This window comes from Cupriavidus sp. OV096, assembly GCF_900115455.1.
Classification (GTDB): Bacteria; Pseudomonadota; Gammaproteobacteria; order Burkholderiales; family Burkholderiaceae; genus Cupriavidus.
Map to the genome: position 1 here is coordinate 56,836 of NZ_FOWM01000010.1, position 57,671 is coordinate 114,506.

The 57,671-nt window shown below is 67.8% G+C and carries 47 protein-coding genes (2 of these 47 only partly in view); 18 read left to right on the plus strand and 29 right to left on the minus strand.

The features are described from left to right. The 3 genes in view from fdhF to BM115_RS20075 are tightly spaced (at most 7 nt apart) and all read left to right on the plus strand, a layout consistent with a single transcriptional unit that may run on beyond the window. Positions 1–2,129 carry the 3' portion of a formate dehydrogenase subunit alpha gene (gene fdhF, locus BM115_RS20065; protein ID WP_092298125.1) on the plus strand. 748 nt of this gene lie to the left of the window's left edge, so 2,129 of the gene's 2,877 nt are visible here — the last part of the coding sequence; its start codon lies off the left edge, out of view; it ends in the stop codon at positions 2,127–2,129. Between the two features lie 4 nt (positions 2,130–2,133). Further along, positions 2,134–2,994 (plus strand): formate dehydrogenase accessory sulfurtransferase FdhD, encoded by an 861-nt coding sequence (gene fdhD, locus BM115_RS20070; RefSeq protein WP_092298128.1) that lies wholly within the window; start codon positions 2,134–2,136, stop codon positions 2,992–2,994. A gap of 7 nt (positions 2,995–3,001) precedes the next feature. Beyond that, positions 3,002–3,265 carry a formate dehydrogenase subunit delta gene (locus tag BM115_RS20075; RefSeq protein WP_092298131.1) on the plus strand — a complete coding sequence of 88 codons (264 nt, stop codon included), beginning with the start codon at positions 3,002–3,004 and terminating at the stop codon, positions 3,263–3,265. On the opposite strand, the gene BM115_RS27510 is transcribed toward BM115_RS20075, so the two are convergent. The 12 genes from BM115_RS27510 to BM115_RS20130 all read right to left on the minus strand — a co-directional run bounded on the left by BM115_RS27510 (position 3,249) and on the right by BM115_RS20130 (position 18,532). Next, a complete protein-coding gene (locus tag BM115_RS27510; RefSeq protein ID WP_255370919.1) occupies positions 3,249–4,574 on the minus strand; it encodes a type VI secretion IcmF C-terminal domain-containing protein in 1,326 nt (441 codons plus the stop codon). The two genes, BM115_RS20075 and BM115_RS27510, sit on opposite strands and share 17 nt — an antisense overlap. Before the next feature lie 45 nt (positions 4,575–4,619). Continuing rightward, on the minus strand, positions 4,620–6,707 hold the full coding sequence (locus tag BM115_RS27515) for an ImcF-related family protein (RefSeq protein ID WP_255370920.1): 2,088 nt from the start codon (positions 6,705–6,707) through the stop codon (positions 4,620–4,622). Beyond that, positions 6,688–7,971: a hypothetical protein gene (locus tag BM115_RS20085; protein ID WP_143093925.1), complete on the minus strand. Its 1,284-nt coding sequence runs from the start codon at positions 7,969–7,971 to the stop codon at positions 6,688–6,690. The genes BM115_RS27515 and BM115_RS20085 overlap by 20 nt, the downstream gene beginning before the upstream one ends. Positions 7,972–7,980: 9 nt before the next feature. Beyond that, positions 7,981–8,235 (minus strand): PAAR domain-containing protein, encoded by a 255-nt coding sequence (locus BM115_RS20090; RefSeq protein WP_092298137.1) that lies wholly within the window; start codon positions 8,233–8,235, stop codon positions 7,981–7,983. An 83-nt stretch (positions 8,236–8,318) separates the two neighbouring features. Continuing rightward, a complete protein-coding gene (locus tag BM115_RS20095; RefSeq protein WP_092298141.1) occupies positions 8,319–10,526 on the minus strand; it encodes a DUF2235 domain-containing protein in 2,208 nt (735 codons plus the stop codon). Beyond that, on the minus strand, positions 10,519–11,319 hold the full coding sequence (locus tag BM115_RS20100) for a DUF3304 domain-containing protein (RefSeq protein ID WP_092298144.1): 801 nt from the start codon (positions 11,317–11,319) through the stop codon (positions 10,519–10,521). Before BM115_RS20100 ends, BM115_RS20095 begins: the two co-directional genes overlap by 8 nt. After that, entirely contained in the window at positions 11,312–12,106 is a 795-nt protein-coding gene (locus tag BM115_RS20105) for a DUF3304 domain-containing protein (RefSeq protein ID WP_255370921.1), read from the minus strand. Before BM115_RS20105 ends, BM115_RS20100 begins: the two co-directional genes overlap by 8 nt. Positions 12,107–12,108: 2 nt before the next feature. Further along, positions 12,109–12,996 carry a DUF4123 domain-containing protein gene (locus tag BM115_RS20110; RefSeq protein ID WP_177219976.1) on the minus strand — a complete coding sequence of 296 codons (888 nt, stop codon included), beginning with the start codon at positions 12,994–12,996 and terminating at the stop codon, positions 12,109–12,111. A gap of 71 nt (positions 12,997–13,067) precedes the next feature. Continuing rightward, a complete protein-coding gene (locus BM115_RS20115; RefSeq protein WP_092298153.1) occupies positions 13,068–15,419 on the minus strand; it encodes a type VI secretion system Vgr family protein in 2,352 nt (783 codons plus the stop codon). A 224-nt stretch (positions 15,420–15,643) separates the two neighbouring features. Further along, positions 15,644–16,114, minus strand: coding sequence for an MgtC/SapB family protein (locus BM115_RS20120; RefSeq protein WP_092298156.1), 471 nt, complete (start codon positions 16,112–16,114; stop codon positions 15,644–15,646). 102 nt (positions 16,115–16,216) lie between these two features. Then, positions 16,217–16,912: a transglycosylase domain-containing protein gene (locus BM115_RS20125; protein WP_092298159.1), complete on the minus strand. Its 696-nt coding sequence runs from the start codon at positions 16,910–16,912 to the stop codon at positions 16,217–16,219. 108 nt (positions 16,913–17,020) lie between these two features. Then, positions 17,021–18,532: a DASS family sodium-coupled anion symporter gene (locus BM115_RS20130; RefSeq protein ID WP_092298162.1), complete on the minus strand. Its 1,512-nt coding sequence runs from the start codon at positions 18,530–18,532 to the stop codon at positions 17,021–17,023. A 290-nt stretch (positions 18,533–18,822) separates the two neighbouring features. Here BM115_RS20130 and BM115_RS20135 point away from each other — a divergent pair, with 290 nt between their 5' ends. Then, entirely contained in the window at positions 18,823–19,584 is a 762-nt protein-coding gene (locus BM115_RS20135) for a tyrosine-protein phosphatase (RefSeq protein WP_092298165.1), read from the plus strand. 18 nt (positions 19,585–19,602) lie between these two features. Here the strand turns inward: BM115_RS20135 and BM115_RS20140 are convergent, their stop codons facing one another. Next, positions 19,603–20,826: an acetate/propionate family kinase gene (locus BM115_RS20140; protein WP_092298168.1), complete on the minus strand. Its 1,224-nt coding sequence runs from the start codon at positions 20,824–20,826 to the stop codon at positions 19,603–19,605. 40 nt (positions 20,827–20,866) lie between these two features. Further along, positions 20,867–21,835 carry a phosphate acetyltransferase gene (locus BM115_RS20145; RefSeq protein ID WP_092298171.1) on the minus strand — a complete coding sequence of 323 codons (969 nt, stop codon included), beginning with the start codon at positions 21,833–21,835 and terminating at the stop codon, positions 20,867–20,869. A 275-nt stretch (positions 21,836–22,110) separates the two neighbouring features. Between BM115_RS20145 and BM115_RS20150 the strand changes: the two genes are divergently transcribed. The 4 genes from BM115_RS20150 to BM115_RS20165 all read left to right on the plus strand — a co-directional run bounded on the left by BM115_RS20150 (position 22,111) and on the right by BM115_RS20165 (position 26,366). Beyond that, positions 22,111–24,399, plus strand: coding sequence for a DUF3141 domain-containing protein (locus BM115_RS20150; RefSeq protein WP_092298174.1), 2,289 nt, complete (start codon positions 22,111–22,113; stop codon positions 24,397–24,399). 13 nt (positions 24,400–24,412) lie between these two features. Further along, positions 24,413–25,192, plus strand: a complete 780-nt coding sequence (fabI, locus tag BM115_RS20155) for an enoyl-ACP reductase FabI (RefSeq protein WP_092298177.1) — start codon at positions 24,413–24,415, stop codon at positions 25,190–25,192. A gap of 39 nt (positions 25,193–25,231) precedes the next feature. Beyond that, positions 25,232–25,474: an RNA-binding protein gene (locus BM115_RS20160; RefSeq protein ID WP_092298180.1), complete on the plus strand. Its 243-nt coding sequence runs from the start codon at positions 25,232–25,234 to the stop codon at positions 25,472–25,474. An 85-nt stretch (positions 25,475–25,559) separates the two neighbouring features. Further along, positions 25,560–26,366 (plus strand): TOBE domain-containing protein, encoded by an 807-nt coding sequence (locus tag BM115_RS20165; protein ID WP_092298183.1) that lies wholly within the window; start codon positions 25,560–25,562, stop codon positions 26,364–26,366. Here BM115_RS20165 and BM115_RS20170 read toward each other — a convergent pair whose 3' ends face one another. Genes BM115_RS20170 through modA form a run of 3 tightly spaced genes read right to left on the minus strand, consistent with a single transcriptional unit; the run spans position 26,367 to position 28,608 of the window. Continuing rightward, positions 26,367–27,092 carry an ATP-binding cassette domain-containing protein gene (locus BM115_RS20170; RefSeq protein ID WP_092298186.1) on the minus strand — a complete coding sequence of 242 codons (726 nt, stop codon included), beginning with the start codon at positions 27,090–27,092 and terminating at the stop codon, positions 26,367–26,369. A gap of 13 nt (positions 27,093–27,105) precedes the next feature. After that, positions 27,106–27,822 (minus strand): molybdate ABC transporter permease subunit, encoded by a 717-nt coding sequence (gene modB, locus BM115_RS20175; protein ID WP_092298189.1) that lies wholly within the window; start codon positions 27,820–27,822, stop codon positions 27,106–27,108. Between the two features lie 27 nt (positions 27,823–27,849). Continuing rightward, the gene (gene modA, locus BM115_RS20180; RefSeq protein WP_092298192.1) at positions 27,850–28,608 is read right to left on the minus strand and encodes a molybdate ABC transporter substrate-binding protein; all 759 of its coding nucleotides are present in this window, start codon (positions 28,606–28,608) and stop codon (positions 27,850–27,852) included. 251 nt (positions 28,609–28,859) lie between these two features. On the opposite strand from modA, the gene BM115_RS20185 reads away from it, so the two are divergent. The 3 genes from BM115_RS20185 to BM115_RS20195 are packed head-to-tail and all read left to right on the plus strand — an operon-like array spanning position 28,860 to position 32,356. Next, positions 28,860–30,938: a bifunctional 2',3'-cyclic-nucleotide 2'-phosphodiesterase/3'-nucleotidase gene (locus BM115_RS20185; RefSeq protein ID WP_092298195.1), complete on the plus strand. Its 2,079-nt coding sequence runs from the start codon at positions 28,860–28,862 to the stop codon at positions 30,936–30,938. Beyond that, positions 30,938–31,747: a tetratricopeptide repeat protein gene (locus tag BM115_RS20190; RefSeq protein ID WP_092298198.1), complete on the plus strand. Its 810-nt coding sequence runs from the start codon at positions 30,938–30,940 to the stop codon at positions 31,745–31,747. Before BM115_RS20185 ends, BM115_RS20190 begins: the two co-directional genes overlap by 1 nt. A 57-nt stretch (positions 31,748–31,804) precedes the next feature. Next, complete coding sequence (locus tag BM115_RS20195; RefSeq protein WP_092298200.1) at positions 31,805–32,356, plus strand: nucleoside 2-deoxyribosyltransferase; 552 nt, start codon at positions 31,805–31,807, stop codon at positions 32,354–32,356. Positions 32,357–32,370: 14 nt separating this feature from the next. Here BM115_RS20195 and BM115_RS20200 read toward each other — a convergent pair whose 3' ends face one another. From BM115_RS20200 to BM115_RS20225, 6 genes are all read right to left on the minus strand, one after another. After that, positions 32,371–32,976, minus strand: a complete 606-nt coding sequence (locus tag BM115_RS20200; RefSeq protein WP_092298202.1) for a PqiC family protein — start codon at positions 32,974–32,976, stop codon at positions 32,371–32,373. Next, the gene (locus BM115_RS20205; protein ID WP_092298205.1) at positions 32,973–34,625 is read right to left on the minus strand and encodes a PqiB family protein; all 1,653 of its coding nucleotides are present in this window, start codon (positions 34,623–34,625) and stop codon (positions 32,973–32,975) included. Before BM115_RS20205 ends, BM115_RS20200 begins: the two co-directional genes overlap by 4 nt. After that, entirely contained in the window at positions 34,612–35,295 is a 684-nt protein-coding gene (locus tag BM115_RS20210; RefSeq protein WP_092298208.1) for a paraquat-inducible protein A, read from the minus strand. Before BM115_RS20210 ends, BM115_RS20205 begins: the two co-directional genes overlap by 14 nt. Further along, positions 35,292–35,984, minus strand: coding sequence for a paraquat-inducible protein A (locus tag BM115_RS20215; protein WP_092298211.1), 693 nt, complete (start codon positions 35,982–35,984; stop codon positions 35,292–35,294). Before BM115_RS20215 ends, BM115_RS20210 begins: the two co-directional genes overlap by 4 nt. Continuing rightward, entirely contained in the window at positions 35,981–37,084 is a 1,104-nt protein-coding gene (locus BM115_RS20220; protein ID WP_092298214.1) for an AI-2E family transporter, read from the minus strand. The genes BM115_RS20215 and BM115_RS20220 overlap by 4 nt, the downstream gene beginning before the upstream one ends. A gap of 271 nt (positions 37,085–37,355) precedes the next feature. Further along, positions 37,356–38,486 carry an HPP family protein gene (locus BM115_RS20225; RefSeq protein ID WP_092298217.1) on the minus strand — a complete coding sequence of 377 codons (1,131 nt, stop codon included), beginning with the start codon at positions 38,484–38,486 and terminating at the stop codon, positions 37,356–37,358. Between the two features lie 108 nt (positions 38,487–38,594). Here BM115_RS20225 and BM115_RS20230 point away from each other — a divergent pair, with 108 nt between their 5' ends. Beyond that, entirely contained in the window at positions 38,595–40,400 is a 1,806-nt protein-coding gene (locus BM115_RS20230) for a chloride channel protein (RefSeq protein ID WP_092298220.1), read from the plus strand. Here BM115_RS20230 and BM115_RS20235 read toward each other — a convergent pair. Further along, on the minus strand, positions 40,388–40,810 hold the full coding sequence (locus tag BM115_RS20235) for an Lrp/AsnC family transcriptional regulator (protein ID WP_092298223.1): 423 nt from the start codon (positions 40,808–40,810) through the stop codon (positions 40,388–40,390). The genes BM115_RS20230 and BM115_RS20235 overlap by 13 nt on opposite strands. A gap of 143 nt (positions 40,811–40,953) precedes the next feature. Between BM115_RS20235 and BM115_RS20240 the strand changes: the two genes are divergently transcribed. After that, a complete protein-coding gene (locus tag BM115_RS20240; RefSeq protein WP_092298225.1) occupies positions 40,954–41,832 on the plus strand; it encodes a dimethylarginine dimethylaminohydrolase family protein in 879 nt (292 codons plus the stop codon). A gap of 13 nt (positions 41,833–41,845) precedes the next feature. Further along, complete coding sequence (locus BM115_RS20245; RefSeq protein ID WP_255370922.1) at positions 41,846–42,895, plus strand: ornithine cyclodeaminase; 1,050 nt, start codon at positions 41,846–41,848, stop codon at positions 42,893–42,895. 96 nt (positions 42,896–42,991) lie between these two features. Here BM115_RS20245 and BM115_RS20250 read toward each other — a convergent pair whose 3' ends face one another. From BM115_RS20250 to BM115_RS20270, 5 genes are all read right to left on the minus strand, one after another. Continuing rightward, entirely contained in the window at positions 42,992–43,591 is a 600-nt protein-coding gene (locus BM115_RS20250) for a helix-turn-helix domain-containing protein (protein WP_092298228.1), read from the minus strand. A 466-nt stretch (positions 43,592–44,057) separates the two neighbouring features. Continuing rightward, positions 44,058–45,377: a sigma-54-dependent transcriptional regulator gene (locus BM115_RS20255; RefSeq protein ID WP_092298445.1), complete on the minus strand. Its 1,320-nt coding sequence runs from the start codon at positions 45,375–45,377 to the stop codon at positions 44,058–44,060. A gap of 31 nt (positions 45,378–45,408) precedes the next feature. After that, a complete protein-coding gene (locus BM115_RS20260) occupies positions 45,409–47,331 on the minus strand; it encodes a sensor histidine kinase (protein WP_092298231.1) in 1,923 nt (640 codons plus the stop codon). 207 nt (positions 47,332–47,538) lie between these two features. Next, the gene (locus BM115_RS20265; RefSeq protein ID WP_092298234.1) at positions 47,539–48,849 is read right to left on the minus strand and encodes a dicarboxylate/amino acid:cation symporter; all 1,311 of its coding nucleotides are present in this window, start codon (positions 48,847–48,849) and stop codon (positions 47,539–47,541) included. Between the two features lie 423 nt (positions 48,850–49,272). Then, positions 49,273–52,017 carry a diguanylate cyclase gene (locus BM115_RS20270; RefSeq protein ID WP_255370923.1) on the minus strand — a complete coding sequence of 915 codons (2,745 nt, stop codon included), beginning with the start codon at positions 52,015–52,017 and terminating at the stop codon, positions 49,273–49,275. Positions 52,018–52,341: 324 nt separating this feature from the next. Here BM115_RS20270 and BM115_RS20275 point away from each other — a divergent pair, with 324 nt between their 5' ends. From BM115_RS20275 to BM115_RS20290, 4 genes are all read left to right on the plus strand, one after another. After that, entirely contained in the window at positions 52,342–53,223 is an 882-nt protein-coding gene (locus BM115_RS20275) for a c-type cytochrome (RefSeq protein WP_092298237.1), read from the plus strand. A 220-nt stretch (positions 53,224–53,443) separates the two neighbouring features. Next, positions 53,444–53,902 (plus strand): (2Fe-2S)-binding protein, encoded by a 459-nt coding sequence (locus BM115_RS20280; protein WP_092298240.1) that lies wholly within the window; start codon positions 53,444–53,446, stop codon positions 53,900–53,902. A 13-nt stretch (positions 53,903–53,915) separates the two neighbouring features. Further along, positions 53,916–56,174: a xanthine dehydrogenase family protein molybdopterin-binding subunit gene (locus tag BM115_RS20285; protein WP_092298243.1), complete on the plus strand. Its 2,259-nt coding sequence runs from the start codon at positions 53,916–53,918 to the stop codon at positions 56,172–56,174. A 700-nt stretch (positions 56,175–56,874) separates the two neighbouring features. Further along, positions 56,875–57,671, plus strand: the 5' end (the start) of a protein-coding gene (locus BM115_RS20290; protein ID WP_177219977.1) for an autotransporter family protein. Its footprint extends 2,140 nt past the window's final position; the window shows 797 of its 2,937 coding nt (coding positions 1–797); its start codon is at positions 56,875–56,877; its stop codon lies off the right edge, out of view.

Consider the following 57,671-nt stretch of genomic DNA (forward strand, 5'->3'; position numbering starts at 1 on the left):
CCTATTGCGGCGTGGGCTGCTCGTTCAAGGCCGAGATGAAGGGCAACGAGGTCGTGCGCATGGTGCCGTACAAGGACGGCCAGGCCAACGAGGGCCACGCCTGCGTGAAGGGCCGCTTCGCCTGGGGATACGCCACGCACAAGGACCGCATCCTCAAGCCGATGATCCGGGCGAAGATCACCGACCCGTGGCGCGAAGTGTCGTGGGAGGAAGCCATCGGCTACGCGGCCTCGCAGTTCAAGCGTATCCAGGCCGAGCACGGCAAGGATTCGATCGGCGGTATCGTCTCGTCGCGCTGCACCAACGAGGAAGGCTATCTGGTGCAGAAGCTCGTGCGCGCGGCCTTCGGCAATAACAACGTCGATACCTGCGCCCGGGTTTGCCACTCGCCCACCGGCTATGGCCTGAAGACCACGCTGGGCGAGTCCGCCGGCACGCAGACCTTCCGCTCGGTGGCCAAGGCTGATGTGATCATGGTCATCGGCGCCAATCCGACCGACGGCCACCCGGTGTTCGCCTCGCGCATGAAGAAGCGCCTGCGCGCCGGCGCCAGGCTGATCGTGGCCGATCCGCGCCGCATCGACCTGGTCGATTCGCCGCACATCCGCGCCGACTTCCACCTGCAACTGCGCCCGGGCACCAACGTGGCGCTGGTCACGTCGATGGCGCACGTCATCGTCACCGAAGGGCTGCTGGCCGAGGCGTTCATCGCCGAGCGTTGCGAGGATCGCGCGTTCCAGCAGTGGCGCGACTTCGTGGCGCTGCCCGAGAACTCGCCCGAGGCCATGGAAGCCGTGACCGGCGTCCCGGCCGGGACGCTGCGCGGCGCTGCCCGCCTCTACGCCACGGGCGGCAATGCGGCGATCTACTACGGGCTCGGCGTGACCGAGCACGCGCAGGGCTCGACCACGGTGATGGGCATCGCCAACCTCGCCATGGCCACCGGCAACATCGGCCGCGAAGGCGTGGGCGTGAACCCGCTGCGCGGGCAGAACAACGTGCAGGGTTCGTGCGACATCGGCTCCTTCCCGCATGAACTGCCGGGCTATCGCCATGTGTCCGATTCGACGGTGCGCGGCGCCTTCGAGGCCGCCTGGAATGTCGAGATCAACCCGGAGCCGGGCCTGCGCATCCCGAACATGTTCGAGGCGGCGCTGACCGGTTCGTTCAAGGGGCTGTACTGCCAGGGCGAGGACATCGTGCAGTCGGACCCGAACACGCAACACGTGTCCGAGGCGCTGTCGTCGATGGAATGCATCGTCGTGCAGGACATCTTCCTGAACGAGACCGCCAAGTACGCCCACGTGTTCCTGCCGGGTTCGTCGTTCCTGGAGAAGGACGGCACGTTCACCAACGCGGAGCGCCGTATCTCGCGCGTGCGCAAGGTCATGCCCCCGAAGGGCGGTTATGCTGACTGGGAGGCCACCATCCTGCTGGCCAACGCGCTTGGCTACCCGATGCACTACAACCATCCGTCCGAGATCATGGACGAGATCGCGCGGCTCACGCCGACCTTCTCGGGCGTGAGCTACCAGAAGCTCGACGCGCTGGGCAGCATCCAGTGGCCGTGCAACGCCGACGCGCCGACCGGCACGCCGACCATGCACGTCGATGCCTTCGTGCGCGGCAAGGGCAAGTTCATCATCACCAAGTACGTGGCGACCGACGAGCGCGTCAATCGCAAATACCCGCTGATCCTGACCACGGGGCGCATCCTGTCGCAATACAACGTGGGCGCCCAGACGCGGCGCACCCACAACGTGCACTGGCACGACGAGGACCGGCTGGAGATCCATCCGCACGATGCCGAGGAGCGTGGCATCAAGGACGACGACTGGGTGGGCGTGCAGAGCCGCGCGGGCGAGACGGTGCTGCGCGCCATCGTCAGCGAGCGGATGCAGCCGGGCGTGGTGTACACCACGTTCCACTTCCCCGAGTCCGGCGCCAACGTGATCACCACGGACAACTCGGACTGGGCCACCAACTGCCCCGAGTACAAGGTGACGGCGGTGCAGGTGATGCCGGTGGCGCAGCCGTCGTCCTGGCAGCGCGAGTACGAGGCGTTCAACCGCGAGCAGCTGGCGCACCTGCGCGCGGCCAGCGAGCCGGTGCAGGCGTCGGCGGAGTAGGGCGATGAAGCGCTGCATGCCGCCACACGAGACCGCGCCGGATGAGGCGGGGGAATTCCCAGCGACCCAGCAGTCGATGGCGGTGACGCGCTGGCGCGGCGGGGAAGCGATGGCGGCGACAGCCGAGATCGACCATATCGCCGAGGAAGTGCCCGTGGCGCTGGAGTACAACGGCGTCTCGCACGCGGTGATGCTGGCCACGCCGGCCGATCTGGAGGACTTCGCGCTGGGCTTCAGCCTGAGCGAGGGCATCGTGGCGGCGCCGCGCGACATCTACGGCATCGAGGTGGTCACGCGCCCGAACGGCGTGGCCGTGGAGATCGAGATCGCCAGCGAGGCCTTCGTGGCGCTGAAGGCGCGGCGCCGCGCGCTGGCCGGCCGTACGGGCTGCGGGCTGTGCGGCACCGAATCGCTCGACGAGGTCATGCGGGCGCCGCACGCGGTGCAGAGCGAGGCGTCCTTCGACCCGGCCGTGCTGCACGCCGCCTTCGCCCAGTTGCAGCGCCGTCAGGCCCTGCTGCGCGACACCGGCGCCACGCACGCGGCGGGCTGGCTGCGCGCCGATGGCGAGGTATCGCTGGTGCGCGAGGACGTGGGCCGGCACAACGCGCTGGACAAGCTGGCGGGCGCCCTGGCCCGTTCGGACGAGGATATCGGGCGCGGCGCGGTCATCGTGACCAGCCGCGCGAGCTATGAGATGGTGCTGAAGACGGCCGCCATTGGGGCGGGGGTGCTGGCAGCGGTGTCCGGCCCCACCGCGCTGGCGGTGCGCCTGGCCGGGACGGCCGGCGTCACGCTGGCGGGATTCGTGCGCGCGGGCGGCCTGGTCGCCTACGCGCATCCACATCGACTACGGATGGCTTAGACCTGTCATGCACATCGACAACCTGATCAAGATGGCTAACCAGATCGGCGGCTTCTTCGAAGCCATGCCGGACCGCGACGAGGCGCTGGCCGACATCGCCAGCCACCTGAAGCGCTTCTGGGAGCCGCGCATGCGGCGCGCACTGCTGGCACACGTGGACGCGACGGATGGGGGCGAAGGGCTTATCCCCATCGTGCAGGCGGCGGTGGCGCGGCATCGTGAGAAGCTGGAGATCACGTTGCGGGCCCCGATGGTCACTGCCGTCCCATGAAGATGCGCGACGGCATGACGAAGTCGCGCAGCGCCAGCATCTCCAGCGGCCCCTGGCCGACTTCCGTACGCATCAGATAGCGCAGCGGATAGACCATGTCGGCAGGCGGCGGTTGCTTCGCTGCGCGTGGCGTCAGGCTGTCCGGATCGGACGCGGCGGGGTCGTGCAATCCGGCCGGGCGGGTATCCGGTATCCCTTGCCAGGTCAGCTGATAGGTCGCGCTGTCCAGCGGCTCGATCTGCGCACGCTCCAGCATCCGCAACCAACCCCAGCGGCCCCCGAACTCATAGTGCTTGTTGGTGCCCGCGCGTTCGGCTTGCCATTGCAGCCGGGTGCCCGGCTCCTGCGCGAGATTGGCCGGCCAGCGCATGGCCTGCCAGCGCTCCTGCTGGTTGTAGTAATGCAGCGTCTGGCTATCGAGGGTCAGCAAGGTGTCGGTGAGCCCCGGGGACGGGATGGGCTTGATCTCGAAGCGATATGCCGGTTCACCGTCCACCAGCATATGCGCCGCAACGCGCTGCAGGGTATTGATTGCCTTGAGGAAGGCCGGATCGAAGGCTAGAGCGGACTGCCCGCCGGCATCTCCTCTGCCAGCCGTAGGGATCCATTGATCCCCCTGCAACGCCAGCACACCCGCCAACTGCGTACCGAGGAACGTGCCGATCAGCCCGGTCTGCGGGCGCAGGAAGCGCGTCAGTTCCGGCAGCGAGGCATCGTTGGCGCTGTCGGCGAACGGATAGCGCCCGGCGAACGATCGTCCCCACGCCATCGCGATGCCTTGCCGCCAGGCATCGTTCAGGCTCGCCTGGGCGGGCTGCAGCACGGTCTGCGTGGCCTGGGCGATGGGCTGCACGAACAGCGCCTCCCCCATACCCGCCCATTGGCTGCCAAGGCTGGCGGCCATCAGCTGCGCGTAGGACTGGGTATCGGCCAGTTCCGAGCCTTTGCCCTGGAACAGCGCCTGCGCCATTTGCCGGGCCTGCGCATCGGCATCGGCGCTGTGGCTGATCTGCTGCAGCCGTAGCCGGAGCGCGGTGGCGCGGTCGAGGAAGCGTTGCAGGCTCAGGTCGTCATTGGCGCTTTGGCCTGACGCCTGCGCCATCAGCCGGAGGACCGGGCCAAAGGCGGCGCGGAGCGGCCCCGCCGGCTCCGGTCTGGCGGCCTCGGGGCCTGCCGCCTTCTTGCCGAGCAGATCCTGCGCCTTGGCCACCAGCGTGTCCGACAGGGAATGCTTGCGCGCGCCAGCGCCGCCCTGGTATTCGAGCGATGTCATCAGCGCGATCACCGGCGACTGGCGTGCGTCGGCCATCAGCTTGAGTTGGTCGACGGCGGCAGGGAGCGTCGGCGCAGGCGCCTATTGCAGGCTGTTCATGAAGCCCTGCCAGTGTTCTGCGTAGTCCGCGAAAAACTGTTCGGTCAGCGCGGCCTGCAGGGCATCGGCCGAGCGGTCCGCCGGCTGTGGAGCGTTTTCCGGCTCGCCGTCGGTCAACACCCAGTCGCGGGGGGGCGCCGTGCGTTTGGCGGCCGCCTCGATCGCGGCGGCGACATAACCCTCATAGGCCTGGCGGGTGAACACGCCGGGCACGATGGCCGCTGTCCGCACCAGTCCGCGCGCATCGGTGCCGGCGGTCAGCGAGGCCAGGGTCTGATCTGCGTACTTGCCGTCGAAGGCTCTGAGCATGCCCTGATAGATCGCGCCTTCGGCATTGCGCTCGCCGATGACCGCCAGCAGCGTCTGGCGCGCGCCCGCCACCAACTCGGGCTGCGGGAGGATGCGCCACCCCGGATGGGCCGGCAGGTACTGCGCGTGAAAGCGGAACAGCCGTTCGGCAAGATCCTGCTGCGCGCCGGGCGTCAGCCGCGCGTCGGTAGACCAGTGGCGCGCCAGCTGCGGCGCCAGAAACTCCGGCTCGGCCCGCTCGGGGTGGGCCAGCATCAGGTAGGTCTTGAGCCCTTGCTGACCGTCGAGCGCCCACCGGCTGGTCTCCTCGTCCAGCGCGTTCGTGCGCATCTGCGCCAGGTCGGCCAGCGAGGCTTCCAAATCTTGCTGCACGGGCAAAGTGAGCCACTGGCGGCTGGCCTGCGCATAGGGCTTCCACAGCGCTTCCAGCACCGTCGCATCACGGTTCAGGCCAAAGCGCGTCGCGATGGGCGCATGATGTTCGGTGCGATCGACGTAGCGCTCGATCTGCTGCTGCAGGGCGAGCAGCGCGTGCAGGCGGGCGGCCGAGTCAGGCGCCGACCGGAGGCCGTCGATGGCCTGCTGTGCGGCGTGAATGTCCCGCCCGTTTTGCACCCCGGACACCAGCATGCCGGCGCTCCACAGGCCGATGGCCGTCAGGGCGGCGACGGCGCCAACCGTGACCGGATGCCAGCCGATGCGCCGGCCGGCATGGCGCCTTGCGGCCTGGCCGAGGTGCTGCCAGAGCGGCAGGTCGATGGCGGGACCGTTGGCCGCCTCGTCAATCGGATAGGACGCGAACATGATGCCCCGCAGCGGGATGCGTCGCCGCGGGCCCTTCGCCAATCCGCCCAGCCAGTCGGCGAGCATCCGGACGCGGGTGTCGAGGCGCGCGGACAACTCGCCAAGATAGCGGTCACGGGGGTCACGGACCAGCTGGTCGATACTGCGATCCGAGAGCTGATTACGCAGGGATTGCAACGCCTTGTCGATGGTGGCGGCGTCTGCGGGTTCGGCCAGTTCGCAGCCGATCGGCGGAGTGTTGCCAAGGCGCACTGCGTGCGTCCCCGCGACATCGAGAAGATAGATCGGCGCGGACCAGCAGAGGCCCTCGGCAATGCGGGACAAGCCGGTGACGTAAGCGTCAACGCCTGTGCGTCGCACGGGCAGATTCGTCTCGCCATCGGTGGTAAGGATGACCGCATCAATCGGAACCTGCCGCCGCAGCTTGTGGATTTGTCTGAGCCAGGCGGTATCAGGCTGGCCGTTCTCGCTTGCCGGCTTGCGCCACAACAGCACCGCGTCCGGCGTAGCCAGCCATCCGCGCTCGCCCAGTTGGGGCAGCAGCTTGCCAATGGCGATGTCGTCGCCCGTGAGAAGCAGCCAGGGCTGCCGGTAGCGCCAACCTCGGCCGTGCTGCGCCCGAAGATGGTCGCGCAGATCAGTCAGATCACATGTCGCTGCCGAATCTGCTGCGCTTGCGCCCTGGCGCGCCAGCAGAGCCTGCGTACTGCCGGCGAGCCGCGCGGGATCCTGAGCGAGCTGGTTCGACAGGCGGCGCGCGGCAGCAGCCTCGTCGCGTCTCGGTTCAAAGCCGAGTACCAGCATGAGGAGGACGAGTAGGGCGCACAGGGTGACAATCGCGAGTGCCTGGCTGCTTGTCGAGTCGAGCCAGAACAGGTCACCCTTGAACCAGATCAGGCACCCGGCGACAACCGACGCGAGCACATAGGACAGGAGATCAATCCGGAGTTTTTTCATTGTTCAAGGTATCTTGCTGCTCGGGTGCCACAACAGCCAGCAGCGCTTGTTCCTCCTGCTGGCCGCCAACAAGATAGGGCACCCCAGCCTCCATCGCCCGGCGCAGCGCCAACGCGGCGGCAAGCCATGGAGAGGTGGATCCGGCGTTTCCGACGAGGGTCTCCAGTGCATGGTCCACGCGCGATAGCGCGCCGCCTGCGGGTGCTTCTGCGCGTAGTGCGGCCCCATACAGCCCGATGGCCTGCTCGTCCCATCCTGTGTGAATCAGTCCGCCGATGGCCGGCGCGCTCGTTCGGCCCCACTTCAAGGCGTAGTGCAAGGCATTACCTTCGGGCGTCCTGGACTGCGCCTGCGGCCGATGCATCCAGCCGCGTACCGCGAGACGCTCCTGGCGTGCGAGCGCGACGGGACACAATACGAACATACATGCGGCCTCGGCGCTGCCTCGCGGCGGGTCGGCGGCATGCACGGCGTTGAGGTTGATGCTGACCATTACGGTGATGACATCCCGCTGGACCGGATCGGTCTGGTCCAGCATCGCATCGATCACCCACAAGTCACCTTCCGGCCCGAGCACCGGCTGGCCCAGGCGGGCCGGAAAGGTTCCATCTGGAAGGCCGTTCCAGACCGACCAGATGGCTTCCGGGTCGAGCGCGGCGCTCGCGACCTCAAGACGCATGGCCACAGGTATTCTCGCGGGAACCGCCTCCAGTGCCTGCAAGATCGCCGGCGCAAATCCCTCTAGGATCCATTGGAGCAGCACCGAATGCCGCTCGACGTCATCGAACGTGAGCGCCGCCACGCCGGGCTCGAGGCAGCTGGCGACGATACGCTCGCGCGAATGCCTGGCGGGCCGTGTGAGCGGCGTCGCGCTCCGGGCAAGCATCGCCTCGAAGGTCTGCTCGTCATCATCCGCATGCACACGATAGTCCGTTGCCAACACCGCGAGCGGCGCGCTGGCCGCATCGAACAGTCTGTTGAGATAGCGCTCTCTGACCACATTGCCGGCAATTGCCCGGTTGCGGCATCGATGGAAATGAGAGAAACGCTGCAAAACCAGAGCTCCAGCGCCACATGCTGGGATTACGATCACGCAAGCCCAAAACCAGAGCGTCTGGGCCGGTTCTTTCGCGGACCAAGACCAAAGCGCGAGCATGGCGCCGGCCACCGCCAGCGCAACGAAGACAAAGGACCAGAACACGGGCGACGGCCCGTTCTCCGGAACGGGCTGTCTCGGTGGCAACAAGGAAAAATCCACGGCCATCGGACTGACCTAGCGTGAGCCGCTGTTAGGCAGTGACGAGATCAAGGCGCACCCGCACTCGCACAGGTGCCCATCCTCGGCGACTTCCAGGTCGCCATCGCGCACGTCCGGATTTCCCTGTGCAATGCGATTCCTGCCGTGGACGTTGCATTCCACAGGATCCGTGCGGCGCGCCAGCGCGCGGCCCATGAACATAAGCGAGCCCCCGCGTAGCACCTCGCCGCCCTGTACAAGCCGATCGCCTTCTCGAATGATGCCTGGCATGCCATCTCCTTTCATGTAATGGGTGGAAACTGTCGACAAGTCAGTCCGCCGCCGACTATGGGGAGGGCGCTTGGGGTTAACGCTCAAGGCCGTGCAGTCGGCACGCCGCTCATCTTTGGAAGCCGATCCACCCGCTGCGCGGCGCGTTCATCCGCCTCGCGCTGTCGCGCCTCCTTCTCGACGTCTGACTTGCCGAAGCCATCGGTCGCCCGGGTCTGGAAGTACAGCGTCGACGAGAGAATGTGGTCGTGCCAGCTGGTCAGCATGGTGTCGTGAACCAGCAGATCGAACAGCGCCATGACCTCGGGCGGCGGAGGCTTGGCCCCGCTGGCGCCGTCCATCCATGCCCGCGCTAGCGCCTCTGCTTCCGGGCTCATCATCGCGGCCTCTACCATCGTCGCACTTGTTTCGGCGTCCATCGCGTCGATCCGTTCCAACACCGGCTGCATTTCACGGATACGCTCCGCGGATCGCCGTAGTCCATCTTGCAGTGGCAGGCGTCTGGTTTGCTTCTCCGCTTCTTCCGAGAGCCGGTCCCAGACGCTGGCGACCGGGTGGCGCAACGCCTGGGTCAGCTCGGGAAGCCTCAATGCCTGCGCTTCCCGCGCTGCATTCATGCGGGTCAGGATTTTGGCCAGTGCCACATGATCCACCGGAGACTTACGGCGCTCCTGCTGATAGGCAGCCTCCGCGTCCCGCACCTCCTGGCTTCGCTGGATGTGAGCGTGCTTGAGCTCATCGGCGTGACTTGTCACGGACTCCCGGAACGCCGGTGTCTGATACCGGATGGCCAGCCAACGCAGGAAGACCTCCATGTGGGACTTGAAGTCCAGGCCCTTGGCGCGCGGCACAAGGGTGCGGTAGGCCTTGATGAGGTCCGGGATCTTGTAGGTTGTGTTGCCGACTGGGATTGCGTGGGCGAGAGTAAACATCTCGTAAGCGAGAGGATTGTAGCGCTTCAACTCTTCCATCCTGTCTAGCGCCGCCCCAGCCATCAATGCTTCGTGCAGCATGTCACGCAGCGCCACGCGCTGAAGCTCTGCGCGGAACCCCAGCGATCCCGCCGGCGCGCCACCCGTGATGTCCTCACTAGTGCCCGGATAGAGATACTGATCCCCACGGGTCTTCCCCAGGCTGTCCAGCCGCTGGTAGTACCGCAGTTCATGCGCAGCGGCGAAGTGCACGCACCGCTTGACCGCCTGCGGCACGCCCAGCGGCCGGTCACCGTAGTTCTGCTTGATCATGTTGGTCAGCGGAAGAAAATCGAGCAGCTTGTTCTCCGCCATCACTGAAGACACCGCATCAAGCAGGCCCAGGAACCTGATTTCGATAGTATTGCCTTCGATGGCCAGATCATCGTCGTGGCGGCGCTTGTACTTGCGCACCAGTTCATTGACGAATGCGCGCGCGAGGACCCCGCCCCGGTCTGCCCCAAACACGGACACCTCGATGCGCTGCATCTTGTCCATCTGTTGCGTGGCATCGCGGTAGGCCAACTCGAATTGCCTGAGGGCGGCGTGAAGCCGGTCCTCGACGCCTGTGCCGAACACCAGCGCGATTGCGGCGTTATCCCGAAGCATCGGGATCGAATCCATGCCGGCATCGACAACAATTCCCTTTGCGACCGACCATGCGGCCTTGAGTGGATTCTTCCTGACTTCGTACAACGTCCCGCGCACAGCGGCCTTGCCACGCCTGACCCACCGGTCGTCGCTGGCCATGGTCAGCACGCGCCCCGCCTTGCCTCTTACGGTTCCGGCCTGGACCACCAGATCGGCATACGCCCTCGATACCGGACGCAACGACATTTCATCGAACGCCTCGGACAGCGCTTTCTTCGTCGCCTTGGCGGGGGCCTTCTTGAGGTCCATCAGCTTGTCCACACCGGTCACCTTTTGCGCAGTAGACTTGGCCGCATTTGCAGCCGAAGAGCCCACAGCAGAGGCGACCTTGATCGCTGCAGAGACAATCTCGCTGTGTTCTGCGTCCTGGTTCAGCGGGGTCCCGAGGCCGGAGTAGTAGAAGCGATACCAGAAGTGATTGGGCATACTCTTCCGCCGCTCGTCATCGTTGTGCCGATGCGCCTCCCACAGGCGACAGATGTTCGTGTACCGCGATGTTCCAGGGTCGTCCAGGTCCCGGTGACGACCAAAGGCATCGAAGAAGAAGCCCATCTTGATGATTGCGCCGCAAGGTATGCACTCGTCTTTCTTGTATGCCTTGTGAGCATCGATGATGCCATCCACCACGGCCATTGGTGTGCGGTCCGCCGGATCGATTGCTTCAGCCATGGGGGACTCCTTTCTGTGAGTCTCGTGCTTTCGTTCGCTTCAGGTCCTTGATCACGACACTCGGAAGCTGCTCTATCGCTGCACCGAAGGCGCCCGGCGTACCGCGGGTTTCGGCCAGGATCTTTTGGATCGTCGGATGGGCGTCGAACTGAGGGTTCAGCAGCGTGAGATAGACGTATTGCTGAAGGTCAACCGTGTCTGTGAACCGGTATTTCACCCACCCGGTGGCAGCTAGGCGCCTCGTGCGTCGGAATACGACGCTGTCGTCTTCGCCTGCAGGATCGATCAGCTTCGTGTGACGCTTGCGCAGCCAATCCCACACGTCGGCGTATTCAATTCGCGTCCCTCTCAGATCGTTCCGGAACTCGAACTCGACATGGTCGTCCGGGTAAAAGTGCAGGCCAAGCACGCGTTCGCCGACGCCGCCGGCAAGCTTAGTTGGCGCGAGATGCACGCGCGTAGTCTTGTGGATGAGCTGGATCTTTTTTTTAGCGTCGATGGCCTTGATTGCCTCATCGCCGTCGTAAACAGCCCATTCCACGGTGAAATCCGTCCCTTTTAGCTTGTAGCAGCAACTCAGGGAGCCAGCGCCGACACCACCACCCGCTTTGTTGCCAAACGCATCCCGGATAACAAACCTGTCAAAGTTGTATTGGGTGTAGTTAAACCCGGCCACGCTCAAGCCGCCGTAGGTTGGGGTCGAAGAGAACGCGTCGCAGCCCGTGACAAGAAGCAGAGGCAAGACCCAACGCAGAATTAGCAGTCGTCTCAGGTTGTGGATTCGTCTAGCCATGGGAAGGTCCTTTATTGGCGTGTTGTTCCTTCATGCGCTTCAAGTCCTGAAGCACCGCGCTTGGCAATTTCTCCATCGCCGCGGCGAAGGCTCCCGGCTTGCCGCGGCTCTCGGTCAGGATTTTCTCAATAGCAGGATGTGTGTCGAATCGCGGATTGATCAGCAAGGTGAAGTACACGTACTGTTTTAGATCGTCGGTATTGGTAAGCCGATACTTCAACCATCCCTCTGAAGCTATCCGAGCCGTTTGAATGAACGCAGCGGCGTCCTCGGACGACTCCGGATCGTAGACCTTGCCTTGCTTCTTGTAGAGCCAGTCATCGATCTCCGCGTAAAAGAACCGGGTTCCTCTCAGATCGTTCCGGAACTCGAACTCGACATGGTCGTCCGGGTAAAAGTGCAGACCAAGCACGCGTTCGCCGACGCCGCCGGCAAGCTTAGTTGGTGCAAGATGCACCCGGGCGACCTTACGAATTTCTTTGATAGGCGCATAGATATCCTTCAAGAATTCATTTTGGTCCACGAGATCCCACTCCACCGTGAACTCCGTTCCCTTCAGTTGGTAGCAGCAACTCAAGCGACCTTCGCCAGATCCCGGCTGGAGGTCGCCCCCGCCACCGGCCGTGTTTCCAAACTCGTCCCGAATGACAAACCGAGTGAGGTTGTATGGCGTGTAGTTAAACCCGGCCACGCTCAAGCCGCCGTAGGTTGGTGTCGAAGAAAACGCGTCGCAGCCCGTGACAACCAGCAGGGGTAATAGCCAACGCAGAAGCAGCAGTCGTCCCATGTTCATTGAGCGTCCATATCTGTACGAGCCGGGAGTACCTCATCTGCTTGCACCAGGGCGCCGGAGAACGAAATATCGCCGCGTGTCGCCGCCATCAAAAGTGGCTGGACCGAAGGATGCTCATCGAAGCGCGGCGAAGTGAGCAAGGCTCGTGCGATGTACTTGAGCATGTCGTCGTCGCTCTGGATTCGATAGGCTGCGGCTCGCTCCAACTGGACGCTGACAGCCCGGTACAAGCCGTCTTGTGACAAGTGATCAAGGTCACCGCCGAGCAACCGCCTGAGTTGGAGCGCGAGCTTGTCGGCGTATCCCAAGGCGAGCAAACTCAGATGCTGCGCTTCTGTCATGTGCAGCGCTGTCTCTTCCATAGGAAAGGGCGCCAGCACCTCGCGAGGCCAGGTGCGATCCGCACCGTCCCGGCTTCGATACCAGAGATCTAACGCAAGACCTGCGAACCGCTCCTGCGTGCCCTCGGTCCAGACTTGTCGTAGGCGCTCGAGAATGCGGTTGTCGTAGAAGTGCAGGTAGAACGCCCGCCGGTCCGGTAACGTGTACTCGCAGAAGCTTCGGAAGTGACTCGTCAGATCTTCCAGTGAATAGGGCGACCACACCCAGGTCACCGCGAACGCCTCCACAGAGAGGCGTCTCAGGCGCGCCACCAGCGGGTGTGGCGCATCTCCCGAAGCTGGCCCAGGCATGTCCACTGCAACAAGCAGCGGCGATAGATCCTTGTGCGCGGCAAGCGCGGTGCCGTCCCAAAGCGCTTCAAAAGCGACGGCATCCAGGCGTGCGAGCGCGCTGCGCAAATCGGGCAGGCTCCGCGCATCCACGATTGCATAAAGACGGGTCGCCGGATTCAGGCTGGAATACGCCTCGTAGCTCTGGCTCAAGCGAGTCAGGAATTCATTCGGATGAAGGCCAGGGGCGGGAAGGCCGGGTGTCTGGAGGATTGACATTGTCCTCAGCCCTTGTCGGTCATGGCCTCGACACCCGCATGGGCGCTGAGGAGGCATTCCTTGCAAGCCCCGACGGGAAGGGCTGGCATGGATGGGTTCAGGCTTGCGGGACCTTGCCACGTGAAGTTTGCGGTCTTCAGCGTGATGCTGCCCGGACAGCCGAGCTCAATATTGCCGCCGTCCAACTTGATATAGGCGCCCTGGCTTGATAGGGTCAGAGCGCCGCCTGACATCGCAACGAATTTACCGTCGACGCTTGCGAGCGTCATGTCCTGAGCGGACAGCAACCGCATTTGGCCGGTGTGGGCGGCAGCGGAAAGGTCAGCTTTCGCGGCCACGAGTTTGATGCCCTGATTCTGCGCAAAGATGGATGCCCCCTCGCCAGCAGCAATGGTGACGTACTTGCCGGCCCCTATGTCCAGATGGGTGCGAGTCGTGGCTACGATGTTGCCCTTTGCCGCAAGCTGGAGACTCTCGCCCGAAGCGAGCGCGATGCCAGCCGGCGCACTGGCGAGCAAGACTGCCTGGCTGAGTTCGGCAAGTCGCTGCTCCATGAGGTCACGCTGGCGCTCTACGTCGGCCAGTCTGACTTTGGCTGCCGCAGCGGACGCGTTGAGGTGCTCCATTTGCGCGAGGGCATCGGCGAGCACTGCCTTGGCGGCCTCCATCGCGAGTTGCTTCCCACCTGCCCGCGGCTGGTCATCGGCGGTGAGAAACAGCCCCTTCCCACCCCGTATCGCGCCCCAACCTGACGTGCGAAGCTCGAAGCCCTCCCCGCGCTTCTTCCTCTTGCTATCCACCAAACACCCAAGGTTCAACTGGCTCTTGCCCGCATACTCGGTGGAAAGCTTGATCCCCTCCTGTCCCTCCCAGTCCTCGAAGCGCAGCTTGTTATTGCTCTGCGTACGAATCACGTTGCGCGAGAGCCAGCGGTCCTGGTTGGTGATCACGTCCCCGTGCTGGCTGTTGTGCTGCACGTGTGCGATGTAGGGCTTGTTGGGATTGCCGTCACGGAAAGCGACGTCCACGTAGGTGCCGTCCACCAGCGGGAAATGGAAGCCGGTCTGCCGCGCGCCGGCGAACGGCTTGGCCAGCGCCAGCGGCACGCTTTCGCCGCCCTTGGGCCATGCGTCGAAGTCGAAATCGAAGCGCACGATGTAGTGGCCGTGCTGGGTCAGGTAGGCGTATTTGTATTCACCCGGCGATGTGACACGCGCGCTCAGCGTGCCGGAAATGCGCGGCCATTTCGCCTCGTCCATCGGCAGCCGGAAGCGCCGGTCGGAAGGAATCGCCCGATACGTATTGCGATAGGCGGCGTCGCGGGCGCCGGTGTGGATGACCTCGGTGATGACCTGGCCATTGGGCGCGTCGGGCAGGGCCATGTCCATGCGCAGGATGCGCGCCGGGCAGAGCGCCAGCACGTTGCTCTCGCCGGCATAGACCAGTTGTTCGGCGACCTTTGCCTCATGGCGCAGCTGCGCCTCCCATTTGGCATCGTCGAAGTCGAGGTGATGGGCACCGTAGACATAGGACTCGCCGTAGGTCGTCTTCTCCTTGCGTGCGACGTTGGCGTCGCCGGTAGGTCGTTCCCAGGCCTTGTCGGGGTTGAAGTCCGCCACCCGGAACGATGCTGGGATGGTCTTCGCATGGGTCTTGAGCGCGAACACCGTTTCCTGCCCGGACTCCAGCCCCGCCGTCTCCCGGTACGGCACCCGCAGTTCCGGCTGGTAGAGGTAATGGTCGATGTCGTCACCGAAGACGATCATCTCGCCAAACTTGCCCGGGGTGAAATAGGAATAGATGCCGGATTGCTCCATCAGCAGCCGGATGTAGTCCCAGTCGGACATCCGATACTGCATGCGGAACGCAAGCTGCGGATACTTGCGCCGCAGCCGGAAGATGAACTGGTGACCCTTGAGTTCGTGCCGGCGCAGGATCGCCTCGATGATCTCCGGGAAGGTCTGCCGCTGGTAGATGCGGCTGGCCTGCGTGAGGCGCAGGCGTGCAACAAGGGGCTCTACCACGATCTCGTAGCCACAGAAATCGTGCGTCTGGCGGGTCTTGCTGAACTGCGTGATGCAGCCGGCGAATTGGCGTGGCAGCGCGCCGTCGGCCGGCGCGATGGAAAACGTTGCCGCTTTGCCCAGGTAGTCGGCCTGACTCAGTTCGAGCGGGTGCGTGAGCTGGATGGTGACGGCGTAGGGCTCGCCCAGGCGTTCCACGGCCTTGAAGGAGACCACGGACAGCCCCGCCGCGCTTGCCGCGCCGGGCACCGCCAGGAAATAGGCCTGACGCCCGGTCAGCCCCTCGTCCAGCGCGCCGCCGTAAGCCTTCAGTTCTTCCCCAAGATCCGCCATGCCTTTGCGCTCCGTTGTCAGCCTGATAAAGCCTGCTGCAAGGACAACGCGTCGTGCGACGCGAGCCTTGCGCGCCGCACGATAAACGGATTCTCAGGGGGTGGAAATGCTTTGGCTGGGGTAACTCAGGGGCGTTTGATCAAGGCTCAATCGCCATGCAGATTCAGGGTTCTTCTATATCTCTAGCCCGCCGTGCATGCTAGCGGGCGCGAAAGATCATCGTGCTACTTCTTGAGCCGATAGAGCACCTGCAGGATCACGAGCCCGAACAGCGTGCCGACCACGGCCGTGCTTTCGCGGCCGAGGCCGCAAGCCACGCCGATGGCGGCCACGGTCCAGATGCTGGCGGCCGTAGTCAGGCCCTGGATGTTTTCCTCGCTGTTGAGCTTGATGATGGCGCCCGCGCCCAGGAAGCCGATGCCGGACGCCACGCCCTGAAGCACCCGGCTCATGTCCGCGACCTCCATGCCCGCCATCAGCGGCACGAGCACGAACAGCGCCGATCCCAGCGCCACGAGCATGTGCGTGCGCAAGCCGGCGGCCTTGCCGGCCGCTTCCCGCTCGAACCCGATCAGCCCGCCCAGCACGATCGCGAGCGTGAGCCGCGTGAGAATGCGGGTCAGTTCCGCGACATCGGGGATATCGGCGAATTCCGAACGCAGCGTGCTGTAGACCTCTCCCCAGATCCCATCCATGGCAGGCTCTCCGTGATCGTCTTGCGGGGAGGCTAGCATGCAGGGCGCTGCGCGCGCAGTCGGGCGCCGGCTGACAGCGGAAGTGCCGAGGTCAGCCCAAATTCAGCGCAGGCGCAGCGGCTCGAGCAGCGCGGCGTCGTATTGGGCGCGCGAGATCCGGCCGAGTTCCATCATCCGCAGCAGGATATAGGTCTGGCGCTGGCGCGCCCGGCGCGGGTTGACCACGGGATTGTTGGCCGATGGCGCCTTGGGCAGGCCGGCCAGCATCGCGCATTCGGCCAGCGAGAGCTGGGCCACGGGCTTGGCGAAGTAGGTCTGGGCGGCCTCGTCGAAGCCATAGGCGCCCTGGCCCAGGTAGATCTTGTTCAGATAGATCTCAAGGATCTCGTCCTTGGTCAGCGCGCGCTCGATTCGGTAGGCCATCAGCACTTCGTAGAGCTTGCGCGTGTAGGTCTTCTGGCGCGACAGGAAGAAGTTGCGCGCCACCTGCATGGTGATGGTGGACGCTCCCTGGGAGAGGTCGTCCGAGAGATTGGCGATGCCGGCCCGCATCACGCCGACGTAGTCCACGCCGTCATGGAGATAGAAGCGGTCATCCTCGATGGCCACCACCGCCTCGCGCAGCGCCGGCGGGAACTGGCGTAGCTCGACATAGTCCGGCGTCTTGCGGAAGGCGGTCAGGGAGTCGAGCGACGGAAGCTGGCGGTCGGCCACCAGTACCGCGAAGGCGATGAGCAACGCACCGCCGAGTACGGCGAGCAGGACGAGTTTGACGAAGGCGGACCAGAGGCGTTGCATGGCGCATATTTTGCCATGGGTCCGATGACGATTCGGAAATTGCCGATCGCCCGCCTTAATTCGAGCACGGGTTTCGTGATGGGGGCGTCTTGTTGGCGGGGACGGCGGTCAGACCCAGCCGAGCCAGCGCCAGTACGTGGCCGCGAACAGCAGCATCAGGCCATAGCCGATGATCGTCAGCGGAATGCCCACGCGGGCGAACTGTCGGCCGTCGAAGGTGTCCGTGCCGAGGCAGACCATGTTCTGCGGCGCGTTGATCGGCAGGATGAAGCCGAAGCTGACCGTGAAGCCGAGCAGCATGGTCATGCCGACCTTGTTGATGTCGCCCGGCAGCGTCTGGAGCACAGAGATCAGGATGGGCAGCAGCGCGGCGGTCAGCGCGGTGGCGCTGGCGAACCCCAGATGGATCAGGATCAGGAACGCGGACAGCACCGCGAAGACCATCAGCACGCCATGGTCGGCAAGGCCGGAATGCGTGACCACGAACTTGCCGAGCCACTGGCCGGCCTGCGTGGTCAGCAGCGCGGTGCCAAGGCTGATGCCGACGCCGAACACGATCAGCGTGCCCCACGGCGTGCGCGCCTGCATGGTCTTCCAGTCCATCACGCCAAAGCGCGGCAGCATCAGGATCACCAGGCCGACGAAGGTGATCGTCGCGGTGTCGAAGCTGTGCAGCTTGCCCTCGGTCGCCCAGAACACCAGCAGGCCGATGGCGACGGCGGCGAGACGTTTCTGCGGGCCGGTCATCGGCCCGAGCGCGGCCAGTTCGCGCTGCACGGCTTCCTTGCCGCCGGCAATCGCATCGGTTTCAGGCGGCAGCAGCCAGCGCACGAGGAAATAGAGCACCGCCGACATGATGAGCGCCCACGGCGCGCCGGCGATCAGCCATTGCAGCCAGGTCACGCGCTCCCCGAGCAGCTTGTCCATGAAGCCGGCGGTCAGCAGGTTCTGCGCGGCGGCGGTCTGGATACCGACGTTCCACACGCTGGTGGCCATCGCCACCATGATCATGATGCCGGCGGCGGTATTGGACTTCTTGTCCACGCCGAACGCGGCAATCACGCCCATCATGATCGGCACCGTGCAGGCGCTACGCGCGGTGGCGCTGGGTACGACCAGGCTGAGGATGATCGTGACCGCGATGGTGCCGATGAGGATGCGGCGCGTGCTGGTGCCGATGGCGGAGAGCGTGACCAGCGCGATGCGCCGGTCGAGTCCCGTCACGGTCATCGCAGCCGAGATGAACAGCGCGGCCGCCACCAGCGCGAGCGCCGTGTTCGAGAAGCCGGCCAGCGCCATGCCCAGCGCGCGCGAGGTGCCGTAGTTGACCGTGGAATCGGCCACCGTCGGCGCGAAGCCGATCAGGCCCGCCATCAGCGAGGTGATCATGATCGCGCTGGTCTCGTAGGTCACCGCCTCGGTGATCCACACGACCACGGCGAAGGCGAGGATGGCGAGCATGCGCTGCCCCGCGATGGGAAGCCCTTCGGGCGTAGGTATCAGGAGTACCGCGGCGAGCACGGCGAGGGCGAGGTACAAGCCCCAGTGGAGGGTCACCTTGGGGGTGACGGGCGCCGACTTGGCGGCGGCAGGTGCAGCAGAGATATGCGAGTCAGGCATCTTGACTTCCTAAGTGGATGAGCCTGTCGACGCGGTCGTCACGCAGGGTCGCCGCGGTCGACCCACGCATTATGAGAAGCGTGCCTGCCCATGCCAAGGCACCGCGTCAGCGCGATTTGTCCAGGATCAAGCCTCTGCAAGATCAGGCATCGGGGGCGACACACGGTGCGTCACGGCGGCGCAACGGATGGCGGACATTGGGCGATTCCCGATGGCGCCGCGTGTCCTCGATCTGAAATAATTGGGGACGATGTTGAAAACCCTTCGATCACCCTTAACCGGACACCGACATGGTGACTCACCCAACACACATCCGTCCGTGCCTGCCGCTGGAGACGATCAGCAACGCACGTGACCTCGGTGGCCTCGTCGGCGCGCATGGGCGCCGCGTGCGTCACGGCAAGCTCTTTCGCAGCGGCAATCCGGCGCTGGCCAGCGTGGCGGACCTGGATCGCCTGCATGCGCTGGGCCTCGACATGGTCATCGACTTTCGCTCGGCCGGCGAGAAGTCCCCGCAGGAGGCCGCCTTCGGTGAGCGCTTCCGCTGGATTCCCGTGCCGGTGCTGGAGGGCAGCATGGCGATGGACGTGCTGATGCCGCGCCTGCGTGACAGCACGCCGGCGCAGGTCCATGCCTTCATGGTCGATGTCTACCGCGATTTCCCGGTGCGCTATCGCGACGCGTTCGGCGGCTTCCTGCGCAATGCGGAGACAGGCGGCACGCTGTACTACCACTGCACGGCCGGCAAGGACCGCACCGGCTTTGCGTCGCTGCTGCTGCTGTCCGCGCTTGGCGTGGCGCGGGACGACATCGTCGCCAACTACCTCGAGTCCAACCACTGGAACCGCCGCTTCAACGAGGCGATCCTCGCGCGGACCGAGGCGCTGGGCGTGCCGCCCGACGTCATCATGCCGTTGCTCGAGGTGCGGCCGGAATACCTGGAGGCGTCGATCGCCGCCATCGAGCAGGCGCACGGCGGCCTGGAGGCTTATCTGGCCGATGGTCTTGGCGTCGATATCGACCGCCTGCGCGGCCACTATCTCGAAGCCTGAGCCCGGCCGCCGCCGCTACTACAGTCCGCCGCGCTCGCGCAGGATGCGCGCGGTGGAGAGCGCAATCATGCCTTCCTCGTCGGTCGGCAGCACCAGCACGGGCACGCGGCTGTCGTCGCGGCTCACGCGCTGGGTGTTGGCGGCATTGGCCTGCTCGTCAAGGCGGATGCCGAACAGCCCGTCGAGGTAGGCGCAGATGCGCGCACGCACCTCGGCGGAGTTCGCACCGATGCCTGCCGTGAACACCAGCGTATCGAGCCCGCCCAGCGTGACGGCCAGCTTGCCGATCTCCTGCGCGGCGCGATAGGCGTAGAAGTTCACCGCCAGTACGGCGCGCGGCTCGTTGCTGGCCAGCAGCACGCGCATGTCGCTGCTGATGCCGGAAATCCCCTTGAGCCCCGACTGGCCGTACAGCATGGCCTGGATCGCATCGGCTTCCATGCCTTGCGCGGCGAGCCACAGCACCGCGCCCGGATCGATATTGCCGCAGCGCGTGCCCATCGGCATGCCATCCAGCGCGGTCAGTCCCATTGTCGATTCCACACTCCGGCCCTCGCGCATCGCGCAGAGGCTGGCGCCGTTGCCGAGATGCGCCACGATGACACGGCCCTCGGCCAGATCCGGCGCCACCTGCCGCAGCCGTCGCGCGATATACGCATAAGACAGCCCGTGGAAGCCATAGCGGCGGATGCCGCGCTCGTAGTACTCGTACGGCAGCGCCATCAACTGCGCGAGCGGGTCGTGGCCGGCGTGAAAGGCGGTGTCGAAGCAGGCCACCTGCAGCAGCTCCGGCACGGCGGCGCGCACCGCACGGATCGCGGTCAGGTTATGCGGCTGGTGGAGCGGGGCGAGCGGGACGAGGGCCTCCAGCCGCTCGATCACGTTGTCGTCGATCGCCACCGCATCGGCGAAGTCTGCGCCGCCATGCACCACGCGATGGCCGACCGCCACCGGTGGCGTATCGCGCAGGCCCACGCTCAGCGTCAGCCGAATCAGGCGGAAGGCGGCATCGTGGTCGGCCACCTGCTCCACGGGAAACTGCTCATCGGCCACGACGCGGCCGTCGGCCATGCGCGCGGTCAGGCGCGGCGCCACGCCGATGCCCTCGATCTGCCCGTGCGCGGCCAGTTCGGGCTGGATATCGACATTGTGATGCGCCGACTCGGGCACCACGTAGATGGAAACCTTCACGCTCGATGACCCGGCGTTGACAACGAGGATCACGGGATGGACGGTACTCAAGATGATTCTCCTGGCGACTGTCTTGGCGCTGGCATCGCGCTCAGGCGGGCACGGCGGCGGCGGTGCGGCGCGCATGCGCAAGCAGCACGGCGATGGCGCAACTGCCGATGCGCGCGCGCACGCTGTCGGCACGGCTCGTCAGGATGATCGGCACCCGTGCGCCCAGCACGATGCCGGCGGCCTCGGCGCCGGCCAGGAAGGTGAGCTGCTTGGCGAGCATGTTGCCGGCCTCGAGGTCGGGCACGAGCAGGATGTCGGGGTCGCCGGCCACCTCGGAGTGGATGCCCTTGGTGTCCGCTGCGGCCTTGCTGATCGCGTTGTCGAAGGCCAGCGGGCCGTCGAGGATGCCGCCTTCGATCTGGCCGCGCCGGCTCATCATGCAGAGCGCTGCCGCGTCGATGGTCGACGGAATCTTGTCGGTGACGGTTTCCACGGCGGAGAGGATCGCCACCTTGGGCGTCTCGATGCCGAGCACGCGCACCAGGTCGATGGCGTTGCGGACGATGTCGGCCTTCTCGTTCAGCGTGGGGAAGATGTTGACCGCCGCGTCGGTGATGAACAGCGGCTTGTGATAGGTGGGCACGTCCATCGCAAACACGTGCGAGAGGCGCCGGCCCGTGCGCAGGCCGCTCGCCGAACTGGCCACCGCGTGCATCAGCTCGTCGCTGTGCAGGCTGCCCTTCATCAGCAGTTCGGCCTCACCGGCACGCACCGCTTCCACGGCACGCGCGGCGGCGGCGTGGCTGTGCGGGACGTCGAGGATGCGGGTGCCTTCCAGCGACAGCCCGTGTTCCGCCGCGACATGGCGGATGCGGACTTCGGGGCCGACCAGCAGCGGCACGATCAGGCCGAGCCGAGCCGCCTCGAGCGCGCCATCGAGCGAACTGTAGTCGCACGGATGGGCCACGGCGGTGGGAATCGGCGGCAGGCCCGCGCAGCGCGCGAGCAGCATGGCGTACTTGTCGCCGGTCGGCGGCAACGCGGACGGGTCCAACGTAGGTGTGAGCATGGGCAGCGTTCCCTGGAACCAATATTCTGGAGTCGGGCAGGCATCCCCCGGGGGCCAAGGATGCTGCATTGCGCAAACGGCATCTGCGAGTATAGGTCGGGCGACGATGACACGCCAGCGTCATATCCGGCGCGGAAATTGCACGAATCTGCGCCATCGGTTGTCTTCGTCCGCCGAGGCTGGTAGATTTTTACTTGCTGCATCGCAACAGGCGCCTAGTACGCCGCTGCGACCCGTCTGACCACCTCCACACCTTCCCAGAGGGGAGAATCGGAATGAATGCACGCCAACCCGCCGGGAGCGGTCCCGCTGCCGCGCAAGATGAATCCGCATCGCCTCCGCCGTTCCCAGATCTCTCGGCAATCTCCGCTTACGCTGCCCATCCCCTGGCCCAGGCCGCCTGGGAGTATGGCGTCGACGCCTGGCAGCGCAGCATCCTCTTCCTCGACATCCTGCGCCGGCGCGGTAACGAGACGGCCGAGCACGAGCGCGGTGGCATGCCGCCCGTGCTGGTGTTCGAACATGAATTGCTGATGGACGGGCGCACGATGCCCAAGCCCGTCAATTACGCGCTGCTGCGCATCGTCCCGCCGGAGGCCAATCCGATCGATCCCGACAAGCGCCCCTTCGTGGTGATGGACCCGCGCGCGGGCCATGGCCCCGGCATCGGCGGCTTCAAGGCCGACAGTGAAATCGGCAACGCCATCCGTGGCGGCCATCCGTGCTACTTCATCACCTTCTTCCGCGATCCCTGCCCGGGGCAGACCATCGAGGACGTGGCGCGGCTCGAAGCCACCTTCCTGCTAGCGGTGGCCGAGCGCCATCCGAACGCGCCGGGCAAGCCGTTCGTGGTCGGCAACTGCCAGGCCGGCTGGGCGCTGCTGATCCTGGCCGCCGCCGCGCCCGACGTGACCGGCCCGATCCTGCTGGCCGGCGCGCCCGTGGCGTACTGGGCCGGCGTGCGCGGCAAGAATCCGATGCGCTACAGCGGCGGCCTGCTCGGCGGCTCGTGGCTCTCCTCGCTGGCTGCCGACATGGGTAACGGCCGCTTCGACGGCGCGTGGCTGGTGCAGAACTTCGAGAAGCTCAACCCGGCCAACGCGCTCTGGGAAAAGCTCTACAACGTCTACGCCAAGGCCGATACGGAAGGCCCGCGCTTCCTCGAGTTCGAGCGCTGGTGGGGCGGCCACTTCCTGATGAACCGCGAGGAGATCGACTGGATCGTCCAGAACCTGTTCGTCGGCAACCACTTGACCGCCGGTGAGATCCACAGCGCCGATGGCGAGACCGTGATCGACCTGCGCAACGTGCGCTCGCCCGTGATCGTATTCGCGTCCTGGGGCGACAACATCACGCCGCCCCAGCAGGCGCTGAACTGGATCCCCGATCTCTACGCCAACGTGGACGAGATCGTGGCCAACCAGCAGACCATCGTCTACTGCCTGCATCCGTCGATTGGCCACCTCGGCATCTTCGTCTCGGCCAGCGTGGCCAACCGCGAGCACACCGAGCTGTTCTGCGCACTCGACCTGATCGACGTGCTGCCGCCCGGTCTCTATGAAGCGAAGATCGAGGACGTGGCGCCGGGGACCTCGCACCGCGACCTGATCGAGGGCCGCTACCTGGTCCGCTTCGAGCGCCGCACCATCGACGATATTCTCGCGCTCGACGATGGTCGAGACGACGAGCGCCCGTTCGAGGTGGTGCGCCGCGTGGCCGAGATCAACCAGCATCTGTACGACACCTATGCGTCGCCGTTCGTCCGCGCCGCCGCCACCGAAGTCACCGCCGAGGCGATCCGCGAGACCCATCCCTCGCGCATGGAGCGCAAGCTCGCCAGCGACACCAATCCGCTGATGGCCTGGGTCGGCGCGCTGGCGCCGATGGTGCGCGAGCATCGCCAGCCGGTTTCGGCCGACAACCCGTTCATGGCGATGCAGACGGCGATGTCCGACCAGATCGTCACGATGCTGAACCAGTACCGCGACGTGCGCGATGCCTGGCAGGAGCAGTGGTTCGAATCGCTCTACGCCACGCCTTGGCTGCCGGCGATGCTCGGCATGGAGACCACGGCGCGGCGCGCGGAGTCGCCGGCCATCCACGCGCTGCGCGCGGAGGTGGCCGAACTGCGCAAGCGCGAGGCGCTGGCGCACGTGGGCGAGGGCACCGCGCTCGACGCCTTCACGCGCATCCTGGCCTACGTGACGGAGGGCAAGTCCGCCATCGAGGAGCGGCCGTTCAACCTGCTGCGCAAGCTCGCGCGCGAGAACCCGCCGGAGAAGCGCGTGACGCTGGCGCAGTTCAAGGACGCGGTCTGGCGCCAGAGCTATGTGGTGAGCCTCGATGCCGCCGCGGCGCTGCAGGCGCTGCCGGCGCTGGTGCCGGACATGAAGGAGCGCCGCCGCGTGATGGTGCTCGCGCATCGCGTACTGACCGTGGGCGGGCCGCTCGATGACGACTGGCTGGCGCGCTATCGCCAGGTGGCCGCCGTGCTCGGCGCGGACCACAGCAGCCCGGCCACGCGCGACGCCGAGGCCGGTGCGGCCACCGATTCCGCCACCTGAGGAGGGCCGCGCCATGGTGCAGGTACCCAATCCGCCGCTGGCCGGCGCACGTGTGCTGGTGGTGGGCGTGGCCAATGAAGACTCGATCGCCTGGGGCTGCGCGCGCGCGTTCCGCGAGCTGGGCGCCGAGATCGCCATGACTTACCTCAACGACAAGGCGCATCCGCACGTGGCGCCGCTGGCGGCACAGGTCGCCGCCCCAATCTTCATGCCGCTGAACGTGGAGGACGAGACGCAGATGACTGCGCTGTTCGCGCGCATCGCCGAGGACTGGGGCCGGCTGGACGCCGTGGTGCATTCGGTGGCCTTCGCACCGAAGGCGGACCTCCAGGGCGGGCTGCTCAATTCGTCCGCCGAGGGCTTCGCCCGGGCCATGGATGTCTCGTGCCACTCGTTCATCCGCATGGCGCGCCGCGCGGTGCCGCTGATGACCGAAGGCGGCACGCTGTTCGCGATGAGCTACGACGGCGCCAACCGCGTGGTGCCGAACTACAACCTGATGGGGCCGGTGAAGGCCGCGCTCGAGGCCAGCTGCCGCTACCTCGCGCACGAGTTGGGGCCGCAGGGCATCCGCGTGCATGCGATCTCGCCAGGGCCGCTGAAGACGCGCGCGGCTTCGGGGCTCAAGGACTTCGACCTGCTGCTCGCGGAGGCCGCCGGCCGCGCGCCGCTCGGCGAACTGGTCGACATCATGGACGTGGGCTTCGCCACGGCCTACCTGGCGACGCCCTACGCGCGCCGGCTGTCCGGCAACACGGTCTACGTGGACGGTGGCGTGCACATCATGGCGTAGCGCGGCGGCGCAAGACTTTGGTAACCAGGAGAGGCTGTAATGCAGGTACTGATCCGTGGGCTGCATCGGGATGTGACCGAGGACATGCTGCGGGACAAGCTCAAGGGCTACGCGCCCGTGAACTCGGTGGAACTGGTGCGCGATGGCGATCCCAATCACCCGTGGGCCTGGGTGGACCTGGCGGTGGACCCCTTCACCGCATGGCGCCTGCTGCGCCAGCTCGACAAGCAATACTTCGCCGGCAGCGTGATGCGCTGGTACATCCCGGCGCACCAGAGCTGAGGAGGATGGCGGGGAGGGCGGGGAGGTCGCCGGGGGCACCGCTTCGCAGTACCATAGCCGCACCTCGGCAACCGTACACCTCCACATGCTAGAACTCCAAGGCGCCATCTGGTTTCGCGCCGGCACGCAGGACTGGGGCGGACGCGACCGCATCGCGCTGCTGGCCGCCATTGGCGAGCGTGGCTCGATCACCGCCGCCGCGCGCGCGGTGGGCATCAGCTACAAGGCCGCGTGGGACGCCATCGACGCCATGAACAACAGCGCCGGCGAGCCGCTGGTCTCGCGCGCCGCGGGCGGCAAGGGCGGCGGCGGCACGCGGCTGACCGAACGCGCCGAGCGGCTGATCCGCACCTACCGGGCGATGGAAACCGAGCACGCCCGCTTCGTCGCCTATCTCGACAAGCTGGGCGGGGCGATTTCCGACGCCAATCCCGATGACATCCACCTGATGAGGCGCCTTATGATCCAGACCAGTGCCCGCAACAAGCTGTTCGGCCGCGTGGCCGCCGTGCGCGGCGGTGCGGTCAATGACGAAGTGACGCTGACGCTCTCGGGCGGTCAGCAGGTGGTGGCGACGATTACCCACGAGAGCGTGGAGACGCTGGGCCTGGCGCCCGGCGCCGAGGCGTTCGCGCTGGTCAAGGCGTCGTCGGTGCTGATCGGGCTACCCGATCCGGGCATGCGGCTGTCCGCGCGCAACCAGCTGCCGGGCGTGGTGGCGCGCGTGGTGCCGGGCGCCGTCAATGCCGAGATCGTGCTGGACCTCGACGGCGGCGGCACCGTGGCGGCCATCATCACCAATGGGTCGCTGGCGGATCTGGGGCTGAAAGAGGGCGTCCGCGCCCTGGCGATCTTCAAGGCCTCCAGCGTGATCCTTGGGACGATGGCCTGACTAGATGGCGTGCGCGGGCTGCTGCGGAGCGTAGACCGGCGGATGCTGCCTGCCGCGCCCGCCGCCGTGGATGCGGCCGTCGCGGATCTCCAGCACATGGTCGCCCAGTATTTCCACGTCCTTCGGGTCGTGCGAGATGACGACCATCGGCACGTCCAGGCTCTCCTGCAGCGCGCGCAGCTCGGCGCGCATCCGCGTGCGCAGCGCAGGGTCCAGGGCCGAGAACGGCTCGTCCAGCAGGACGATGTCCGGCTGCGCCACCAGCGCGCGTGCCAGCGCCACGCGCTGCTTCTGTCCCCCTGAAATCTGGATCGGATACTGGTTGACGATCTCGCGCAGCCCGAAGGCATCCACCCAGCGCGCAGCCTCGGGCGGCAGCGCGCGGCGCGCCGGGTTGCGCCAGCCCTGGCTGAGCCCGAAGGCGATGTTCTGCGCCACGGTCAGGTGCGGGAACAGCGCGTAGTCCTGGAACAGGTAGGCCACGCGGCGCTCCTGCGGGCGCACATCCACGCCGGTCTCGCTGTCGAACAACACGCGGCCGTTCAGGACGATGCGACCGCTGTCGGGCGCCAGCAGCCCGGCAATCGCGCGCAGCGTCAGGCTCTTGCCGGCGCCGGACGGGCCGAACATGGCGATGCGCCGGCTGTCGGAATCGAAGTCGATGTCGAGCGCGAACTGGCGGTCAGCCGTGACAATGCGCTTGCGGATGGTGACGTGCATGCTCATGGCGATCTCACCGTCAGCGCGTGGCCGGGCCGCGCCGGAAGCGGCGCCGCTCGTAACTATCGCCAAGGCCGCGCGCGGCCGGCGGCACCAGCCGGCCGGCAATCACCAGCAGCACCACGCAGGTGACCGACGTCACCAACACCAGCAGGTTGGCGGTGTTGTTGTCGCCAGCCTGCACCGCCTCGTAGATGGCCACGGACAGCGTCTGGGTGCGGCCCGGCAGGTTGCCGGCGATCATCAGCGTGGCGCCGAACTCGCCCAGCGCGCGCGCGAAGGCCAGCAGCACGCCGGCCACGATGCCGCGCAGCGCCAGCGGCAGCGTCACCCGGAAGAAGATCCCGGTCTCGGACACGCCCAGCACCCGGGCGGCGTTCTCAAGCTGGTGATCCACGCCCTCGAAGGCAGCCCGCGCGGACTTCAGCACCAGCGGGAACGCCACCACCGTGGAGGCCAGCACCGCGCCCTGCCACGTGAAGACCAGCGTGATGCCGATCGATTCGAGCCAGGCGCCGAACACGCCGCGCCGGCCCACCAGCACCAGCAGGTAGTAGCCGAGCACGGTGGGCGGCAGCACCAGCGGCAGGGTCAGGATCGCATCGACGACATCCCGCGCCGACGAGCGCCAGCGCGCGATGCCATACGCCGCCGCCACGCCCAGCACGGCGTTGAGCAGCGTCGCCCATCCCGCCACCTTGAGCGAGAGCAGGAGCGGGGTCCAGATGCCATCCATGACGATGTGGGGATCCTGAAAAGGGGGTTACGGCTTCTGGAAGCCGTACTTCGCCAGCACGGCCTGGCCGTCCGGCGACAGCACGTACTGCACGAAGCTGGCGGCCTGCGTCGGCTGCTTGGTCTGCGTGGTGATGGCGATGGGGTAGGTCACCGGCGTGCGGTTCGGCACGCGTACGGCCACCTTCACCTTGTCCGGCATGATGGCCGCGTCGGTGGCGAACACGAAGCCGGCGTCGACCTCGCCGCGCGCCACGTAGTCCAGGCTCTGGCGCACGTTCTGCGCCGGCACGCCCTTGGCGGAGACGGCTTCCCAGAGGTTTTCGGCCTCCAGCGCGCCCTTGGTATAGCGGCCCACCGGCACCGACGACGGGTTGCCATAGGCCACGCGCTTCACATCCGCCCGGGTCAGGTCGCGCAGCGCGCCAATGCCGAGCTTGCTGTCGGTCGGCACGATCAGCACCACCTGGTTGGCGGCGAAATCCTTGCGCGAAGCCGGCTGGATCACCTTCTCGGCCTCGGCCTTGTTCATCGCGTCCTGGTCGGCGGAGGCGAACACGTCCGCCGGCGCGCCGCGCACGATCTGCTGCATCAGCACGTCCGAGGCGCCGAAGTTCAGCACGACCTTGGTGTCGGGATGCACCTTCTCATACTGCTCGGCCAGCGTCTTGAACGCATTGGTCAGGCTGGCGGCGGCCGAGACCACGAGGTCGGCGGCAAACGCGGAGGGCGCGGCGCCAAAGGTCAGGGCGGCGGCGAAAACGGTGCGGCGGAGAAAGGGAGTCATATGAGAGGGGTAGGTCGCCTGGACGTCACAGGCGCAATATAAGTTGCTATATAGCGCTGCGTCAATCCGCCGGGCGTATAGCCATCTTCAGCCGGATCGAATAGTCCTGTGGGGCAATATGTGTTGTAAACGACACAAAATGACCCAAGACGGCCCATCCCGCGACTGTCACAGCGTTGACGCCTTGGCTCACCAAAATCCCCAGCGCACAGCAGCACAACAAAAAACACGCAAAAAGGGAATCCGAGACCATGTCACACCGCATCTCCCGTCTGCAGTCCGCCACCCTCGCGGCGCTCCTGGCCGGCACGGTGGCCATCGTGGCCGCATGCGGCTCCGACGACAGCCCCACCAACAACAATGGCGGCAATGGCGGGACGCCGGCGGCCACGGTGCCGGCCGGCACCAAGGCCACACTGGCGCTGCTGGAAACCACCGACCTGCACACCAACGTCCGTAGCTACGACTACTTCAAGCTGGCCGATGACCCGTCGCTCGGCTTCGAGCGCGTGGCCACGCTGATCAAGGCCGCCCGCCAGGAATTCCCGGACAGCCTGCTGCTGGACAACGGCGACACCATCCAGGGCACCGCGCTGTCCGACTACCAGGCGCTGGTGAAGCCCGTGGCCTGCAGCGAGACGCTGGCGATGTACAAGGTGATGAACGCCGCCGGCTACGACGGCGGCGGCATCGGCAACCATGAGTTCAACTACGGCCTGCCGTACCTGAGCCAGGTCACGGGCAGCCGTTTCAATGTCGATGGCCTGCCCGAGCCGGGCACGCAGACGGTCTGCGCCGGGCCGAAGTTCCCGCAGGTGCTGGCGAACGTCTACAGCGTGAAGACCCGCGCGCCGCTGTTCCAGCCCTACGCGATCCTGACCAAGACGGTCACCGCCACGGGCCCGGACGGCAAGCCGGTCACCGCGCCGCTCAAGGTCGGCATCATCGCCTTCGCGCCGCCGGCCATCCTGAGCTGGGACAAGCGCTGGCTCGACGGCAAGGTCTATACGGAAGGCGCGGTGGAAACCGCCCAGAAGTACATCCCCGAGATGCGCGCCAGGGGCGCCGACCTGATCGTGGTGATCTCCCATGGCGGGCTGGACAACTCGACCTATTCGCCGGACATGGAGAACGGTAGCTACCACCTGTCGAAGGTGGCGGGCGTGGACGCCATGCTGATCGGCCACTCGCACCAGATCTTCCCGGACGCCACCAGCACCGTGCCGCAGTTCAACCTGCCCGGCGTGGACAAGGTCAAGGGGACGGTCAACGGCGTGCCGACCGTGATGGCCAACTACTGGGGCAAGCACCTGGGCGTGATCAACCTCGCGCTGGCCTATGACGGCAGCAAGTGGTCGGTGGACCGCGCCGGCACCACGGTCCAGGCGCGCTCGATCCAGAACGCCGACAAGACCTATGTGGCGGCGGACGCCTCCGTGGCAGCCGCCATCGACACCGAGCACCAGGCCACCATCCAGTACGTGAAGACGCCGATCGGCGCCACGAACTACCGCATGTCGAGCTACTTTGCCGATGTGGGCGACCCCGGCGCGATCCAGATCGTCAACATGGCCCAGGCCCAGTACGTGAAGGACTACCTCACCGCCAACCAGCCCGCGCTGGCCAGCCTGCCGGTGCTGTCGGTCTCCGCGCCGTTCAAGAGCGGCTTCGGCGGCGGCAGCGACTACACCGACGTCTCCGCCGGCAATCTGGCGATCAACAACGCGGCCGACCTGTACCTGTATCCGAACACGGTCTACGCGGTGAAGGTGAATGGCGACGAGGTCAAGGCGTGGCTGGAGACGGCCGCCAAGCGCTTCAACCAGATCAACCCGGCGCTGGCCACGGACCAGCAGTTGATCAGCAGCTTCCCGGGCTACAACTTCGACATGTTCACTTCGGCGGACATGCAGTACGAGATCGACGTCACCCAGCCGGTGGGCAGCCGCATCAAGAACCTGACCTACCAGGGCGCGCCGGTCACGGCAGCGATGTCGTTCATCGTCGCCACCAATAACTACCGCGCCAGCGGTGGCGGCAACTTCCCGGGGCTGGATGGCACGAAGACCGTGTACGCCTCGCCGGACGCCAACCGCGACGTGCTGATCGCCTATATCAAGAACGCGGCGAATGTGACGCGTGCAGCGCACGGCAGCGCGCGTAGCTGGCGCTTCACGCCAGTGACGACGGCTGGCAAGGTCGTGTTCAGCTCGGGCGTGGGCATGCTCCAGCAGGCGGTCGATGCGGGCCTGACCAACATCACGCTCGACAAGGCCGACGATGGCGCGAACAAGAACCTGTCGCAGTACAAGATCGACCTGAGCCTGTGATGACCGCCGCTACTGTCGCCGCCCCGTTTCCCCCATCCGTCCGGCGCCGCCGGGCCCATCCGCTGTTCGCCGCCGCGCTGGTGGCGGTGACGGTGGCCGCAGCCGGCGTGGCCGGTGCCGCCGCGTGGCGCCACCATGCCGAGGCGCGCCAGGCCGAACTGGCGCAGTGGCAGCGCATGGCCAGCATGGCCGCCGATGCCGACGCGCTGTCGCGGCTGGCTCGGGCGGCAGATGCGGGCGAGACCGCCGCCCGCGCCGCGCTGGGCGAGACGCTGCTGGCCCGCCCCGATGCGCTCTCGCGCGCCGATGGCGAGCGCTGGCTGCGCCTGGCCGCCGACAGCGGCAGCGTGCGCGCCCACTTCGTGCTCGGCAAGGCGTCGATGCTGGGGCAACTGTCGGTGCGCCAGCCGGACCTCCCGCGCGCCTGGACCCACCTCGAAGCCGCCGCCCGCGCCGGCGATGCAGGCGCCGCGTACTACCTGGGCCTGCTGTGCCGGGGCGGTTATGGCCGCGCGCCGGACGCCCCGGCAGCCGTGCGCTGGCTCACCGTGGCAGCCGAGGGCGGCGTGGCGCAGGCCATGTTCCTGCTGGCCAACGCCTACCGCGACGGGGAGGGCGTGCCGCGCGACGACGCCCGCGCCGTGGACTGGTACGAAGCCGCCGCCGAGCGCGAGCATCCGGCGGCGCTCCAGGCGCTGGCCATGGCCTACCTCAACGGCGAACTCGGCCTCGCGCGCGACGACAAGGCGTACCGGCAGCACATGGCCGAGGCGGCGCACGCACTGCGGCACCCGGCGCTGACCCCCTGAGGTGGCTGGCATCCGGTAAGCTGGCATCCCACGACGGATGCCCACACCTCACGCCCCATGAAATCGATCTATCTCGCCGGATTCGACGTTTTCCGCAAGGACGCGCTCGCCCACGGCGCGCACCTCAAGGCGCTGTGCGCCCAGCACGGCTACGAAGGGTTGTATCCGCTCGACAAGGCTGCGCCGGCCGGCCTCTCCGGCCCCGACACCGCGCAGTGGATCTATGAGGCCAATCTCGCGCTGATCCGCCGCGCGGACCTCGTCATGGCCAATCTCGATGACTTTCGCGGCCCGGGCGAGCCGGACAGCGGCACGGCGTTCGAAGTGGGTTTCGCGGTGGCGCTCCAGAAGCCGGTGTGGGCCTATTCGGCCGATGCCGGCACGCTGCTGGACCGCGTGCGCGTGGGCACCGATGCCGATGGCGAGGCGCTCGATGCGCGCGGCTACGTGGTGGAGGACTTCGGCCTGTCCAAGAACCTGATGCTGGCCTGCAGCGTGCGGCTGGTGGCTGGCGACGCCGAGGCCTGCCTGGCTGCGATGGGCGAGGCGGACCGGCGCCGCGCCGCACGCCGGGCGCAGGCGCTGGAAGCCGGCGGCCCGGAAGACTGACTAATAGATAAGGATCAGGGCCGCAGCGATTGCACGCCGGCGGCGATGTCGGCGGCGGTGGTCGCCACGATCTGGCGGTAGGCGGTGACCATGCCGTCCACCTGGCCCGGCGCGGGCAGCTCGGTCTGCGTGCGGCCGCTCAGCACCTTGCCGTCGGGCAGCTTGCGCACGGTCCAGGCGATGGTGGCGGCAGCGCGCTGGCCCAGATCGCCATCGAGCCGCACCACTTCCGTGGTCACGCGGTACACCGGCGTCACTTCCGACAAGCCCTGCTGGTAGGTATCCACCGCGCCGAGCCGCGCCTGCAACTGCTGGGACAGCGCGTCGCGCAGTTCGTCCGGCAGCGGCGACGACCAGCGCGACAGGTCGAGCAGCTTCAGCCCGCCTTCGCTGCCGTCCGCCACCACCAGTTGGGGTCGGTTCAGCCGCTCGGGCACCCGTACCGGGGCCACCTCGATCCAGATCGGAGTCGTGGCCGCCGCAGGCGCCGTGGCTTCGCCGTTCGCCAGCGTGTAGTAGCGCGGCTCGGGCGAGGCGCAGCCTGCCAGCACCGCCAGCGCGGCGAGCGCCGCCAGCACGGCCGGCGCCATCCTCATCTTGTCAGCAGATCGCTTCATCATGGTTTCTCCGCCTTGCCGCGCAGCAGCGCCTCGGGGTGGCGTTCCAGGTAGTCGGTCAGCGCGCGCAGGGACACAGCCGTGCGCGTCAGTTCCTGCAGCATTCGGCGCGTGTCCTGCTGCAACGGCGCGTCAGAGGCCAGCGTGCCGTTGGCCGCCGTCAGCGTGCGGCGCGCGTCCTGCAGCGCGGCCAGCACCTGCGGGGCCACGTCGCCGTTGAGCTGGGCCACGAGCTTGTCGGCGGAGGCCATCATCGCGTTCATCGAGGCCATGGCCGTGCGCAGGTCCTGCCCGATCTGGTCGAACGGCACCTTGTCGATGCGGTTGACGATATCGCCCAGCTTGGCCTGCAGGGCGTCGAACGTGCCCGGCGTGGTCGGCAGTTCCGGCATCGCCGCATTGAGGTCGATGTCGGTCGGCGGCGGCGCCTTCGGGAAGAAGTCGAGCGCCACGTAGAGCTGGCCGGTCAGCAGGTTGCCGGTACGTAGCTGCGCGCGCATGCCCCGCTTGACCAGCCCCTGCACGATGGCGCGCTTGCGCTCCTCGTCGGCCACGTCGCGTTCACGGAAGCCCATGCGCGACGGATAGAACTCCACCACCACCGGCATGCGGAACGCCTTCTTGTCGCGCACGTACTCGATGCCGATGGAGCGCACCGTGCCCACCACCACGCCACGGAAGTCCACCGGCGCGCCCGGCGTCAGCCCGCGCACGGACTGGTCGAAGTTGAGCACGGCCAGCGCGGGCGCCAGTTCATCAGGCTCCTTCATGGCCTCCGACTGATCGCCGGCGAGCAGGTATTGCGTGTTCTCGGCGGCGGCCGTGCGGGCCGAGGAGTTGTCGGGCGACTGGAACGCCACGCCGCCCAGCAGGACCGTCACCAGCGACTGCGTGGAGAGCTTGAGCCCGCCCGCATCGAGCTTCAGGTCCACCCCGCTGGCGTGCCAGAAGCGGGTATCGGCGGTGACGAGCGTGTCGTACGGCTTGTTCACGAACACCCGCAGCGTGATGTCGCGCCCGTTCGGCTCGAGCTGGTAAGCCACCACCTGGCCCACCTGCACGCGGCGGTAGTAGACCGGTGAGCCGATGTCGAGCGAGCCCAGGTCCTGCGCGCGGAGCACGAACTGCCGGCCGGAGGCATCGGTGGTGACCACCGGCGGCACCTCCAGCCCGGTGAAGCTGCGCGTGCTGGACTGCGACTTGCCGGCATCCACGCCGATATAGGCGCCGGACAGCAGCGTCTCCAGCCCGGACACCCCGCTGACCGCGAAGCGCGGTCGCACCACCCAGAAGCGCGTGTCGCTGACGGCGAAGTTCTCGGCATCCTTGGTCAGCTCGATGATGGCCACCACGTGCGAGCGGTCCGGCGCCAGCCGCACGGACTTCACCAGCCCGATATCGACATCCTTGTAGCGCACGGCGGTCTTGCCCGGCGTCAGGCCCTCGGCGGTGCGGAAGGTCACCGTGATGTCGGGCCCGCGCGAGGCCAGCGTGTTGATCAGCAGCGAGATGCCCACCACGGCGGCGACGATCGGGATCAGCCAGACCAGCGAGGGCAGCCAGCGCGCCGGCTTGCGCCGCGCGGGCTGGGGCAGGCCGCCGGGGGGCGGCGGGGGCGGAAGGGGTGGAGCGGCGTTGTCAGTGTCGGGCATCGTTGGTGGATTCCGGCAATTCGAGTGAGTCCCACAGCAGGCGCGGATCGAAGCTCAGCGACGCCATCATGGTCAGGACGACCACGGCGCCGAAGGCCATCGCGCCGCCGCCCGGGATGATCGTGGCGAGCGCGCCGGCGCGCACCAGCGAGGCGAGCAGCGCCACCACGAAGATATCGAGCATCGACCAGCGGCCGATGATTTCCACCAGCCAGTACAGCCTGGTCTGCTGGCGGATGCGCCACGACGTGCGCAGGTGCACCGAGACCAGCAGCAGCGTCAGGATCATCATCTTCAGCAGCGGCACGACGATGCTGGCGATCAGCACCACGCCGGCCAGCAGGTGCGAGCCGGACACCCAGAGGTAGATCACGCCCGAGAGGATCGTGTCGCGCTGGGTGCCGAGGATCGACTGCGTGACCATCACCGGCAGCAGGTTGGCGGGAATATAGAGAATATAGGCGGCCAGCAAGAACGCCCAGGTGCGCGCCAGGCTGGCCGGCTTGCGATGGTGCAGCGTGGCGCCGCAGCGTGGGCAGGGCTGGCCTTCCAGCGTACGCGGGCTGACCAGGTCGCAGGCGTGGCAGGACACCAGCCCGCGCGAGGTGGCCGTGGGCACCTGGGGCAGCGGTGCGTCGTCGTCGTTGTCGGGTAGCCTGAACGTCTTCATGGCGCTGGGCTCCGGTCACGGGGCGGCACCTCGTCCGCGCCGGGCGGCTCGAGGTAGTGCCACAGGTCGCGCGGATCGAACGACAGCATCGCCGCCAGCACGATCACCAGCGCGCCGAACGACCACAGCGCCACGCCGGGCAGCACCTGCGCCATGGTGGACAGCTTCACCAGCGTGACCAGCACGCCGATCATGAACACCTCGATCATGCCCCAGGGCCGGGTCTGGCGGATGCCGCGCACGATGCGGTCGAACCCGGGCGGCATCTGCCGGCGCGACATCGGCACCAGCAGGTAGCCCATCATCAGCATCTCGGAGAGCGGGAACAGGATGGTAGTGGCGAAGACCAGCAGCGCCACCGGCGCCATCTGGTCCGCGAACAGCGCCTGCACGGCGCCGATCAGCGTGGTCTGGGTGCGCACGCCCTTGAGGTCCATCTCGACGATGGGGAAGGCGTTGGAGATCAGGAACAGGATCAGCGCCGTCACCACCAGCGGCAGCAGGCGGCGGTAGGCGCGCGAGCTTTCGCGGTAGAGCGGGCCGCCGCAGCGCAGGCAGGCGGCGCGCTCGCCGGGGGCCAGCGCGGTGCGTTCGTAGAGCGCGTCGCAGTATTCGCAGGCCACCAGCCGGTGCAGATCCGGGGGCAGGTCCTGCGGGGTGTCGGGAGGAGCGTGCGGCGCCGGCGTCATGCGTCCGGAGTGAGGGTCTTGGGTGGCGTGGCCGTGACGGCGGTCATCGGCGGCCGTTCCTGCGTGCCGATGGTCCAGTCGCGCAGCAGCGCGTAGGCCACGGCCAGCACGGTCGGGCCGATGAACACGCCGAGGAAGCCGAAGGCCAGCGCTCCGCCCAGCACGCCCATCATGATCCAGATCAGCGGCAGGCCGGTGCCCTTGCTGATCAGCAACGGCTTGACCACGTTGTCCGCCATGCCGACCACGGCGCCGCCCCAGATCACCATGAAGATCGCCCAGCCGGTGTGGCCCGAGTGGTAGAGCCACAGCGCGGCCGGAATCCAGATCAGCGGCGGGCCCATCGGCACCACGGAGAGGAAGAAGGTGATGAAGCCGAGGATGGCGGCGCCGGGCACGCCGGCAATCCAGAAGCCGATGGCGGCCAGCACGGCCTGGATGAAGGCGGTGCCGAGCACGCCGTAGACCACGCCCTTGACCGTGCTGCCGGCCAGCGCCAGCAGGTGGTCGGCGCGCTCGCCCGCCACGCGGCGCATGCCGCCGCGCAGCCACTGCACGGCCAGTTCGCCGCCGGTATAGAAGAAGAACGCCAGGACGATGGAGAGCGCCAGCTGGCCCAGCCCGGCGCCAATCGACAGGCCCGCGCCCAGCAGCACATGGCCGACCGGCGCGATCAGCTTGCGCAGGTTGGCCACCATCTCGGAGTCGGCGGTGATGACCTCCTGCCACGCGTTGGCGAGCTGGTTGCCGACGAAGGGCAGGCTGCTGAGCCATTCGGGCAGTTGGGGAATGCCGTGCTGGGTATAGCGTTCGACCAGCGCCTGGAGATCGTCCAGATGGCCGGAGAGGCTGGCGCCGGCATAGACGAACGGGCCGAGCACGATGACCGTGGAAATCAGCACGCAGATCAGGGCGGCGATGCCGCGCCGGTTGCCGAGCCAGCGCGTGAGTACGGTATAGGGGTACCAGGAGGCGTACGCGAGGATCGCGCCCCACAGCAGCGCGGTGGCGAACGGGGCGAGTACCAGCAGCGAACCGCCGATCAACACGATCAGCGCGAAGACGGCGGCGAGCTTTTCAATCAATTGTCCGGAACTCATCGGGCAGATCTCCAGGGGCGGCCGTGTGACGGAAACGCCGTAAGCATAGCGGAAATCGATGACAGCGCCGCCGGGGGCGCTGGCCTGGATGAGTGTAATGGGAGGCGGGATGTGGGGCGGAGACTTCGTGGAGAGGCTGGCCCTCTCCCCCGGCCCCTCTCCCGCAAGCGGGCGAGGGGAGACCCCAGATAGCGCTTGAGATGCCGGTGGTTGGCTCCCCTCTCCCTTTGGGAGAGGGGCCGGGGGAGAGGGCCGGCGCCTCAAGCCGCCATCACGGCTCCGTCACGCCCCGGCGCAGCAGGGCCGCCACGAGGTCCGTCTGGGTGACCATGCCGACCACGCAGCGGTTGTCGTCGATCACCGGCACATGGTGCAGCCCGCCGTCGGAGAAGGCGCGGCCCAGGTCCACGATGGGCTGGTCGGGGCGCGCGGTGACCACCGCGCGGGTCATCAGGTCGCGCACGGTGCCGTTCACGCGGCGCGAGTGCATGCGCTGGGCGCGGAAAAAGTCGGTCTGGGTGAGGATGCCGAGCAGGCGGCGCCGGCCGTCCACCACGGGCAGCGCCTTGATGTGATGGCGCGCCAGCAGCGCGGCGGCGTCCGCGGCGGCCTGGCCGGGGCGCACGGCCACCACGTCCCGCGACATGATGTCCCCGCACGCCACATCGCCAAAGCGGCGCCGATAGGCGCGCAGCTCGGCCTCCACGATGATGGCCTCGAGATCGTCTTCCTCGATGTCCAGGAACTCGCCGCGCGCGGCCAGCACGGCGTCCAGGTCGGCGCGCGTCACGCCCACGCGCTGGCTTGGCGGCACGTCGCGGGTGTGATGCTGCGTGGCGGCCTCGGGCGGCCGATGCGGATAGCGCCGCCGGGCGAAGTTGTTGAAGGCGAGGGCGGCCAGCAGCAGCAGCATCGAATTGATGGCCACCGGCATCACCACGAAGCCGAAGCCCAGCGCCTGCACAGCCGGGCCGCCCAGCACCGCTGTGACGGCGACGGCACCGCTGGGCGGGTGCACGCAGCGGAGTTGGAACATCAGGGCGATGGCGCCCGCCACGGCCACGCCGGCCGCCAGCCCAGGGTCCGGAATCCAGCGCGCGCAGGCCACGCCCACGGTGGCGGCGACCAGATTGCCGCCGATGATCGACCACGGCTGGGCCAGCGGGCTGGACGGCACGGCGAACAGCAGCACGGCCGACGCGCCCATCGGCGCGATGAACCACGGGTTGAAGCCCTGCAGGAAGCGGCGACAGATCCACTCGGTCAGGAACAGGCCGATCAGCGCGCCAAGGCAGCTTTTCAGGCGCTCGCCAAGGCTCGCGGCGATCGGCATCGGCACGAAAGTGCGCAGCCAGGCACGTGCCTTGGCAACGGGTTGGGAAGTGTCGAATGCGGCGGGCATCGATATCGGGGAGCAGGGGCGCTCAGAATGCGGGGGTCCGCAAATATATCATCGCATGATATATTGCGCCGGCCTCCGGACTGCGCCCCCCTGCCCCCGCCCCCCCTTATGCCTCCCTCATCACATTCCGACCCCGTCCCGTTCGAGAAACGCGACTACGCCGCCAACGGCCGCCTGCCCATGCTGGCCGGCATCGCGCTGGCCATCGGCGCGATCAGCACCGGCGCCGCCTTCGTGCTGGTCAATCTGATCCGCTTCTTCACCAACCTGTTCTTCTTCCAGACGATCTCCTTCGCGGAGCGCTCGCCGGCCAGCCACGCGCTGGGCCCCTGGGTAATCGTCGTGCCGGCCATCGGCGGGCTGATCGTCGGCCTGATGGCACGCTACGGCAGCGACAAGATCCGCGGCCACGGCATCCCCGAGGCCATCGAGGCGGTGCTGTTCGGCAAGAGCCGCATGTCGCCGAAGGTGGCCGTGCTCAAGCCGCTGTCGTCCGGCATCGTGATTGGCAGCGGCGGGCCGTTCGGGGCCGAGGGGCCGATCATCATGACCGGCGGCTCCATCGCCTCGCTGCTGGCCCAGTACCTGCACCTGACCGCCGCCGAGCGCAAGACGCTGCTGGTGGCGGGCGCCTGCGCCGGCATGACGGCGATCTTCGGCACGCCGGTGGCCGCCGTGCTGCTGGCCATCGAACTGCTGCTGTTCGAGCTGCGCCCGCGCAGCCTGCTGCCGGTGGCGCTGGCCTGCGCCGTGGCGGGCTTCCTGCGGCCGTTCGTGTTCGAGGCCGGCCCGCTGTTCCCGCTCCAGACCGCGCCGGCCAGCACACTGGCGCTGGGTTCGTGCGTGCTGGCCGGGCTGCTGTGTGGCGTGCTCGGCGCGGGGCTGACGCTGGCGCTCTATCGCACCGAAGACGCGTTCGGCAAGCTGCGCCTGCACTGGATGTGGTGGCCGGCCATCGGCGGGCTGGTGGTGGGCATTGGCGGCTATTTCGAGCCGCGCGCGCTGGGCGTGGGCTACGACGTGATCGGCGACCTGCTCAACAACCGCCTCGCGCTGGAGGTGGCCGTGGCGCTGCTGGCCGTCAAGGCCGTGATCTGGATTGCCGCGCTGGGCTCGGGTACCTCGGGCGGCGTGCTGGCGCCGCTGCTGATGCTCGGCGCCGGGCTGGGCGTGGTGCTGGCGCCGGTGTTGCCGGGCGGCTCCCCGGCGCTCTGGGCGCTGGTCTGCATGGCCGGCGTGCTCGGCAGCGTGCTGGGCGCACCGCTGACCGCCATCGTCTTCGCCTTCGGCCTCACGCACGACAGCGAGGCGCTGCTGCCGCTGCTGCTGACCACGGCGGTGGCCTACGGTTTCTCGGTGCTGACCATGAAGCGGTCGATCATGACCGAGAAGATCGCCCGGCGCGGGCTCCATATCTATCGGGAGTACGGCGTGGACCCGCTCGAACGCGCCCACGTGGACGAACTGATGACGCGCGACGTAGTGACCATCGACGCCGAACTACCCGTGGCCGACGCCCTGCCGCGCTACTTCGGTGACCACGCCGCCCATCGCGCCTACCCGGTGGTGCGCGCGGGCCGGCTGGTCGGCATGCTCCATCGCACGGCCATCGTCGCGGCCCATGCCGGGGACGATGCGGGGCTGCGTTGCGGGGATCTGGTGGCGGGGCAGGGCGATGCCGCGCCCGCCGCGCTGCTGCCCGCGCTGACTGGCCGCGCCGCCGCCGGCCGCATGGCCGAACTGAGCGTGGCGCGCCTGCCGGTGGTGGAGAGCGTGGCGACGATGCGCATCGTCGGCATCGTCTCGCTACGCGACCTGCTGGCCCCGAGCGGCCATGTGATGCACGAGGAAACCCGCCGCGAGCGGCTGCGCGGGGCAGTGCGCGCGGTGCGCGGGGTCGGTCAGAGCTTGTAGCTGGTCAGCAGGATGCTGGTTTCGGTGGCCGAGATCCCCTCGATCAGCCGGATCCGGTCCAGCGTGCGGTCGAACTGCTCCAGCGTGTCCGCGCGCAGTTCGGCGATGATGTCCCAGCGGCCGTTGGTCGTATGCAGGGTCTGCACATTGGGCTCTCCGCGCAGGGCCTGCAGCACCTGCCGGGCACGATTGCCCTCGACGGCCACCGTCATCCAGGCGCGGATGCGGTGTGGCTCGGCCTCGGCCTTGAGTCGCACCGTGTAGCCGACGATCAGCCCTTCCTTCTCCAGTTTGTCGATCCGGTTCTGCACCGTCGCGCGCGAGACGCGCAGCGCCTTGGCCAGCGCCGTCACGGGCGTGCGGGCGTTGTCGCGCAACAGGCTCAACAGTTGTCGGTCGGTGGCGTCCATCGGGGGCTCCTCTGGCGATTTGTCGCCTTATGCTGGCGAATTGTCGAATCGTGCGCGCATTTTGTCCATCTTGCTGGCTATTTGTTGGCGCGGGCGGGCACCACAATGCACGCACGGCAGCCACAACAGACAAAGGAGCCCCCGTGACCGACCGCCCGACCATCCTCCTCATCGCCCCCACGTTCTATGACGTGTCCTACAGCATCAACCCGTGGATGGACCCGGCAGCCTGGGCGCGCGACCCGCGCGGCATGCATCGCCAGGCCCGGGCGTCGTTCGACGCGCTCCACGCCGCGCTGACCGCCGCCGGGTTTGCCGTCGAGGTGGCCGAAGGGGCGCCGGGCCAGCCCGACATGGTGTTCCCGGCCAACGCGGCGGTCGTGCTCGACGGCAAGGCCGTGCTGGCGCGCTTCCGCTACCCGCAGCGCCGGGGCGAAGAAGCGCCGTTCGCGGCAATCTTCGACGCGCTGCGCGCGCGCGGTCTGCTCGACAGCGTGATCACGCTGCCCGAGGGCTGCTATCAGGAAGGGGCGGGCGACTGCATCTGGGACGCGCAGCGCGGCCATTTCTGGGCCGGCTTCGGTCCGCGCTCCTCGCGCGAGGCCGCCGATGCCGTCGGCGCGCAGTTTGGACAGGAGGTGGTGGCGCTGGAACTGGCCACCGAGCAGAGCTATCACCTCGACGTCTGCTTCTGTCCGCTGGCCGGCGGCGAGGTGCTCTATTACCCGCCGGCGTTCTCGGCGGCGGCGCTGCGCACCCTGCACGCGCGCGTGCCGGCGGCGCTGCGCATCGAGGCCACCGAGGACGATCTGCGCCACTTCAGCGTCAACGCCGTCAATCTGGACGACCACGTGGTGATGACCCGCACCACGCCGCATCTGCGCGGCGAACTGGGCCGGCGCGGCTACCGGCTGCACGAGGTAGACCTGTCGCCGTACATGCTCTCCGGCGGCGGGGCTTACTGCATGACACTGCGCCTGGATCGCACCAGCACGCCCGCGCGCCGCGCCGTGGCCGCATGACCAGGAGACCGCCATGACGGCCAAAATGACAACCTTCCTGGATGCCGCCGACGCCGCCACGCTGGTGCGCCGCATCGGCGTCGCCCGGGCCATCGGCGAGGTCGCCGAGCACGTCCGCCAAGACTTTCTGCGCTGGCCCGCCTTCGAGAAATCGGCGCGGCTGGCCAGCCATTCGCCGGTGGGCGTGATCGAGCTGATGCCGGTCAGCGACGGCGCCCAGTTCGCCTTCAAGTACGTCAACGGGCATCCCGGCAACGCGCAGCAGGCGCTGCCGACGGTGATGGCCTGCGGCATGCTGGCCGATGTGCGCACGGGCTTCCCGCTGCTGCTGGCCGACCTGACGCTGGCCACGGCGCTGCGCACGGCCGCCACCTCGGCGCTGGCGGCGCGCGCCATGGCCCGGCCCGGTGCCCGCACGATGGCGCTGGTCGGCAACGGCGCGCAGGCCGAATTCCAGTCGCTGGCCTTCCACGCGATGCTTGGCGTGCGCGAGATCCGCGCCTACGACATCGACCCGGCGGCCACCGCGCGGCTGGTGCACAACCTTGCCGGCGTGGCGGGCCTGTCGATCGTGCCGGTGGGGTCGATCTCGGCCGCGCTGGCGGGGGCCGACATCGTGACCACGGTGACGGCCGACAAGACCCACGCCACCATCCTCACGCCGGACATGATCCGTCCCGGCATGCACCTGAACGCCGTGGGCGGCGACTGCCCGGGCAAGACCGAGCTGCACGCGGACATCCTGCACGCCGCGCGCATCGTGGTGGAGTACGCCCCGCAGTCGCGCATCGAGGGCGAGATCCAGCAATGGCCCGAGGCGCCGGTGCATGAGTTGTGGGAAGTGCTGTCAGGCGCCGCGCCGGGCCGGGTGTCGGCGGACGATGTGACGATCTTCGATTCGGTGGGATTCGCGCTGGAGGACTACGCCGTGCTGCGCTGGCTCCATGCCGCCGCGCGCGCCCATGGGGTGGGACGGCCGATCGCGCTCGTGGCGCTGCCGCCGGACCCGCGCGACCTGTACGGCTGGATGATGGCGTCCTGCCAGGAAGCCGTGGCGGCCTGAGGGGAAGGGGAGCGGGAGTGTACGGGGCTCTTACTTAATACCGGACGCGTGGTCTTGCTCCCCTCTCCCGGAAGGAGGAGGGGAGCCAGCCTGCGCTCAGGCGCCCACGCGCCCCATCATCAGCTGCGCGCGCAGGAAGCCCTTGATCTCTTCCAGCGACGGCGTCTTCAGGAACACCATGATGCCCCACTGCTGGAGTGCATCGGCCACGCCGTCATAGGCCTGGCGGTTGGTGATCACGGCGAAGATCACGCGTTGCCGCGCGAAGAAGTTCTGGAGCTTCTCGATGGTCGCCGACTCGGCGTCGTTCAGCTCCTCCACGTAGTAGAGCACCACCCGCGGCCGGGCGTCGACCGAGGTGATGACCGTGTCGACCACGTCCTCGAGCACCTGGCTCTTGAGCGGCAGCGACCACTTGCCCAGCTGGGCGCTGATGCGCTGCGCTTCCTGGTGGTTCGGGTGAAACACCACAAGGTCGAGGTCGTGCTCGGCGGCCATGTCAGGCGTGGCGCGGCTCGCCAGCAGGCGATGGACGGTTTCCTTGTGAATGCGCCGATGGCCGCCGTTGGTCTTCCACGCGCCCAATTCGCCGCGTTCGACCATTTTCTGGACGGTGCCCAACGAGACGTTGAGAAGTTTTGCCGCGGTCCGCGTGCTGTAGTAGGGCTTTTCAGCCAGTTCCGGATCCAGTTTCATCCAATCACCCGTAGTGTCGATCGGCAGCACGGCGCCAGTTGCTCGCCGCGTGGCACCCTCGGACGCGCCACGCCGTTTTGATCCGGGCTGCCGGATTTACTGACCCTGACATTTGCGACCCGCTCCCCGGCCGGTCTTTGTTGCTTTTACGCGTGCGTGGGCTCAGGTGCCCGCGCGCGCGGTTGGAACCTGGCAGTCTGTGCCGCCTGTCGGTAGGGTTCCGCCATGCCAATAGTATGGCTTCATCGCGCTGTGCCGCCACAGGGAAACCCGTGGTTGGCGTCACACTTTTGTTGTTTAACGTACATCGGGCAGCTTCGGTGGACGGCACCAACGCTGCCGGTTCGCATTCTCGCCGGCATTTTTGCCCGCGTGCCAGTCCCAGCGCACCTCTCAAGGGACAGGTGCCAGGCGCGGCAGTTCCCCCGCTCGTACATTCGATACATTGCCGTCGACGGCGTGACGGTCAGTTCAGCCCGTACTTCCTCACCTTGTCGAACAGCGTGGTCTTGGCCACGCCCAGCGCCTCGCCGGCGCGGCTCAGGTTGCCATCGTGGCGGCGCAGCGCATCGGCGATCAGCGCGCGCTCGAACTGCTCCACGGCCTGGGGGAGCGGCAGCGCGTGCGGCGCGGCGCCACCCTGGGCGGGGTCGCAGCCCAGGCCGAGCACGTGGCGTTCGGCCAGGTTGCGCAGCTCGCGCACATTGCCGGGCCAGGGGTAGGCCACCAGCCGGGCCAGCTCGGCCGCTGTGGCCGGCACGGCCTCGCGCTCGAAGCGCAGCGCGGCCTGGGCGACGAAATGCTCGAATAGCTGCGGCACGTCCTCGCGCCGCTCGCGCAGCGGCGGCAGGGCCAGCGTCACCACGTTCAGCCGGTAGTACAGGTCGGCGCGGAACTGGCCGGCATCCGCCAGCGCGCGCAGGTCCGCCTTGGTCGCCGCCACCACGCGTGCGTTCACCGGCACCGGCAGGTTGGAGCCCAGCCGCTCCACCACGCGCTCCTGCAGCACGCGCAGCAGCTTGATCTGCATCGGCATCGGCATGCTCTCGATCTCGTCGAGGAATAGCGTGCCGCCGTCGGCATGCTCGATCTTGCCGATGCGGCGCCGCGCGGCGCCCGTGAACGAGCCGGCCTCGTGGCCGAAGATCTCCGATTCGAACAGCTGTTCGGGCAGGCCGCCGCAGTTGATCGGCACGAAATGGCGCGCCCGCCGGCCGCTGGCTTCGTGCAGGCAGCGCGCCACCAGCTCCTTGCCGGTGCCGGTCTCGCCGTGGATCAGCACGTTGGCGGCGGTGTCGGCCAGGTCGGCAATCATCTGGCGCAGCCGGCCGATGGCCGGGGAGTCGCCGATCAGCCGGGCGGACAGCGTCTCGCGCCCGGCCAGCCGCGCGCGCAGCTCGGCCACTTCCAGCGCCAGCCGGCGCTTGTCGAGCGCGCGGCGGCACGTGGCCACCAGCCGCTCGGGCGAGAACGGCTTCTCGAGGAAGTCGTACGCGCCTTGTTTCATCGCCTGCACGGCCAGCGACACGTCGCCGTGACCGGTGATCATGATGACCGGCAGCGCGGCGTCGCGCGTCATCAGCTCGCGCAGCAGCGCCATGCCGTCGGCGCCGGGCAGGTGGATGTCGCTGACGACGATGCCGGCGTAGCCGGCCTGCACCTCGCGCAGCGCGGCCTCGGCGCTGGGCACGCCGCGCGTGGCCATGCCTTCGAGCCGCAGCGCCTGCTCGCAGCCGAGCCGCACGTCCGGGTCGTCCTCGACGATCATCACCGTCATCGTCGTCATGCCAGCCGTCATGGCGTCCGGCTGCTGCACCTCAGCCGACATGCCGCGCCTCCGGCCCAGCCTCGGGCAGGGCGAGCGTAAAGCAGGCGCCGCCTTCGGGATGGTTGATCGCGGTCAGCGTGCCGCCGTTCTCGTTCAGGATGCCGGCGGACAGCGTCAGGCCGAGCCCCAGCCCTTCGCCAGCCGGCTTGGTCGTGAAGAATGGCTCGAACAGCCGCGCGAAGGCCGCCTCGGACAGCCCCGGGCCGCTGTCGCGCACGGTCAGGTGCACCAGCCCGCCGCTCTGGTAGGCGTGCAGCGAGAGCCGGGGCGCGGCGCGGCCGCCCATCGCGGTCATTGCATCGAGTGCATTGCCGACGAGGTTGACGAGCACCTGCTCGAGCCGGTTCGGGTCGCAGGCCACCATCAGATGGGGGTCGATGTCGCGCTCGATGGCCGGCGCCACCGCCGCGATGCGCGTCTCCAGCAGGAACAGCGCGTTGTCCACTGCCTCGGCCAGGCGGGCCGTGCCGCGCTGGCCCACCGACGGGTTGCGCGCGAAGGACTTCAGCGCGCCCGTGATGCGCCCCATGCGGTCCACCAGCCCGATGATCTTGCCGAGGTTTTCCTGCGCCGTGGCGTGGTCGCCGCGTTCGAGGAACTTGCCGGTGTTGCCCGAGAGCGTGCGCAGCGCCGCGAGCGGCTGGTTCAGTTCATGGGCGATGCCGGCCGACATCTGGCCCACCGCCGCGAGCTTGCCGGCCTGCATCAACCCGTCCTGCGCCTGGCGCAGGAAGGTCTCGGTGCGGGTGCGTTCGGCCACTTCGGCATGCAGTTGCTGGTTCGCGGCGAAGAGGTCGGCGGTGCGTTCGGCCACCTTGCGTTCGAGTTCGCTGTTGGCCGCCTCCAGCGCCGTGCGCGCCGCCAGCCGCTCGCTGACGATGCGCCGCCGCACGTTCCAGGCCGCCCCGAGCAGCAGCACGAACGCCGCCAGCACGCCGGCCAGCGCCGCGCTGTTGAGCGCGGCCACGCGGGCCTGCGAGGTATTGGTCAGCAGGGTCAGGTTCCAGTCGGTGCCGGGCAGGGCCAGGTGCTGGGCCAGCATCGGCGGGCCCTGGCGCAGCCGTACCAGGGCGTCGCCGCCCTCGCTGGGGCCGGGGCCGAGTTCGCGCACCGTGGTCAGCGCCAGCGGGGGCAGCGGGGCGCGGTTGTACTGGAGCGAGCGGTCCAGCTTCTCGCGCTGGGCCGGCGCCAGCGGCCGCGTGGCGGCCAGCTTCCAGGACGGGTCCGAAGCGAGGATCACCACGCCGTTCTCGTCGCTCAGCAGCATCTGGCTGTCGTTGCCCTGCCAGCGGTTCTCGAGCGGCTCCAGGCCGATCTTGACCACCGCCACGCCCACCGGCTTGTCACGGTCGCCCAGCGGGGCGGAGAGGTAGTAGCCAGACTCGCTGCGCGTGGTGCCCACGCCGTAGAAGCGGCCGAGCTGGCCTTCGATGGCGCTGCGGAAGTAGGGGCGGAAGCTCAGGTCTTCGCCGAGATAGCTGTCGGGACGCTGGAAATTGCTGGTCGCGAGGACTTTGCCGCGCGCGTCGAGGATATAGACCACGCGGGTGCCTGCCCGGCCGTTCAGCGCGGCGAGGTAGGCGTTGGCGGCGGCCACGCGCTCGGGGTTGCCCGGCTGGCGCAGCAGCCCCTCGATGCGGGCATCGAGCGAGAGCAGGCTCGGCACGTAGTCGAAACGGGCCAGTTCGCTCTCCAGCGCCTGGGCGTACAGGCGCATCTGCACCTGGCCACGTTCGGCCTGGCGGTTCAGCGCGGTGTCATAGGTAAAGCGATAGCCGAGCCAGCCCGCGGCCGTCACCAGCGCGGCCAGGGCCAGCAGGGCGACGATCGGCGCGGCGCGGCGCCAGGGCGAGGTGCCGCCGCCCCCGCCAGGAGCGAGGCCGGTTTCGGCGGAGGACAGGGGGCCGGTCATGAGGAATTCTGTGAGGCGGATGCACAGCCGTCGGGTGACGCCGACGCCGCATGCTGCTGGCGCGGTGCGGGCCGGATCTGCGGCGAGGCCCACGTTTTACCACACCCCATGCAAGTGCCGGCCAAATCGGACAGGTCAGACGTCCCGGTAAACGCAAAAAGGCCCGGCCGCCTGATCGGCAACCGGGCCCTGGCACGCCTGGCCGGCTTACTTGCTGGCCAGCGCCTGAGCGGGTGTCAGGCCGGTGTTGCTGTCCGCCGAGGTGTCGTCCTCGTCGGAGAGATCCGGCGCGCCGATCGCGCCTTCGCTTTTGGCGACGACGGTCGTGGCAATGGCATTGCCCAGCACATTGGTGACGGTACGGCCCATGTCCAGGATGTGATCGATCCCCAACACGAGCAGGATGCCGGCCTCAGGCAGGCCGAACATCGGCAGCACGGCGGCCACCACCACCAGCGAGGCGCGCGGCACGCCCGCGATGCCCTTGCTGGTCACCAGCAGCACCAGCAGCATGGTGATCTGCTGCGTGAGCGAGAGCTGGATGCCGTACACCTGCGCCACGAACAGCGCGGCGAACGAGGTGTACATGATGGAGCCGTCCAGGTTGAACGAGTAGCCGAGCGGCAGTACGAAGCCGGTGATGCGCGGCTTCACGCCGAAGCGCGTGAGCTGCTCGATCACCTTCGGGTAGGCCGATTCGCTGCTGGCCGTGGCGAAGCCGATCATCAGCGGCGCACGGAGCTGGCGGATCAGGCGGAAGATGTCACGGCCCAGGAAGTAGTAGCCGCCGGCGATCAGCGCCACCCAGAGCAGGGCCAGCGACAGGTACAGGCTGCCCAGCAGCTTGGCGTAGACGGTCAACACGCCCAGGCCCTGCGCCGTGATCACGGCGGCCACGGCGCCGAACACGCCAGCCGGCGCGAACGCCATCACGTAGTTGGTGACCTTCAGCATGACGTGGCCGAGGCCGTCCACGCCCTGCAGCACCGGCTTGCCGATGCCGTCCTTGAGCGTGCCGAGCGCGAAGCCGAAGAACAGCGAGAACACCACGATCTGCAGGATCTCGTTGGTGGCCATGGCCTCCACGAAGCTCTTGGGGAACATGTGCGCGATGAACTCGCGCAGGTTCAGCGCCCCGGTCTTCAGGTTCGAGGCGGCGTCCGCGGCTGGCAGCGGCAGGTTCATGCCGTGGCCCGGCGCCAGCAGGTTGGCCATCACCAGACCCAGCAGCAGCGAGGTGATCGAGGCGCCCAGGAACCAGGCCATCGCCTTCAGGCCGATGCGGCCGACGGCCTTGCCGTCGCCCATGCCGGCGATGCCGGCGACCAGCGTGGCGAACACCAGCGGGCCGATGATCATCTTGATCATCCGCATGAAGATGTCGGTGAGGATGGCGAAGTGGTCCGCGATCGATTTCGCGGTGGCGGCGTCGGGCGCCAGGTGGTGGGCAGCGGTGCCGGCCAGAACGCCGAGCAGCATCGCGATGAAGATCAGTGTGGGCAGTCGCTTCATTGTCATCGTCAGTACATCCTCCTTGGGGTCGGGCACGTAGGCGTCGCGCCCTGACAGCGGCGCCTAGGTGTGCACGAGGCGTGCCAGCGCGGCGGCGCCTGGGGGAGGGGGTAAGTCGATGAATAGAAAGGAAATTTACGCGCGCTGGCGGCGCGGCGTTCGGGAATCCGGACGGATGGGTGGGAAGGCCGTTCGGAAATCCGAACGGCCATGTGATGTTTTGCTCCCCTCGCCCGCTTGCGGGAGAGGGGTTGGGGGAGAGGGCCGGCGCTGGCCGAAGCCTGCGCGCTGGAGCACACCGAGGGCCCCGCTGTGTGTGGTCGCTTGCTAGACCACCCCTCTCCCCGGCCCTCTCCCGCTGAGGGGAGAGGGAGAAACGGTGGTGTCGATGTGCGCCTGGGCGTGGTTTGCGGTGTCGCCGTTAACAGGTCAGGCCGCGTCCGCCTCGTGCTCCCACGCCTCGAGCAACTGCTCCACCGGCACCGGCCGGCCGATCACATAGCCCTGGGCGTAGTCCACGCCGATCGCGCGCAGCGTGCCCAGCGTTTCCTCGTCCTCCACGGACTCGGCCACGGTCTGCACGCCCAGCCGGTGGCCGATGTCGTTGATCGAACTGACGATCTCGCGGTCCACCACGCTGCCGGTGAGGTTGCGGATAAAGCTGCCGTCGATCTTGAGGTAGTCCACCGGGAACTGCTTCAGATAGGAAAACGACGAAAGGCCGGCGCCGAAGTCGTCCAGCGCCACGGTGCAGCCGGTGCTGCGCATCTCGGCCACCAGCCGGCTGGCGGCGGTCATGTTGTTGATCAGCGCGGTCTCGGTGATCTCCAGCCGGATGCGGTTGGCGGGGAGCACGGAGTCGCGCAGGGCGTCGTGCAGGAAGGGCAGCAGGAAGGGCTCGCCCAGCGAGTTGGCCGACAGGTTGATCGACACCGACAGCCCCGGCACCGCCGCCAGCCGCCGCCCGTACTGGTGCAGCACGTTGCGGATCACCCAGCGGTCGATGTGACCCATCAGGTCGTAGCGTTCGGCGGCCGGGATGAACGCGCCGGGCATGATCAGCGCGCCTTGCTCATCGACCATGCGGACCAGGATCTCGACGTGCCGGCCCTGCTCGCCCTCGCGCAGCGAGCGGATCTCCTGGGCGTAGAGGCGGAAGCGGTTGGCGTCGAGGGCCGAATGGATGCCGGCGGCTACCTCCAGCTCGCGGTGATGGCGCCGCGCGTCGCTTTCATCGCGCCGGTAGACCGAGACCCGGTTGCGGCCGGCAGCCTTGGCGGCGTAGCAGGCCACGTCGGCGCGGCTCATCAGCTCGCCTACCGGCGGGGTGTCCGCGTCGATGGCGGCGATGCCGATGCTCGCGCCCACGTCGTAGACGCGGCCTTCCCACGGGAAGCGGCGCTCGCGCACGGCGTCGATGACCTTCTGGCACACGTGCTCGGCTTGGTCCACCGAGCAGTCCTTGAGCAGCAGCGCGAATTCGTCGCCGCCCAGCCGGGCGAGCAGGTCGTCCGGGCGCACGTGGTGGCGGATCACGTAGCCCAGTTCGCGCAGCAGCACGTCGCCGGCGCCGTGGCCGGCGGTGTCGTTGACGATCTTGAAGCGGTCCAGATCGATAAAGCACAGCGCGGCGCGGTGGCCGTGCAGCCGGGCGGCCTCGCAGGACTCGCGCAGGCGCTTTTCGAACCAGGCGCGGTTGGGCAGGCCGGTCAGGGCGTCGTGGGTGGCCGAGTGGGCCAGTTCGCGCTGCAGCGCCCGGGAGGTCGTGATGTCCTGGAACACCAGCACGGCGCCGAGCACGCCGCCGTCATTGGTCAGCACCGGCGCGGCGGAGTCCTGCACGTCGTGGCGCTCGCCGGTCAGGCTTTGCAGCACCGCGCCTTCCTGGAGGTAGGCCGGGCGCAGGGTTTGCAGGCACTGCTCCACCGGGCTGGGGATGGTCACCCCGGTGATTTCATCGACGATGCGGAAGACCTGCTCGAGCGGCTGGCCCATCGCGGCGTCCATGCTCCAGCCGGTGAGCTGCTCGGCGATCGGGTTCATGAAGGTCACGCGCATCACGCGGTCCGTGCAGATCACCGCGTCGCCGATCGAGCGCAGGGTGATGTGCAGCCGCTCCTTTTCCTCGAACAGCGCGCGGTTCAGACGGCGCTGCTCGGTGATGTCCCAGTTCGTGCCGACCAGGGCGCGCGTCATGCCGCGGCGCGTGGGGGTGCCTGCGCTGGCGCCGCCGCCGCCATCGTCGTCGTCCTCATCGTCGTGGTGCGAGACCATGGCCATGGCGCGCACGTGGCGCACCTCGCCGGTGGGGCAGACCACGCGGTATTCGGTATCGAAGCGATGCACGCCGCGAATCGCCTGGCGCATTTCGGTGCTGACCCGGCTCACGTCCTCGGGGTGCAGCATGGCGATCCACTGCGCCAGCGTGGGCGCGCCCAGCTCCACCGAGGTGCCGTGCAGCGCGTGCATGCGGGCATCCCACGTGATGGTGGCGTTGGTGAAATCCCATTCCCAGATGCCCACGCCGCCGGCTTCCACGGCCAGTTCCATGCGGCGTGCCAGTTGTTCCATGCGCTCGTGGTCCAGCTTGCGGCTGTGGATATCCTCGATCTGGGCGATGTAATGGTCCGGCTGGCCGGTCTGCTGGTTGCGCACCATCGACACGGCCAGCAGCGCCCAGCGGTAGCGGCCGTCCTTGTGGCGGTAGCGCTTTTCCATGCGATAGGCGTCGATCTCGCCGGCGGTCAGGCGTTCCAGCTGGCGCAGGTCGGCGTCCAGGTCGTCCGGGTGGGTCATCCGCTGGAACGGAATCTCCCGGAACTCCTCGGGCGTGTACCCGAGCAGCTCGCACATGGCCCGGTTCACCAGTTGCCAGCGCCCGTCCAGCCCGACCAGCGCCATGCCGATGGCCGAATGCTCCAGCGCCTGCCGGAAGCGCTGCTCGCTGCTGCGCAGGTTGGCGCGGCTCTTGCGATTCTGCGCGCTCATGAAGGCGATGCAGGCCGGGAAGATCGCCACCAGCGCGGCCGAGACCAGCAGTTCGTGGCCGGCCCAGATGGCCGCCACCCCGGCGAGCGTGCACAGTGCCAGCAGCGCGCCCTGCAGCCGCCGCCGCCAGGGGGCAGCCGCCGGGGGCGGGGGTTGGAGGGGGTTCGCGGCCGTCTCTGGCGTCATGTCTTGTGTTGTCGATGGCTGCCCCTGTGCATCAGGAGGCGGTCCGGGGTACGGCGGGTGCCGGTGCAACGGTCGCACCCCTGCCCAGCGTATGGCGCAATGTAGTCGTTCTGCGGGGCGGACGAGCCCCGAGATACGGGGCATGGCGGGGCGTTGTTGGGGCTGGCGCTCGGGCGCATTTTTTGGTAGGGGGTGGGGAAGACCCGATGCCGCGGGCGGTCGGCGTCTGTATCATCGCGCACAGAATCCGCGCCCCGATCCGGCTGCAATCAGGCCGGGGCGGGCCGCGCGGCGGCCGTGCCTCCGCCACGGAGAGGGGAACCCATGGATATTGCGCGATTCTTCCGCATCGCCAGTTCGGCGTCGATTACCTTCGTTGTCGTGGTGGTGGTGGCCGTGGGCAGTACCTATTGGTGGGGCGGACGCAAGCTCGCGCGGACCGTGAAGGTCAACGTGACCCCGGTGACGATTCCCACCGACACCGCCGCCATCGCCCATGGCAAATATCTCTACGAATCGCGCGGCTGCATGGACTGCCACGGCGCCAAGGGCGCCGGCAAGCAGGTCTTCGACGAGCCCAACGGCCTGCGCGTGCGGGCGCCGGACATCACCCAGGCCAACCCCGACGTCGCCAAATATCGCCCGGAGGACTGGGACCGCGCCATCCGCCACGGCGTGGCGCCAACGGGCCGGCCGCTGCTGATCATGCCGAGCGAGGATTACAACCGGCTTTCAAACGAGGACTTCGGCGCGCTGGTGGCCTACGTGCGCAGCCTGCCGCCGGCCAACGGGCAGCCGGCCGAAGTGCGCTTCCCGTGGTTCGCGCAGGGGCTGTACGGCGCGGGCGTGATCCGGGACGCCGCCGAGAAGATCAACCATGACCTGCCGCCCGCGCCGGCGATTGCCGCCGCGGTGACGCCGGCCTATGGCCAGTACATGGCCAATGCCTGCATGGGCTGCCATGGCGGCGACCTGCGCGGCGGCCATATCCCCGGCGCGCCGCCCGACTGGCCGCCGGCCGCCGACCTGCGCCCGAACGGCGTGATGAAGCGCTACCCCCAGCCGGACCAGTTCGTCGCCATGATGCGCACCGGCAAGCGGCCGGACGGCACCGACGTCAGCCGGGTCATGCCGTTCTCCTCGTTCGCCAAGATGAACGACACCGACCTCAACGCGCTGCATCTCTATTTGTCCGCGACTAAATAGAAGGGGCGCTACGTAATTAGCAGGGCCCAGAAACTTTCGTTTCGCCCCATCCCGGTGCACGCCCACCCGTGTGCGTAGGGCGGCGCACGTTTCTCGAATTTGTTCTATCCTCCGTGGGCGCCGCCGGGTGGCCAGGGATCCCGTGCCACGTTGCTTGCCAACGAGCCCGGCGGTGCGATGCAAGAAGACTAAGGGCAACGCACCCAAGGAGTTCCCCGCAATGACTACCCTCACCCTCAACGGCAAGACCGTGGACGTGGACGCCGATCCGTCCACGCCACTGCTCTGGGCCCTGCGCGACAACCTCGGCATGACCGGCACCAAGTTCGGCTGCGGCATGGCCGCCTGCGGCGCCTGCACGGTCCACATCAACGGCCAGGCCACGCGTAGCTGCGTGATGCCGATCTCGGCCGTGGCCGGCAGCAAGGTCGGCACCATCGAATCGATGCCGGACGACAAGATCGGCCGCGCCGTGCTCGACGCCTGGCTGCGCCACGACGTGGCCCAGTGCGGCTACTGCCAGAACGGGCAGGTAATGAGCGCCGTGGGCCTGCTGCGCAGCAAGCCGCGCCCCACCGACGCCGACATCGACCAGGCCATGGCTGGCAACATCTGCCGCTGTGGCACCTATCAACGGATTCGCGCGGCCATCAAGGATGCCGCCCGGGCCATCGCCTGAGCGGGGAATCATCATGCGAATTCGTGGCATTGAAGCACTGGCCGGCGGCAGCGGCGCGCCGGTGAACGAGGCGTCCGCGCCGGCAGAAGGCATCGCCCCGCTCTCGCGGCGCAGCTTCCTGAAGCTGGGCGGGCTGGCTGGCGGCGGGCTGGCGATCGGCATCGGCGGGCTCAGCGCGGTTGCGCAGGCCCAGGAAGGCGCCCCCAAGGCGCCGTCCGCGCCGCAGGCGTTCCTGATCATCGGCCCGGACAACACCGTGACGGTGGCCGTGAACCGGCTCGAGTTCGGCCAGGGCGTGCACACGGCCCTGCCGATGGCGCTGGCCGAGGAACTGGATGTGGACTGGAAGAACGTGCGCGCGGTGCTGGCCCCGGCCGGCGACGCGTACAAGGACCCCGCCTTCGGCATCCAGATCACCGGGGGCTCCACGGCCCTGAACCACTCGTTCCAGCAGTATCGTGAGCTGGGCGCGCGCGCCCGGGCGATGCTGATCTCGGCGGCGGCCCAGCAGTGGAAGGTGGACCCGGCGAGCTGCAGCACGTCGCTGGGCGTGGTCACCTCCGGCAGCCATCGCGCGACGTATGGCGAGCTGGCCAACGCCGCCATGGGCCTGCCCGTGCCGGCGCAGGTCACGCTCAAGGACCCGGCGCAGTTCCGCATCGTCGGCAAGCCCACGCCGCGCCTGGATTCGGCGGCCAAGCTGCACGGCGACGCCGTGTTCGGCATCGACACCCGGCTCAAGGACATGGTCGTGGCCGTGGTGGCCCGCCCGCCGCGCTTTGGCGGCAAGGTCAAGACGTTCAACGCCGACCGCGCGCGCAAGATCAAGGGCGTGGTCGATGTGATGCTGGTGCCCGTGGACCGTGGCGGCACCGGCGTGGCCGTGGTGGCCGATGGCTACTGGCCCGCCAAGACCGCGCGCGAGGCGCTGGAGATCGTCTGGGAAGACACCGGCTCGACGGTGAGCACCGCCGCGCTGTTCGACCAGTACAGCAAGCTGGCCACGCAGCCGGGCACGGTGGCCAGGCCGCTGGACGGCATCGACGCCTCGCTCAAGGGCGCGGCGAAGGTCATCGACGCCGAATACCGCCTGCCGTACCTGGCCCACGCGCCGATGGAGCCGCTCAACTGCACCATGCAGGCCGAGGTTGCCGGCAACAAGGCCACGGCGGTGAAGGTGTGGGTGGGCTCGCAGTTCCAGACCGTCGACCAGGCCGCCATCGCCCGCACGCTGGGGCTGGCGCCGGAGAAGGTCACGCTGAACACGATGATGGCCGGCGGTGGTTTCGGCCGGCGCGCGGTGCCGACCTCGGACTATCTGGTGGAAGCCGCCAACGTGCTGCGCACGTGGGTCGGCAACGGCCACACCGAGCCGCTCAAGGTGATGTGGAGCCGCGAGGACGACATCAAGGGCGGCTACTACCGGCCGCTGCACGTGCACCGCGCGCGCATCGGCGTGGACGCCAAGGGCGCCGTGGTGGGCTGGCAGCACACCATCGTCGGCCAGTCGATCGTCAGCGGCACGCCGTTCGAGTCGATGATGGTCAAGAACGGCGTGGACGTGACGATGACCGAGGGCATCGTCGAGAACGACTACGACGTGCCGCTGCAACTCGCCGTGCATCATCCGAAGGTGGACGTGCCGGTGCTCTGGTGGCGCTCGGTGGGCAACACGCACACGGGCTTCGTCAAGGAAACGCTGGCCGACGAGATGGCTACCGCCGCCAGGCAGGACCCGGTGGCGTGGCGCCTGGCCCGGCTGGACCCGCAGAAGCACGCCCGGCACCGCGCCGCGCTGCAACTGGCGGTGGACAAGTCCGGCTACGGCAAGAAGAAGCTGCCGAAGGGGCATGCCTGGGGTGTGGCCGTGCATGAGTCGTTCGGCTCGGTGGTGGCCTATGTGGTGGACGTGTCGGTAGTCAAGGGTGAGCCGCGCGTGCACCGTGTGACCGCCGGCGTGCACGCGAACCGCGTGGTCAATCCGCTCTCGGCCGAGGCGCAGATCCAGGGCGGCTGCGTGTTCGGGCTGTCGATGACCCGGCCCGGGTTTGCCATCGAGATCGAGAACGGCGCGGTGAAGAACAGCAACTTCCCCGACTACCCGCCGCCCCGCATGCCGGACGCCCCGCAGGTGGACGTGTTCTTCGTCCCCTCGCAGGACAACCCGACCGGCCTCGGGGAACCGGGCGTGCCGGCCATCGCGCCGGCAGTGGCCAACGCGCTGTTCCGCCTCACTGGCAAGCGCCAGCGCCAGTTGCCGTTCGTGGTCTGAGGCACGCTGGCCGCGTCGGCCAGATACCGTTCCTCACCTCCCGCCCCTCTCCTGCCATGCATCCTGCAAGTGGGAGAGGGGCCATCACCGACAGCGACACCGCTGTTACGTGCCAGCGGCGACGCCGCGCCTCCATCCTCCTCTGACAGTAGTGTTCCGCCCCGAATCTGACGGGCCTGAATTGTCGCGCGCAGTCACTCGCACATCCCCCGAGGATGTGTTGTGGCGATGTAAAACATCATCATTTGACGTACCTCTTTCAGCGCCTAGGATGGTTGTACTTTCACGTCGATGCCGCGTGATGGCGCAGTCCACGCAGACTCTGACAAGGATGTTTCTAGAGAGGGCGCATATGAAAACCTTCAAAGCGAAGCTCGCTGCGGCAACGCTGGCGGCGCCATATTCACTGCTTCATGCGCAAGTCGTCACCGTTCCATCCTCGACCTCCACGGTCCGTTTGCAGACGCTCGATCCTGCGGCGACGAACTTTGAGGCGCCCGCCGGTACCGTTATCGCGGTAGCCACGGATGATGGCCTGAATGCGAATAACACGCGGAACTGGAATCTCGTCAATCGCGGCACGATCACGGGAACCAATGACGGGATCTCCCTTGACGCTCTCACTCCGGGTGGCTCACGCTTCGAGAATTACGGCACGGTGAGCACCTCGGCAACGACGGGGGCCGGACCATTCGGCGGCTTGTACGCGAATAGCGGGGCGACGGTGATCAATCACGCCGGCGCCACGATCTCCAGCGGAGACCGTGCCATCCACATGGGCGCGCCCGGCACGGTGACCAACAACGGACTGTTGCAAGGGGGGCAGGACACGGTCATCTTCGTGCAGGGCGGGACGTTCACGCAGGGCGCCACGGGCCAGGTTTCTGGCCTGAATGGGGTCGTCTTCAGCGCCAATACGCTGGCAGGCACCAACGCAGGGTTGATACGCGTGGCAGGTACCGGGTTATGGGTGCGCGGCGGCGCAGCCGGAACGTTCGACAACACGGGAGGGACCATCGAGGTCATTGCCACGGGCGGGCTGCGCACCGCGGTGGTGGCTGATACTGGCGCGAAGCTCGACTTGGTGGGCGGCTTCGTCCTGGCGGCCGGCGGGTTTTCGCGGGGGCTTGTCGCGCAAGACGTGCAATCGACGATCAACGCCCGCGACCTGTCGATTGAAGCCGATGGAAACCAGGCGCGGGCCGCCAACGCGATTGCCGGCGGCGTGACCACAGTGACCAATACGAGCATGACAGCGCGGGGCCCTGGCAGTGCGGGTGTCGTGGCGTTGACCGCAGGGCGTGTCCAGGTAAGCGGCGGCACGGTGACGACGACGGGCGCTGACGGTGACGGTCTGGTGGCCTACGGCGACAGTGCGGGCGGCGCAGGTGGCGTGGTCGTGGCCGATGGCGTGCGGATCAGCACGTCTGGCGCCACCGCCTATGGAGCACGTGCTGCGGGCGCGGGAACGGGCACGCCGGCATCCGTAACGATGAC

Excerpts from the sequence above, each read along its gene's own strand:
- fdhD (WP_092298128.1), top strand. The coding sequence starts at position 2,134 with ATGAAGCGCTGCATGCCGCCACACGAGACCGCGCCGGATGAGGCGGGG.
- BM115_RS20075 (WP_092298131.1), top strand. The coding sequence starts at position 3,002 with ATGCACATCGACAACCTGATCAAGATGGCTAACCAGATCGGCGGCTTC.
- BM115_RS27510 (WP_255370919.1), bottom strand. The coding sequence starts at position 4,574 with ATGGCCGACGCACGCCAGTCGCCGGTGATCGCGCTGATGACATCGCTC.
- BM115_RS27515 (WP_255370920.1), bottom strand. The coding sequence starts at position 6,707 with ATGAAAAAACTCCGGATTGATCTCCTGTCCTATGTGCTCGCGTCGGTT.
- BM115_RS20085 (WP_143093925.1), bottom strand. The coding sequence starts at position 7,971 with ATGGCCGTGGATTTTTCCTTGTTGCCACCGAGACAGCCCGTTCCGGAG.
- BM115_RS20090 (WP_092298137.1), bottom strand. The coding sequence starts at position 8,235 with ATGCCAGGCATCATTCGAGAAGGCGATCGGCTTGTACAGGGCGGCGAG.
- BM115_RS20095 (WP_092298141.1), bottom strand. The coding sequence starts at position 10,526 with ATGGCTGAAGCAATCGATCCGGCGGACCGCACACCAATGGCCGTGGTG.
- BM115_RS20100 (WP_092298144.1), bottom strand. The coding sequence starts at position 11,319 with ATGGCTAGACGAATCCACAACCTGAGACGACTGCTAATTCTGCGTTGG.
- BM115_RS20105 (WP_255370921.1), bottom strand. The coding sequence starts at position 12,106 with ATGGGACGACTGCTGCTTCTGCGTTGGCTATTACCCCTGCTGGTTGTC.
- BM115_RS20115 (WP_092298153.1), bottom strand. The coding sequence starts at position 15,419 with ATGGCGGATCTTGGGGAAGAACTGAAGGCTTACGGCGGCGCGCTGGAC.
- BM115_RS20120 (WP_092298156.1), bottom strand. The coding sequence starts at position 16,114 with ATGGATGGGATCTGGGGAGAGGTCTACAGCACGCTGCGTTCGGAATTC.
- BM115_RS20125 (WP_092298159.1), bottom strand. The coding sequence starts at position 16,912 with ATGCAACGCCTCTGGTCCGCCTTCGTCAAACTCGTCCTGCTCGCCGTA.
- BM115_RS20130 (WP_092298162.1), bottom strand. The coding sequence starts at position 18,532 with ATGCCTGACTCGCATATCTCTGCTGCACCTGCCGCCGCCAAGTCGGCG.
- BM115_RS20135 (WP_092298165.1), top strand. The coding sequence starts at position 18,823 with ATGGTGACTCACCCAACACACATCCGTCCGTGCCTGCCGCTGGAGACG.
- BM115_RS20145 (WP_092298171.1), bottom strand. The coding sequence starts at position 21,835 with ATGCTCACACCTACGTTGGACCCGTCCGCGTTGCCGCCGACCGGCGAC.
- BM115_RS20150 (WP_092298174.1), top strand. The coding sequence starts at position 22,111 with ATGAATGCACGCCAACCCGCCGGGAGCGGTCCCGCTGCCGCGCAAGAT.
- fabI (WP_092298177.1), top strand. The coding sequence starts at position 24,413 with ATGGTGCAGGTACCCAATCCGCCGCTGGCCGGCGCACGTGTGCTGGTG.
- BM115_RS20160 (WP_092298180.1), top strand. The coding sequence starts at position 25,232 with ATGCAGGTACTGATCCGTGGGCTGCATCGGGATGTGACCGAGGACATG.
- BM115_RS20165 (WP_092298183.1), top strand. The coding sequence starts at position 25,560 with ATGCTAGAACTCCAAGGCGCCATCTGGTTTCGCGCCGGCACGCAGGAC.
- BM115_RS20170 (WP_092298186.1), bottom strand. The coding sequence starts at position 27,092 with ATGAGCATGCACGTCACCATCCGCAAGCGCATTGTCACGGCTGACCGC.
- modB (WP_092298189.1), bottom strand. The coding sequence starts at position 27,822 with ATGGATGGCATCTGGACCCCGCTCCTGCTCTCGCTCAAGGTGGCGGGA.
- modA (WP_092298192.1), bottom strand. The coding sequence starts at position 28,608 with ATGACTCCCTTTCTCCGCCGCACCGTTTTCGCCGCCGCCCTGACCTTT.
- BM115_RS20185 (WP_092298195.1), top strand. The coding sequence starts at position 28,860 with ATGTCACACCGCATCTCCCGTCTGCAGTCCGCCACCCTCGCGGCGCTC.
- BM115_RS20190 (WP_092298198.1), top strand. The coding sequence starts at position 30,938 with ATGACCGCCGCTACTGTCGCCGCCCCGTTTCCCCCATCCGTCCGGCGC.
- BM115_RS20195 (WP_092298200.1), top strand. The coding sequence starts at position 31,805 with ATGAAATCGATCTATCTCGCCGGATTCGACGTTTTCCGCAAGGACGCG.
- BM115_RS20200 (WP_092298202.1), bottom strand. The coding sequence starts at position 32,976 with ATGATGAAGCGATCTGCTGACAAGATGAGGATGGCGCCGGCCGTGCTG.
- BM115_RS20205 (WP_092298205.1), bottom strand. The coding sequence starts at position 34,625 with ATGCCCGACACTGACAACGCCGCTCCACCCCTTCCGCCCCCGCCGCCC.
- BM115_RS20210 (WP_092298208.1), bottom strand. The coding sequence starts at position 35,295 with ATGAAGACGTTCAGGCTACCCGACAACGACGACGACGCACCGCTGCCC.
- BM115_RS20215 (WP_092298211.1), bottom strand. The coding sequence starts at position 35,984 with ATGACGCCGGCGCCGCACGCTCCTCCCGACACCCCGCAGGACCTGCCC.
- BM115_RS20220 (WP_092298214.1), bottom strand. The coding sequence starts at position 37,084 with ATGAGTTCCGGACAATTGATTGAAAAGCTCGCCGCCGTCTTCGCGCTG.
- BM115_RS20225 (WP_092298217.1), bottom strand. The coding sequence starts at position 38,486 with ATGCCCGCCGCATTCGACACTTCCCAACCCGTTGCCAAGGCACGTGCC.
- BM115_RS20230 (WP_092298220.1), top strand. The coding sequence starts at position 38,595 with ATGCCTCCCTCATCACATTCCGACCCCGTCCCGTTCGAGAAACGCGAC.
- BM115_RS20235 (WP_092298223.1), bottom strand. The coding sequence starts at position 40,810 with ATGGACGCCACCGACCGACAACTGTTGAGCCTGTTGCGCGACAACGCC.
- BM115_RS20245 (WP_255370922.1), top strand. The coding sequence starts at position 41,846 with ATGACGGCCAAAATGACAACCTTCCTGGATGCCGCCGACGCCGCCACG.
- BM115_RS20250 (WP_092298228.1), bottom strand. The coding sequence starts at position 43,591 with ATGAAACTGGATCCGGAACTGGCTGAAAAGCCCTACTACAGCACGCGG.
- BM115_RS20255 (WP_092298445.1), bottom strand. The coding sequence starts at position 45,377 with ATGACGACGATGACGGTGATGATCGTCGAGGACGACCCGGACGTGCGG.
- BM115_RS20260 (WP_092298231.1), bottom strand. The coding sequence starts at position 47,331 with ATGACCGGCCCCCTGTCCTCCGCCGAAACCGGCCTCGCTCCTGGCGGG.
- BM115_RS20265 (WP_092298234.1), bottom strand. The coding sequence starts at position 48,849 with ATGACAATGAAGCGACTGCCCACACTGATCTTCATCGCGATGCTGCTC.
- BM115_RS20270 (WP_255370923.1), bottom strand. The coding sequence starts at position 52,017 with ATGACGCCAGAGACGGCCGCGAACCCCCTCCAACCCCCGCCCCCGGCG.
- BM115_RS20275 (WP_092298237.1), top strand. The coding sequence starts at position 52,342 with ATGGATATTGCGCGATTCTTCCGCATCGCCAGTTCGGCGTCGATTACC.
- BM115_RS20280 (WP_092298240.1), top strand. The coding sequence starts at position 53,444 with ATGACTACCCTCACCCTCAACGGCAAGACCGTGGACGTGGACGCCGAT.
- BM115_RS20285 (WP_092298243.1), top strand. The coding sequence starts at position 53,916 with ATGCGAATTCGTGGCATTGAAGCACTGGCCGGCGGCAGCGGCGCGCCG.